A 45,580-nucleotide genomic window follows, 5' to 3' on the forward strand; every position below is an offset into this window, starting at 1 on the left:
CGAAGGAACAAATCCGCTCGACTTGCATGTATTAGGCACGCCGCCAGCGTTCGTCCTGAGCCAGGATCAAACTCTCCATAGTAGCGAACAATTGCTTGTCCGTATATCTGAAAGCTGAAATGCTCAATTGACTTGCTAGCGAGATTTTACAATCTCTTTTTGAACGATTGCTCGTTCGTGCTTACTCACTCGTTGTTCAGTTTTCAAAGATCAATTTCTTTCGTTCACTGCCGTGTTACCGGAGCAGCGAGAAGTAATATACCACAGCTCGTTCATCAATTGCAAGCATTTATTTTTCTCAACAATTTCTGTCGTTATCTGTCGGTGTTTGCTGCTTCAAAAGCAACGAGGACTAATGTACCATGCTCAGCCAGCAATTACAACCCCTTTGGAAATGTTCCACTATTGCCATTGTTTTGAATGTTCTCTCATACTTTTGCAAATAAAAAAGCACCTCTTTACCAGAGTTGTTCGACTCTAATAAAAGGATGCCCCTATTTACCTGAATAGGATAGTAAGGATCATCGCGTCGATTGAAAAAATTCGATGCGCTCTCCATCCAAACCATTAAAGAAAAAGTATCTCGAGCCGTTCGGAAGCGCAGTAATTTCCGTATCCAATTGCTCAACGTTCAATCCTTGTATTCTAGCAAATTCTAAATCAATGTCATCCACAGTAAAAGCTAAATGATGAACTTTGCCTTCTTGCGGCAGGTTTCCGTTATAACCTTCGATCAATTCTACTTCCGTTTCATTCAACTGTTCAAATCCCAGAAATCCAAGTCGAATCACACCATTGGTATGAAGCAGCGTACCTTTGTGTTTAAGCCCGCTGACTTCTTCATAGAAACGAATGGACGCTTCCAAATTTGCAACCATGACGCCGACATGCTCCAATTTCAAAACTGCCAATACGATTACCTCCCACATTCATCTTCTTCTATTGTAATGAAATAAGCGCAGGAGGGCTAGATCTCGAAGTTAAGAAATACAAAGTGTCTCCATCTCGCCGTCTAACGAATAAAGCGTTACTTCTTGACTCGTAATATTGACTAAGCCAAGATCATCAAATATTTTTTTCACCTGAGCATTCGCTAGATGCTTAATTATCGTCTCGGCAACCACATGGATGTAGCCCTGATAATTGGGCTCAAAAAACACAAGAACCTCTTTTCCTTCAACTACTATTTTTGTATGCATCATGCCGGCAACACCCCCAATTCGGATAGTTCAATTGTATATATTGGAAACTAGGAAAGTGTGAAGATCCTATTAGTTATTTGTTAGGTCATGAAATTTCACTTCAGAGTTAGACTCGGTGTATACTGAATATAAAGGATCCGATTGGAGGGTACAGATCATGAGGTTGCTAAAGCTTCTTCAAATTTACGAAGTGGATGGATTTACCCCTAAGCATCGTTCGGAACGATTCGATTTTGATCAGATTCAAGGGCAGACTTTCTGTGAGATGAACCCTACCGAGGTCGGGTCTTCTATGATGTTAACTGCTGTAAACCGCTATATCCCTTTCAGAACAACCAGCGTGCAAGCGATAGATCGAGACGGCATGGATTTCCGAGTGCTGACTCGCAACACGATATATCACTTTGAAGTTCATATGGATCGTAAAGCCAATTAACCTTTGGAAGGTGAACGGCTTTTTTTGTGTATTTTTATAATAATAATTTCTTCACTTCTCAAAAACTAGCAATCTCCTATATACTAATAGACGTATTATTAACCTACGTTCTATTAATTTGAAGGAGGACGATTTCACTTTATGAAAAAAACATTGACCACCCGTCTCACTGCACTTGCTCTTGTAACCGTTCTTACCAGTTCATTCGCCAGCAGTATGGCCTTCGCTGAATCCGCAGCAGCCACTTCCCCAACTACGATTAAATCAGACATGCGCCTTGCCGTTGACAAAGGAGTAGTTGAGGGTTACGGCGATAGTGACTATCGCGGTGCTAATGAAGCAACACGTGCTGAAGTTGTGACCATGATCAATCGTGCTGCTAATTTAACGAAGGCGGATGCCGGCTCTGCGACATTCTCCGACCTTGCTGCTTGGCAGAAACAAGCTGTAGCCAATGCGGTTGCAGCTAAGTTGATCAGCGGTTTCGCTGACGGGACGTTTCACCCGAATGCTTCTGTTACACGCCAAGAGCTGGCTGAGCTGATCGTGAGAGTTGTCACGGGCGGTCAGATGCCGAAGGTGAATGAGAATGTTTTGAACTATTTCAAAGACTCCGCTTCGATCGCCCAAGCGTCTCGCCCTTATGTGGCCTATGCCGTCATTAGCGGGATTTTCGCTCCTTCACTCGACGGCAACTTCAATCCGACCGCCGCTGTCACGCGCGATGAAGTCGCTAAAGCACTGAAGCCTGTGCTATTTAAAGTGGTTGATATTTTATCGACAAATGATATTCATGGTAAAATCGAAGTCGGTTTTGACAAAAAACGCAATCAAGGGCAAGGCGGCATCGAAACGCTCGGTGGGATTGTGAATGATTTCCGTGCTGTTAATCCGAAAGGCACTGTCGTTGTTGACGGCGGAGACGCTTGGCAGGGAACACTGATTTCCAATACGACGAACGGTCAGTCCGTGATGGATACTATGGCTCAGGTCAACTATGATGCTGCCGCAATTGGCAACCACGAATTCGATTTTGGCCGCGACGTTCTCATCAACAACATCAAAAACGCCAAGTTCCCAATTCTGGGAGCGAACATTATTGATGACAAAAGCGGCAAACGTGTCGACTGGACACAACCGTACGTCATTGTTGAAAAAGATGGCCTCAAGATCGGCATTATCGGCTTCGCCACACCGCAAACAAAGACAACGACCAAGTCAACCAATATCGCAGGACTCTCTTTTGTAAATCCAGCTCCGCTAGCCAAGGAATTGTCCGAGGAACTGCGCGCCAAAGGCGTTGACATCATTATGGTCACTTCCCACCTGCCTGGTGAGCAGAACCAAAAATCACAGGAAATCATCAGTGAACTAGCCGATTTGGCCAATGGCACAGGAAACGGAACGCTGGATGCGATCGTTGGCGGACACTCGCACTTGCGTGTATCCGGCATTGTGAACGGAATCCCCGTGGTTGAAGCGCAAAGCTGGCTTTATGCGGTCGGCCATATTCAACTATTCGTTGATAAAACCACTAAAAAAGTCGTATCATCGAATGCTAGTTTGCTAGAAACATATACGAACCTAACCACGGCTGATGCCAAGATTCATCAAACGGTCGAGGATTACAAAGCTAAAATCTCAACGAAATCCAGCGAAGTGGAAGTTGTTGTTGCTGAACCGCTTACCCGGAAATCATTCCGTTATGCAGCGAATGGCAGCGTTGAACGCGATGGCGCTACACAGCTCGGAAACAGCATCACGGATGCGATGCGGGCTACCGAGAAGTCGGACATTGCCTTCACCAACATCGGCGGCGTTCGTGCTGATTTGGATAAAGGCGATCTGACGTATGGTAAAATGTTTGAAGTTTTCCCTTTCGGCAATTACAACGTTACAGGTACCATGACAGCAGCGCAAATCAAGAAGGCTTTGGAAGTAACCGATAAGTACTCCAATCTCCCGGCTATCCAATTCTCTGGCTTAAAAGTCGAGTGGGATAGCACGAAACCGCTTGGCGAGAAATATTCGAAGATCACCCTCGTAGATGGAACTCCCATTTATGTGGATGGCAAGTTCAATACGGATCGAACCTTCAAAGTGACAACCAATGATTTCATGGCAACGGGCAGCGGTGACGGATTTACCGTTTTCGGGGAAGTGAAAGACTGGAAAGACGGAGCCGTTATGCTGGATGCTTGGGTAGATTATGCGAAATCATTGAAGGCTGCAGGCAAGCAACTGTCCGTGCAAGACGATGGACGCGATGTGCGTTTGGATTTGAAAAAATAGTAGCAGCTATCATTTGTACTTAGAGCTTTTGATCTTGTCCGAATGTTGGATGAGGTCAGAGGCTTTTTATCATTTAAATACTTTACTACTTTACCAAGTTAATGTATTATTACAGTAAAGCAATTATGAATAGGAGTGACTCTGTATGAGCAACCGAACTACCGTAAATATTCGTCCTCGCAACGTGTTAAGTGACATGAAACCTTATTCCCCTGGCAAGCCGATTTGGGAGGTCCAACGTGAATTAGGCATCGAAAAGGTGATTAAACTCGCTTCCAATGAGAATCCGCTCGGCCCCTCCCCACTTGCGCTTGCGGCGATTCAAGATTATCTCTCGGATATCCACCGCTACCCTGACGCGGATACCGTTGATCTGCGTGCTGCGATCGCCAAGAAGTATCAGTTCACTTCTGATGAAGTGCTTGTTACGAATGGCGCCGACGAGCTCATAACGCTCATATCGGAAGCCTTCCTGGAACCAGGCGATGAAATCGTTGTTCCTTCTCCAACGTTCAGCGAATATGAATTCGGGGCGAATCTGATGGGAACCCACGTCGTCGAGGTGCCTCTGCGTGAAGATTACAGCTATGATATCCAGGATATCCTTGCCGCTGTAACTGCCAAAACCAAACTGCTTTACATTTGCTCCCCTAACAATCCAACAGGTACATATATGAAGAAACAGGATTTGCACCAGTTGGTAGATCAGCTTCCTGCACACGTTTTGGTGATTTTTGACGGTGCCTACAGTCACTTCGTGACTGCAGACGATTACTGCGATGGCCTAGAGCTTGTCAAAGCGGGCTATCCGATCATTGTGACCCAAACTTTCTCCAAAATATATGGGTTGGCAGGCATCCGGGTTGGTTATGGCATCGCGTCACCGTCTATTCTGCAGCATATTCGTCAGGTCAAAGAGCCTTTTAACGTCAATGCGCTAGCCCAAGTAGGCGCTGTGGCGGCTATCTTGGATGACGAACATGTGCAAGCCACACGCAATTTGAATGCTCTTGAACGCGAAAAACTATACGAAAACTTGCAAGCGTTAGGGATCCATTTTACACGCAGCATGAGTAACTTTGTCTTAATTGATCTTGGACCTGAAGCCAAATCAATCTATGATAAACTGATGTGCAAAGGGATTATCGTTCGTTACGGAGCCGGTTGGAATCTCCCCAATCATGTGCGGATATCCATCGGATCAGCGGAAGAACAAGAAGCATTCCTTATCGCCCTTCGCGAAGTGCTGTAAGAAGCTTGGAGAAATTCCTGTTAGATTTCGTTCCCAATCGAAACAAAATAGAGGCTGCTCTCTAGGTTTATAACCTTTTGAGTTAGCCTCTTTTTGTTACATAGGAGGAAGATTGTGAATTCTAGGGGTTACTGCCGATTTGCGAACGATGAGATCGCCGCGTATCTGGATCGTTTCGGCTGGCGAGTCCCGGTTGGCGATTCGCCAAAACAGCACATCGACCCCTCGCTTGCCAATTGTTTCTTTGGTTACGTTCACTGTCGTAAGCTCTTGAACGCCCGGATAATCAGGCTCATTATTATCGAATCCCGTCACGGATACTTCATCCGGAACGGAAACTCCTAACGAGCGTAAAGCAGCAACCGCTGCAAAAGCGACGCGATCGTTCGCACATACAAGCGCTGAGGGTAGCGTCGTTCGCTCCAAATGAGGCCGCAGCGCCTCGCGAATCTGCTCTTCTTGCATGTGCGCATCGAGGTATTCAAGATGAAGCAGCTTCTGAAAAGGCTCCGGCGAGTAAGCTATGCCTGCCTCCTCAAGCGCTTCTCGGAAACCATGCCAACGTTCACGGAAGCTTTTGGAAAAAGCGGTATTGCCAATGAATTGGACAGAGCGATGTTCAAGTCCCAATAAATATTGCACAATGCGATAGGCGCTGTCACGGTTGTTGGCAAACACTTGGTCCGCAGAGATAAAAGGGTCATCATGGTCTAGCAGAACAAGCGGCAATCCAAGACGCTGAACCTCAAGCAAAAGCGAACGGGAGATTTCACCGACACCGATGACTCCAGCGAGCCCCTGCGGCCGCAAACTGCTATTGAGTCCTTCCGCTGAATTCAGCGTGAGTGTCAGCATATCTGCCCCTCTGTTCTCCAGCTCTTTGGAGATTCCATCGAGAATTTTCCCCCAATACGTCGATTCCTTCGTTTGATGCCGGATGTTAGGCATCAGCACAAGGACTGTACCTATCCCCTCTTCCAACCCTTGGGTTCCCCAACGTTTATCCGAATCTGTCGGTGCAGCGAACGTTTTTTTCTGCGCAAGGTAACCGAGCTGCCCTGCCATTTGCATGACACGCTGCCTGGTCGCTTCACTAACACCTGACTTTCCGGAAAGTGCTTTGGACACGACATATTTGGAGACACTGAGACGATCGGCAATCTCTTGCATCGTTATCTTTTGTGACACTAGGGTTCACCCATTTCATTTAGCAACCAAGGCTAGATTGGTGTATACTATTTGTTAGCATTATATTATCATAACAAACAAAATTAGTGCTACCTATTTTAGACGATTTCAAAAAAGATTGGAGATATGCACAACATGACAACGACAGAAACGGTAAAATCGACTTTAGCGGAGCACATGCACAAGGAACTTCTATCTCTTCTCTCGTTCTGGGCAGATTACACAGTTGATGAACAACATGGCGGTTTCCTCGGCGCTATCGACAGCGATATGACGGTGCAAGCAGAAGCCCCTAAAGGCTTGGTTCTCAACGCGCGCATTTTATGGACGTTTGCCAAAGGTTACCGCATGTTCCAAACAGAGCAATACCTGCACTTGGCGCAGCGTGCCTATGACTATTTGACCACTTACTTCTATGATCCAACTTATGGCGGCTATTACTGGGCGGTTGATTACAAAGGCCAACCTTTAGAGCCAAGAAAGCATATCTACGGGCAGGCCTTTACTCTATACGCGTTATCGGAGTTCTATCTGGCCTCTGGTTCCCCGGAAGTTTTGGAAAAGGCCAAGAAGCTCTATGCCGAGATGGAAGCCTACAGCTATGACCCTGTAAACAAAGGGTATTATGAGGCTTTTGCTCAAGATTGGTCACGGCAAGAAGGTGACGCGCGCTTCAACATCTACGCTCAAAATGATGCGAAATCGATGAACTCCCATCTTCACATTATGGAAGCCTACACGAACTTGCTTCGCGCCTGGGATCTGCCCCATCTGCGCAGCAGGCTGAAGGAACTGATTGAAGTGACACTGGAACATATCGTGGTCGCGTCCAATGAAAGTTTTGCGCTGTATTTCGATGCCCAGTGGCAGGTGACTTCCCATGAGGTATCGCCTGGGCATGATATCGAGGGCAGTTGGCTGTTAGATGAAGCCGCTCATATCCTTGGCGATGAAACTCTGATCGCCAAGGTTAAGAAAGTGGCGCTAGAGATGGCGGAAGCCGTGCTTCAACACGGCTTGGACATAGACGGAGCCGTATGGAACGAAACAGACGGCCACGGCAAGGTCCTTGATGCCGATAAGGATTGGTGGCCGCAGGCCGAGGCTGTCGTCGGCTTCGTCAATGCCTACACTTCCTCCGGCGAGGAGAAGTTCCTCGAAGCTGCGGTGAAGACGTGGGACTTCATCGAGACGACCCTCATTGACCGCGAACATGGCGAGTGGCATGGCCGCGTGTCCCAGGACCGCGTCCCCTATGCCAAGGACCAGAAGGTCAATGCTTGGAAGTGCCCGTATCATAACAGCCGCGCTTGTTTTGAAGTGGTTGAGCGGTTCAAGCGTTAAACACAAAAAACCCGCCCATAACCAGGGCGGGTACAATCCAATCCTTAAACCTGCTGACGATAGAAAGCCTCAATCGTCTTCCCAGCCGGCTTGCCGTACATGCAGTAGTCGTCGTTGCGCGCAGCCTCGGCTTCAGGATACAGCTGCGCAGGCCAATCCCACAGCATGAAACCGTGAAACCATGGCTTGCTGCCGATCTTCGCCAACATGACGCGGTAGTATTCGTCTTGTTCTTCCATGCTGTCCGGCCCCTCAAGGCCCCAGTCATTCGGCAGGAACGAGGAACCTTGCCGGCTTGGGCAGCCTGCTTCCATGAAGAAGAACGGCTTGTCCTGTTTGGCTGCAAAAGCCTCCAGCGTCGCAACACGTTCTTCCCATGCATCAATCGGGTAGTAACCGCTCGATGAGATCACATCAACGGCATCCCACCAAGTTACGTTCGTTTCTTGATATTTGTCACAGTTATACGTAATAACACCCGTATAGACCTCTCGCACTTGGCTGATCAGAGCCCTCCATTCCGCTGCGCGCCGATCGGTTTGCACCATTTCACAGCCGATGCAGAACATTTCACAGCCTGTATCCTGAGCAATTCCGGCATAATGAAGAATGAATGCTGTATAACTTGCGAACCACTCGCTCCATTTGGGCTCACAGGGCACATCCACATCAAAGAAATTAATATGTGCGCGCCATACGCCATTCGCACAGTTCACAACCGGTTTCAAACAGACCTTCAGCCCCAAATCGCGAGCTGTGTCAATCGCCCATATGACCTCGGCATCCGTCACCGTAGGCTCATGTTGATAGTTAATTTGGGTCGCTTGCGGATGATCCTGCAAAGCTGACAAAGCAATCGCCGTCCAATTAACGCCCAGCTTCGTCATTTCTGTCATCGAAAAGTCTGCGGCTTCATTCGCCCATGTCCCGCGAGTACCAACCCAGCCCCATGTCATGCCTTTGATATATTCCACTTTCCACACGTCCTTATCTTTGTCAGTTCGCGCTCTCTAAACCTGCCGCCTATTCTTTCACAGATCCACTTACAATTCCGGAGAAAATGAAACGCTGCAAAATCAAATAAACGATCATCGTCGGCAGCATAACAATCAGAATGGCCGCGCAAATAAGTTCCCAGTGCGCACTATTGGGCCCTGCAAAGCGCATGAGTGACGTTGAAACAACCCCCAGCTTCTGTGAAGGCATATAGAGATACGGGATATACATGTCGTTATAAATATTAATGGTTTTCAAAATAATGGCCGTAGCCGTAGCCGGTCCCAGTAATGGGAAAATAATCGTGCGATAAATCCGGAACAGGGAAGCCCCTTCCATCATGGCACTCTCATCGAGGGAATACGGAATTTTGCTAATAAACTGCAAATACAAGTAAATTTGCACAGCATCCGTGCTTGCATACAGCAGGATCGCTGCCCCCCGCGAGTTGAATAAGTGCAGACCCTGAATAATGCTGAAGGTAGCCACTTGCGTTGTAATTAAGGGGATGAACGTAGCAATAAGATAAGCACCCAGAATCAGGCCTTTCCCTTTGAAAGTAAATCTCCCCAAAGCGTAAGCAACCATCGTGCCCAGCACAATATTGATCAGAAGCGAAGAAACAACGATAATGCCTGTATTTTTAAAAGCTTGACCTAATTTGCCTACTTCCAACACTTTCGCAAAATTCGCAAAGTTAAAGATATTCGTTGGTAAACTGAAGGGACTAGAGGCCGCATATTCCGCTGCACTTTTGAAGGCATTGACGACCACCACATAAGGAGGAATCAACACAGTTAGCACAGCAAGCAGCAGCGACACATATTTAAGCACGCTCAAAACACTCGCAGAGAGTCTGTTTTCCATGATTTAATCCTCCCCGCGCAAAATGAATTTACGTTGAATAGTAATAACAACTGTAACGATGATTAACAGCACGATGGCCATCGCTGAGGCTAAGCCAATGCTATTGAATTTAAAGGCAACATCATTCACCTTGGTTACAAAGGTATCACTGCCTGGCGCAGCCCCGGTTATAATGTACGGAATATCGAACACTTCCAGTGCCCCTGAAACCGTGAGCAGCATGTTCAGCTCAATGATTTTCCGAATATTTGGCAAGGTAATGTATATTAACGTTTTGAAAGCATTCGCTCCATCAATCTTGGCAGCCTCGTATAAATCGCTAGGAATGGATTGCAAGACACCTAAATAAATGACCATGTTAAAGCCCATGAATTTCCACAAGGAAACAGATGCTAATGAAATATTGACCAAGCTCTGATTGCCCAGCCAACTTTGCTTATAAGCACCCAAACCTACTGCATCCAAAAGCGTGTTGAGTGTGCCGTGATCGGTATTGAAAATAAACTGGAACATATACGCCGTTGCGACACTGTTTAGAATATAAGGTAAAAATAAAAAGACCCGAAATAGATTGCGTCCTTTTATTTTGGAATTCAAAATAATCGCGAAATACAGAGCAAGAATGTTCTGAATGATACCGCCGACAAAATAATACAAGTTATGGCTAAAGACGCCAAAAATCTCACTGTTCGAGAAAATCTCTTTGTAGTTCGCAAATCCAATCCATTTGAACGACTTCCCTACACCGTCCCAATCCGTAAAGCTTAGCTGAACCAAACGCAGTGCTGGGTAGAACGTGAAGGTTGCAAGCAAAAGGAGCGGAATGGTCAAAAAGGATAATAAAATAATCACGCGCTGTGTTTTGTAGGTCAGATTTAGCATGACAACCCCTCCTTTTCCCGATAATTTCAAACAAAATTCGAACACAAATGACCTCTATTTGCGGTCGCTCATAGGTGAATGACCGCAACAGAGGTATGGATTATGTGATTATTGACCTACCGCTTTTTTGGCATCTGCCCACTTTTTGTTCAACTCTTCTAATCCCGCTTTAAAATCTTTCGCCAGAACTAATTTTTGAACATACGTTCCACCCATGAAGTCGATTTGCGCTTTATTGGCGATTGCACTGTAAGCATCCGGATCGGGTTTGCCTTGCAATGTGTTAGGCTTCATAGCTAAAAATTCTTTGAGCTGCGGCATCGTGGATTCTTTGGATTTCAAAGGAGGAATCATACCCGCATAGTCCGCATAGTCCGATTCTTCAATCATGAATTTCACAAAAGCTTTGGCTGTGTCGATGTTCTTGCTGTTTTTTGCAACGCCATACATATAGTCAGGGCCCATATTAGCGTTGTATTTACCACTGTTGTCATAAGGCATAGGGAAGAATCCGATATCCTCTGATTTGGCCCCGTTCTCGATAATTTGCGGGATAACCCAGTTTCCTAAGAAGTACATAGCTGTTTTACCGCTTGCTACATCTTTCTTGGAGGATTCCCAATCTGTCGACATCAAATCTTTCTCGGTATATCCTTTTGTAACAAACGTTTTCAGAATGGTCAGCGCTTTATTGTAAGGCGTTCCTTCTGCGAATGGCGCATCTGTTTTCGTCATCGAACCCCGGAATTCTGGATCTCCTGAAATTTCAAAAGCAATGATATCCCACTCGCTCAACGGCCATTTATCTTTGAAGTTCGTTGCCAGTGGCGTGATGCCAGCCGTTTTCAATTTTTCGGCGGCTGCATAAAGTTCATCCAATGTTTTGGGCACGGATGTAATTCCGGCCTTGGCAAATGCTTGTTTATTGTAAGCAACACCATTTGTATTTACACCGCTTGGAAGACCAAGTGTTTTGCCATCAGACGCTTTAATGTCAGGGAAATAAACTTTATCATTCAAGCCAAGGTCATTAAGCGGAGCATAGTACTCAGCCAATTTGTTATTAGGCACACCGTCCGGGATCATATTGACATCGCCCAGCTCGCCTGTTGATAATCTGACTTTCATAGTTGGACCATAGTCTTTGATCGATTCAATCGCTACTTCTGTTACGCCTGGGTATTTTTTCTTGAAAGCGTCCGTCCACCCTTTGAACTTTGTATCCACTAAGTCGGTACGGTGCGTAACGACAGTAATTTTACCTTTGATGTTCGCATTTGCAGTTCCACCTGCATCTGTTGTTGCCGGTGCTTTCGTTCCCGCAGGTGACGTAGTTGCCGAGCCGTTATCTGTTGTTTTACCACATGCCGCTGTTATAGACATAACCAATACTAACGCCATACTGGATGTTAGCCACTTTTTCATATTCAAAAACCCCCTTGAAAGTTTGAAAATCCATTTGTTATCGCTTACATTCCTATTATATGGCGATTCAAAAGGGATTAATAGGCACTTTTTTTGTTTTTATTGTATTATCTTCGCATTATTCTCGAAAATTATGCTAACAAACTAGCTAACAACATCCCTAAATTCCTTTGGCGTGAGACCAACTACCTTTTTGAACTGCTTGTTGAAATAGGCGGGGTCTCGGTAACCAACCAATTCACCAACCTGATAGGTTTTCAACTGCATCTGATTCATCAACAGTTCCTTGGCTTTATTCATACGTACAGATATCATGTACTCGATGATGGTCGTGCCTGTTTCCTGTCTGAAAAGCTTGCTTAAATAACTCGGCGTCAGGAATACCCGTTTGGCCAAGCTATTTAAATCCAAGGAGTCCGCATACTCCAACTCGATAATTTTTTTGATTTGATAAATGGTTCCGGCCCCCTGCACATTTCTCTCATTCAGCAGCAAGCTGAGTCCTTCTACGAGACTAGTCTCAATTAAGGATTTGGCTTCACCAAACGTGAAACATTGCTTGAGCGTATTCCCCCAATCCCATTGGGCGGCGCCCTGATTGGCTGTTTCCTGCCGCTTCCCCGCTTCTTTATGCAAGGCATAGAACAACGTTTCCACAAGCTCAATCAGATGGTTCATCCGAATCTTCACCGCACCGATTTCTCGCAGCATCTCTCTTAAATGCAGTTCCATACCCGCAATATCGAGAATTTCCATACTCTCCAAGACACGCTTGCGATAAGATTCCACACGGTGCAGAGTGCCAAACTGACTTTGAGCGGCCCGTGAAAGCGGACATCGCTCAGTACTGTAAAAGTTGATCTCAATAGCGTCCAGCGACTCGCGATATCCCTCCGCTAGTTCTTCGACATGACTATGTGTGCAGCTGATTCCCACAGAGGCTTGGAACGCATGCTCATTGGCTAGTATGTAATTTATATGATTTTCTAATGCGTGCAGCGCAACTTCCTCTTGCGCAGCAAAAACAGCGATCATGGCGAGAGTTCGTTCATCCATCTCGACCAACTCCAAGGAGGCAATACGATTCGGTTGATTGGGCTGCAGCCAATGTCGAAAAGCCGTCCGCGGCACAACCGTGTCCGTGACAATCACAACGACGCAATACGATGACAGTTCTGTAATCCCTGCTAATTGCTGCGCAGATGCGGTATCTGCTTGGGTAACCGTTTTGCCTAGCAGCCTATTTTTTAGTAGATGATCCTCCTGGACAGGAACCGCAGCATGCTGAGAATTCTGATTTTCCCTCTGCAATTTGGCTAATAATTCATACAGTTCCTGTTTATCGACCGGTTTCAGTAAATAGGCAGAGACGCCTGCTGCAATGGCTGTTCGCGCATACTCAAACTCGCCGAATCCGCTTAAAATCACACATTTGATATGCAGATAGAGTTGATGAATCGTCTTTGCAAGTTCTAATCCTGACATGCCCGGCATTTTGATATCCGTAACGACGACATCCGGTTGATTGTCCCGCAACGCTTCCAGGCATTCAGCACCACTGGCATACACACCGATAATTTCATAATCCGCAGACGCCTTAACGATCAATTTGGATAGACCTAGACGTATCTTTTCCTCATCATCAACGATCATAATTTTCATAAGAAAGTACCCTCCAAGGCTTCACAAATTATAAGGCAGCGTCAAAATGACGACCGTTCCTTCTCCTTCTTGACTTGCAAGCTCCAATCCGTAGGCAGGTCCATAATGAAGCTTGAGCCTCTCATCGACGTTCAGCAAACCAATGCCCGTAGTCGACTCCTCTTTATCAGGCTTTATTCCGCTTAGGAGCCGCTCATGCAGCATGTTCAAGCGTTCCTTGCGAATGCCAACCCCGTTATCCCGGATATGAAAGGTGAGGATATGGCCGCTGATTTCATAGGAGATATGAATATCTATCGTTTCATTGCCAGCTTCCGTTTGCCCGTGAACAACGGTGTTCTCAACAATAGGCTGTAAGATCAGGGGAATGACCGGATAGTGGTGCAGCATTTGCATAGCTTCCAAATGTAAGGTGAATTTGTTGTGGTAGCGGTAATTAACGATTTGGATATACGTTTCCAAATGCTCAAATTCCTGGCCCAGTGTGACCACTCCGTTGGTCGACTTCGTGCTGTGACGGAACAATTTGCCTAGCGCCGCGATCATTTCCGCCGTTTCTTCATCATCATTGATTTCTGCCGTCATCCGAATCGTTTCCAGCGTATTGTACAGAAAATGTGGATTAATCTGATTTTGCAAGGCAGACAGCTCCGCCTCTTTCTTGCGTCCCTCGATGTAATAGACTTGTCCAATCAGTTCTTTCATTCGTTCCAGCATCGAATTGAAATGCATGCCCAACCGCCCCGCTTCATCCCGGGTTTGCACATTAAAACTTACGTCCAGATCACCATTCTCCGCTTTTTTCATTAATCTCATTAATCGCTTCATCGGCTTCGTTAGCGCAAAAGAGAGCAAGATCGAAACAAAGAGCGCAAAACTAACCACTAAACAGGTAACAAGCAGCGTAATATTCTGTGTTTGCATCGCTTCTTTCATCAATTGATCCAAGGGAATCCGAATGATCGTTTTCCAGCCGGTTTTCAAAGACTGCGAGTAAATGCATAAATATTTAATACCGTTAATCTCTTTAATGAAATCACCGGACGTTCCTGCGGCCAGTTTCACAAGCGGATCATCGGAAATTCGTTCCGTCATTCTTTTCTGCTCCGTATCATAAATGACATGAACATTCTGATCGATCATCAGCACCTTGCCATTGCCTGCCGTTTCCAGATCTCGCACTAAATTCTGAATAACGCTGATATTCGCATCCACAGCAATAGTTCCAATCGGTTCTTGCGTGTAGAAATCGCGAATATCCCGAATTACAGTAAACGCAAACTTCCCTGTTTGCCAATTCGCCACTTGCTGTGTGCTCAAGAAAATTGATTTGCCGCCGGCATCCCGGGCCAGACGTTTCCATTGATCCGATCTTTCAGCCAAATCTGTGCGAACCCCGCCAGAAACAATCATGTAATATTTGTTATTATCGTTATCAAAAATATAGATCGAATTGGTGCCTCGTTTGATATTGTTCATGATTCGTATATAGCTTTCCATCTCTACCTGCTTAGCCGTCAGGCTCTGCGACTTATCCTCCAATAGCTGTTGGAGGGGGGTTAAATACAGCGGAATTTGTGAGATCTGTTCCATATCGCCAATGTAATCGTCCAGCCGATTCGTAATATTGTTGGTGAGTTGCGAGGCATATAAACTTGTATTTTTCTTAATTGATTTCGAATAGTTTTGGTAAGAAATATAGCCGGTTAGCATGATGGGCAAAATAATAAGAAAAACAAAGACGATGATCAACTTCTTCTCCATCGACAAGTTCGACATGAGGCTCCCCCTCTAATTAGCTGAAAATAAGCGCTGCTTGATGTTCATTATAGACACATGCCGTCGAAATGAAAATCAAACCGCTTACAGGCTCAAATAAATTGTCGGAAACAGGGCCTAACGATTTGTTTGCGCGTGGCAAAATATGCTACAATGCTAACAATTGCAATTTTTGGAGGTTCACTATGTTAAAGGAATTTAAAGACTTTGCATTCAAAGGAAACATGCTTGATTTGGCAGTCGGGGTCATTATCGGGGGCGCTTTCGGAAAGGTCATTACATCGATTGTAAATGATTTAATTATGCCTTTGGTAGGCCTTCTACTAGGCAAAGTGAAGTTCAATGATCTGTTCATTTCGTTGAATGGCACACACTATGACACTTTGGCTGATGCCGTCAAAGCTAGTGCGCCAACATTTAATTATGGTCAATTCATCTCGACGTTTTTGGACTTTTTAATCGTTGCTTTTGTTATCTTCCTTGTCGTCAAACAGCTCGGCAAATTGCGTAAAAAAGAAGTACATAAAGAAAAGGTCGTTACATCCAAATCGTGTCCGCATTGCTTGTCCGAAATTCCGGCACAGGCTACGCGCTGCAAGTTCTGTACGTCAGAACTATCCTCTGGTCCGAGCGTATCGGGCAGCATTCAATAGGCCAAAAGCCCGAATCGGCGTTTACGATTCGGGCTTTTTGGTGCGCAGATCGGCGATTTCGCCCTGCGCGAAGGCATCGCTGTGCAGCAGATGAAGCAGTTGCTTCGCGGTGTCCTCCGGCGACTGCAGCTCGCCGCTGTCATGCAGCCCTATGAAGCGCTGCACCTGCGGAAAGTCGTCTTCTGAAGCAGCGCGAATTTCCCGCTGCATATCGGTGTCCACCACCCCCGGCGCAATGGCGTATGCCTCCACCGGGTAGGGCTGGCTCAACTGCTCGACGCCGATGCACCGCGTCAGCATGTCGAGCCCGGCTTTGGCGGTGCAATACGCCCCCCAGCCGGGATAGGGCTTCTTCCCCGCGCCCGAAGAGATGTGGACGACCCGCTTCTTCATCGGCAGCGCCTGCGTCAGCCGGATGAAGCTGTTCGTCAAGATCGCGGGCGCGATCAGATTGACCTGCAAGCTGCGCTGCAGGTCGTGCGGGTCAGCCCGGCCGATCGATGTCATCGGCTCGAGCTGGCCCGCGTTGTTGATGAGCGTGATGGACTCCACGCCATCGAGATTGTGCAGGATGCGCGCCAGCAGCGAATCCAGGCTTGCGGTCTGCGCCAAATCGCAAGCGTGAAAGGTGAGTTCACCTTGCGCGCGCAGCGCCTCTTGGCGCAGGGTCTCGTTCTCGCTGCGGGAGATGCAGTGAACCGCTGCGCCGTCTTGCACGAGCTGCCGCGTCAGCGCAGCTCCGAGGCCTTTGGAGCCTCCTGTGATGAGATACATATGCATAAGTAGTGACCTCATTTCGTAAGTATGGCTGCGAACATTTTACCATAACTACAAGGACGAGTCTCTTCTCACTCTTCTCACGCTTCTCCTACAGGACTGTCATTTTCTTCTTCGCCGGCGTACGGGATTTTGATTTTGGAATGTGATCGAAATATCCCATATACAACATCCCTACAACGCATTCCTCGGAACCAACCCCAATGTCCTTGCATAAGGTTGGATTGCCGCATACCGTATCTTCCATCGACCAAATCATGCCGATTCCCCGCTCCCATGCGCATAGCTGTAAATTCTGGATCAAGGCGCAACTAGCAGCGAAGTCTTCCTCACGTTTCAAACGATTTTTGTCTTGTTTGACGACAACAAATAAAATGGCCGGAATTTGCTGCATTTTCTGCTTGTACATCTCTTTCAGTTTCCCCGGCAACCACTTGTACCGTTTGAGTTCCGAGATTGCCCTAACAACACCTTCCGCCAACTGCTCCTTTGCCGGATCGCTCGCCGCACAGATAAATCGCCACGGCTCCCGCATCCCATGATTCGGCGCCCAGACAGCAATATCCAAAAGCTCGTTAATCAGTTCTACAGAAACGGATTTTTCGTTGAAACGTCTAATCGTTCTGCGAGCTTGAATCACATCCGCTATGCTCAACCAGTCACGCTCCTCTCTAACCGAACATTTTCATAAATGATAGCCGCCCCAACAGCCCGGCATGAGCAATCCCCATAATAACAGCTAACGAGATGAGCCAATATGCAGCCAAGAAAAACCAATCGCGCGCGCGAAAGGAAAACTGCCGATAATAGGTGCGCACGCGACGCGAGCCGATTCCTCTGGCATCCATCGCATAGGATGTGCGTTCCGCTCGCCGGATTGCCGCTGCCAGCAGCGGCACCATATACCTGCGCAGTCGTTCTACAAGACTTCCTTTCCGCTTAGTGCCTCCCATCCCTCTTACAAAATGCGCTGCACGCACAGCCTCCAACTCACGTCGCAGGTCCGGAATAAACCGGAAAACGGCTAATGTGGCATAGCCGAATCGATCCTGCAGCTTCCATTGCTGAATCATCGCCCGAATGAAGTCCGCTGGGTCTGTCGTCATCACGAACATCAGCGTAACACTGTAAATTGCATACAACCTTAGCGCTGTTGCTGCCCCATAAATAACACCAGCCCTATACACTTCGATTGGGCCCAAATCAAGCCAGATCGGCGAGCCAGCCGTTATGCGGGAACTCGTTAGAAATGGGTAAGCTACCGCGATTCCACAGGCCATCACAAGCATCGGCATGCTGCTTCGCGCGAATTACAGCGGGGAAATGCGACCGCCCAGGATCACAAGTGCATTGTTGATCAGAATGAAGACCAGCGGTGTCCATGCATCCGTCACCAGGGTTAAAAACAAGATGACGGGCACAGCCGAACTTAACTTAATTAAGGGATTGAGCCCATGAATGGGTGAATTTCCCGAGATGTACAGACCTGTCATTGCACACCTTCCCCTTCCTTACAGGAAGCCAGCGCCTCCATGCACCGCTGGGCCCAATCCTCGGTTGTAAATGGCCGTACGCCTTCTTTGTTCCTGCGCGGCAGCAGGTCTGAGAGCAGGTGAATTAATTCCGCAGCAGGGGGACGTCTTAACCCAGCTCGGGCCAATAGCTTATCATCAGTAAATAGAGCGTCCACCGTTCCAGACAGGAGCAATTCCCCTTCAGACAAGACAGCCACATGATCGGCATACTCAGCAACAAGCGTCATATCATGCGTAATCATCAGAATTGTCTTGCCTTCTCTCTGCAAGGCTGTCAGCATGTTCATCAACTGCGCTGTATGCTGCTGATCCTGACCGAAGGTTGGCTCATCGAGGATAAGCAAATCCTGACCGACCGCCAACATAACAGCTACACTCAACCTTCTTTTCTGTCCATGGCTCAGGCCAAAAGGATGTGAGTTCGCATATTCAGTTAAACCAAATCGCGCAAGATGGCGCTCCACACTAGCTGCAATATCTTCCGCTTGCCAGCCTAAATTTTTCAACCCGAAGGCTATCTCATCCTTCACCCGTTCCGTGACGAACTGATGCTCCGGATTCTGAAAGACATAACCAATTTTGCGAGCAAGTTCGCTCGCAGGCAGCGTTGTCGCATCGGAACCATCGATATAAATCGTACCTGGCCGCGTCGGAATCAGACCCATGATATGGCGAGCTAGCGTAGTTTTGCCAGCTCCGTTCTCTCCGACAATCGCCCAGAATTGTCCTTGATGCACTTGCAGCGAGAGCGGCTTTAACCATCCGTTTTTTCGGGACAAACAGGCCGTTGGACGTATGTCCAGCAACGGCCTGCCTGCTCTAACCTTTGATGGCGCGGATTGTGTTTCTCTTGCTTCCATGTCCCCCCTGGCAAGCAGTGTATGCCGCACCATTTCAGCCAGTTCATTCAAATAGAGCGGTCTACCTGCGATGGGGAAGCCAGCATTTCGCAGAGCAGATGTCAACTCTATGGCTTGCGGAAACCAGACCCCAAGACGATGCAGCTCCGCAGCCTTGTCATTAAATAGGGTTCTCGGCGACCCGCTGCATACCAACGCCCCCGTATGATCCAGCACAACAACACGGTCAACCAGATCCATCAGGCCATCCAGCTTATGTTCGATAAGCACAATCGTTGGCCTGACGGACCTTTTCAATTTGCGCAGCGTGCTGAATACTTGAGACGTTCCTACCGGATCCAGATTAGCTGTCGGCTCATCGAGCAGGAGTATTGCCGGCTTCATCGCCAGCACGGAAGCAAGGGCAAGCCGCTGCTTCTGCCCCCCTGAGAGCTGATCAATCGGCGTCCCTCTGGGTAACGATAAGCCTACCATGTGGAGGGCTTCAGCAATGCGCGCGCTCATTTCACCAGCGGGCACGCCCATATTTTCCAAGCCAAACGCCACTTCATCTTCCATTGTCATCATGATAATCTGGGCATCCGGATCTTGAAAAACGGTGCCAATCACCTCGGCCAATTCAGCGGGCTCTGTCTCTCGGGTATCGATACCCGCAAGTCGGATCCGTCCTTTCATATCCCCTACAACGGCATGTGGGATGAGGCCGCACATGCATAGTGCCAGCGTGCTTTTGCCGGATCCGGATGGGCCCAGCAGCAAGACCGTTTCCCCCTCTGCAATCTGCATAGATAGACCGCTTCTAGTCGTCCTGCTGTTTCCTGCATAAGTAAAGATGACATCTTCAACTTCGATACTCATTGTCCGCACGCTCCCCTGGTTCTAGGAGTGCGCATCAGCATAGCCTGAGAGCAGCCCGGTCTTCAGCAGCGAATCCGTCAGCCGTTTGCACAACCATCCGCAAAGCCCGCCACTGATTACGCTGGATGCCATTAGTCCGATTTGAATTGGCGTTGAAAGCCCCCCATAACCAGAAGATCCATACTCTGCCAACGTGTATATCAGACTTAACACACTCATTCCAATCACCATGACCGCCGTGTTGTACCGTTTGTACCGCGTCACCAGGAAAACCAGCTCCGTGAGCAATCCATTCACGAAGGTTCCGAATAGCATCATAATCCCGAACGGGGTGAGCGGACTCATCACAAGACCTGCAATGATCTGGGAAGTAAAGCCAATACCTGGCTTGCGAATAATTGCCAAGGCCATGAAGCCTGACATGAACCACAGCCCGTTGAGCAGTCGGGCATACACAGGGCCAACGGCTGAAGTCATAGCCATGAATGCGTACGTTGCGCCAATTTGTATAAATGCGAAAACAACCGCAATCATCCCTGCTACAAGGATGTCCTTCGTTTTCCATGCTCTTTTTTTGCGCGTTGAACTTGGCAACGGAATGTTTGCAGCGAGTGTTTTGGTTTTCATCGAAGTTCCTCCATTCAGAATATCATCTTTCTTATGAGAAAGATTATCATTTCCACAAGAGAATGTCCGCCACTGTACGGTTAAAATCAGCCAATTGCGGTTAAACACAAGAAAGAGGCTGACTCATTAGGTTCATTACCTAGCGAGCAGCCTCTATTATGATCTAACGAAGTGCTGTTCTCCTCTCGAACGAAGGCATGTAGGAAAACTCCCCCTCATATATTCTAAAAACGAGCAACGGAGTGATCAACTATGAGTAAAAAGCCAATTCCTCAGAAACCTAATATTCTTGTCATACTCGTCGATGAAGAACGCTATCCGCCTCCTTATGAAAGCCATGACACCCACGTATGGCGCAAAAACAACTTTGCTGCACACGAGCGTTTAAGATCCAAGGGTCTTGAATTTCATCGTCACTACATCGGCAGCGCTGCTTGCTGTCCCAGCCGAGCCACCCTATTTACGGGGCAATATCCGTCCCTGCATGGTGTCAGCCAGACGAATGGCATTGCCAAAGATGCCTTCGACTCGGATATGTTTTGGCTAAACCAAAACACCGTGCCCACGATGGGCGATTATTTTCAGGAAGCAGGCTATCGTACCTTCTATAAAGGTAAATGGCATATTTCGCATGCGGACATCGTCACGCCAGGCACGCACCAAAGCTTAACGAGTTATAACCCTGCAAACGGCGTCCCTGATGTGAGGAAATCCGACTTATATATGCAGGCTAATCCCCTTGGCAATTACGGATTTGCGGATTGGGTCGGACCTGAGCCACACGGGAAAAACCCTAGAAATTCCGCTTCTTCCGCTTCCAGCGGTGTAAGCGGCCGGGACGTCGTCTATGCAGAAGAAGTGGTTGAACTCATCGAGTCGCTTGATCATAGGAAACAGACCCAAGGGGATGAACAGCCTTGGTTGATCGTTTCATCCTTTTTGAACCCTCATGATATTGTGTTATACGGCGCTTTGACAGCCCACAATCCATTGTTCAATTTCGCCGTAGAACCTATGCCGCAAGTGAGTCCCCCTCCTACCCAGTCTGAGGATCTGAGTACCAAACCGCGCTGCCAAGCCAGCTATCGAGATACCTACCCGCGAGCGCTCCAGCCCATTTGGAATCAACCTCACTATCGTCAGTTATACTACCAACTGCAAAAAAATGCCGATGAGCAAGCGAACAAGGTGCTGGACAGCCTGATGAATTCTTCCTTTTATGAGCAAACGATTGTCATCTTCACCTCGGATCATGGCGATTTGCTTGGTTCTCATGGGGATCTGCATCAAAAATGGTATTGCGCTTACGAAGAGATGCTGCATGTGCCGCTTATCATTCATAATCCCCACTTGTTCACACAACATGAAAACATCGATAAACTGACAAGCCATGTTGATCTGCTGCCGACACTGTTGGGACTCGCTCATGCCGATGCGGGAGAGATCCAAAATCGCTTGAAACAGCGGTTCAGTGAAGTCCGTCCTTTAATCGGACGGGATCTTTCTGCCTCTATTCTGGGCTTCCCTGAAGAGATTGATCCTATGGATGAGCCGATCTACTTTATGACGGATGACGATGTGACCCGTGGCCAACATCAGGTTAATCCTTTAGGAGTTCCTTATCCGTCTGTTATCCAGCCGAATCACATCGAAACTATTCTTGTCTATCTAACTAGACATCAGAATAAAGCGTTGTGGAAATACACGCGTTATTTTGACAACCCTCAATTCTGGAGCCAACCGGGGAAGCGTGATGTGACACTTGAAACGGTGAAAGGAACAGACTCGACTCACTGCAGCATGACAGTGAAAACCGAGCCTGTTCCCGAGGAATATGAGCTTTACAATGTAACGAACGATCCGCTTGAAGTGAGAAACCTGGCCTATCCAGCTTTCGCAACGGAAGAATCGCGTTCCATTCAAACGTACATGGCAATGCTTCTGAACGAACAGCGGGAACGCAAGCGTTTGGTGCCTACTGGAGGCTAATTAACAATCACATAGTCAAGATTGACACTTCCGCTGTCACCTGAATCAAATTGATAAGCGATCGTGTTGGTGCCGGCATTAAGCAGCAATACTTCCATCTTATTGCCCCATGTCTCCCAATTGCCTATATTCGGAAGACTGGTCTGTTTTATTTTAACTCCATTCACATAAATACTAAGCGTCCTTGCCGTTGGGTTGCTATTGGCAAATCGCAAGGTAACCTCATGATAGCCGGATAAATTCGCATTGACAGTGAACGTGGTTCCCGCTCCTGCGGCACCGTAGCCCGCAACAAACCCACTTCCGGAATATCCGGTATGATTGCTCTTCACAGCAGCTCCTCCGGAAAGAACAGCATTTTCTGCCTCATATTTCGTATTCGTTCCCGGTTGTACCGTTGGCCCTGTCTGCAAAGCCGTACTTACGACATTCGTTGTTGTATCGGTTGTACGGAAGTAGTAGGAATGCGTTCCCGCCGGCAGCTTGGTAGTGAACGTATAGGTCTTGCCATCCGTATAAGTTGTATCGTTTACGTCTAACTCCTGCATATCTTTAATTACACCATCGATAATAAGCTGCATCCGGAATGGCTTCTGATTCTCTGCATCGGTATAAGTAGCTTGATAGGTAAACCAGGTGGCCTCATCGCCTGCCGCTGCATTCAAGCCAGCTCCGGTAATCGTAGGCGCTGTGCCGCTGACTTGATTGGAGGCATAGATTTCATCGATCAGCAATTCGCCGTAAACGCCGGTTGTCTGCTTGAGGAACAGCTCCAGATGAACCGCTTTTTTATCTAATTTCGTATTTTGATCCAAATCATAAGTGATCGTTGTCCAGGTGTTCGGAACGGTTATCCAACCAGGACTGAGACCGGTTATATTGACTTGACTGTTCGGATAACCAGGATTTTTCATCACGAAGTTGATATATTTATAGCCAGATAAGTCCACTGTATCTTTCCACGGTTCAAATTTCGCCTGTGATGTGGATGAGGCTGGCGTATGTGCAAATCGACCAACCGTTCGTCCATCCACTAAGTCTTGTTTGTAGGTGGCTGTGCCTCCATTCTGATTGTACCAGTTAGCCCACCCCTGTTTGGATTTCCCCCAGGTTCCCATGTCGCCAAAGTCGTCATACAGGAGCGGATGCGCAGGATCCGGCAATGGAGCGGCAACGGTGAAATGAGCAGCGCTGTAAGTGAAGTTTCCGAGCGCATCGGTGCCTCTTACATAAATTCGCTTATTGGTATAGGGGGCATCGCCACCTGCGTGATAAATATCCGAATAAATCCCATTCGTGACGGTCATAGGTGCATAGACACTGCCAGCTACATTGGATTCCACCGCGCTCAAGGCCGCAGATGGCTGGGCAAAAATAGTCACATCCCCCGTCACGAAATCTCCGGTTTGCGGGGAAGTAATCGGCAGCTTGATCGGCTCTGTCCCCCCAATTGAAGCTCCGTGCGTATCCGAAAGGGCCATAATCGAATAAAATAGTCCGGCTACAATGCTAATACTGAATTCATTATATCGCCATTGGCTCATATCGTCTGCGTATAGACCTCTGTCCATATACCACGGGCTTACACTTGCTGGATCCTTCGTATCCTTCATGTTAGGCCCGGATGCCATCGCTCCCGGGATCACGACCCCTTTATTATTCAGATCGTAGGAATCCTCATCCAGATGCGTATGCAAGAAGTCCACGTAATCTGTACCTATGCCCGAAACCCAGCTCATGTTCCACGGATTATTGCCGAATATCCAATACAGTCCCTTCAAAGCAGCGCGCATGACGGTCGGATCTGGGAAAAGCTCATTGTACCTGATCGCATCGCCAATATAAGATGCCAACGGTTCATTGACGCCGAAATTGCTAAATTCGTTCAGTACCCCATAGGGTGTATCGTCCATCGAAGATACGAAATATTCCATTTGTTTCTTAAGCAGACTCTGGATTTGTACCTGTGTTGCCGCATCGGCAACTGGATAAAACTCCGCCAATGTCATCGGCCGCAAATCCCAATAGTTTGTCGATTTGATATCTTTCTCGGTGAGCGGTGCAATTCGCGATTGCGCGCTATTTTTGTAGGCAGCATCATTCGTCAGCAGGTATAGTTCTACTTCCGCCCATAGCAAGGTATTCGGAATACCGCCAATCGTTTCATAAGATCCCTGTGATCCATACTGATTCGCTACGGTATAGTTATAGAAAGTAACGGCAGCATTGGCGCATGCCGTGGCAAATGACTGCATTTCCGCTATTTTGGCTGCAGCAATTTTACCGCCTGCCAAAGCTAGGTTGATGGCGCGCGCCGTTGCTGCCAGAGAGCCGGCTGCTTTCCCAGAACCCCCTACCTGGACAATGGGTACAAAATAGGGATCATCTTGCGTACCGACGATATTATCCGTCACTTTCTCAGGATGCACAAATCCTGCCGTATGTTTGATACTATACATAGCTCCGCCGAATTGATTAGCAAATTTGATTAAATTTTCGCTGCCATATTTGGCCTCGTCAATCAAATCAGGAATGCCATTGGCATCATTATCATAGTTAACCAAGGCCGAATTCGCATGTCTGGCATAGGACAACGCGATTTCGCCTTGTACCCATTGGTTTCCGCCGTACTTGCCATAGTCGCCAGCATCAAACCAGCCTCCTGACAGGTCATAACGGACACCTGTATTATAATTGTAGGCATCATCCAGGAATGAATCCGGGTGAAATATCTTCGTGGATGGCGCTATATCACTGTAGCCGGCCGGATAAGCTTTGGTTGTATCGTTCGTGCGCTGCAGCCTGTAGAAGGCCGTCATTTCATCCTTATAAGAGTTCCACATGTTTGCCTGAATGGGAAAGACGTAAGAAGAAACGCCATTCGTTCTGATCGTGAAATTCGTCCCCGTCTGAGCCACCGATGAAAAATCAATGGCATATACCCGTTTCCCCCACGTCTTCCCCTCATCCTTCATGATCCCGGAAGCAACTACGTTGGCACCGTTCAAGACCTGATAGGTGGTATCACTCAAGGAATCCGTAGCAGTAACCGTGGCATACTTGTAATCCCCTGAGCTGTATCCCCCTTGAGAAACATTGATACTGTCGATCAAGCTCCCGACATAGAGCGTCGCACGCACCCGATCAACAGAGATGCGGGTTCCTGTCGAGCTCGCTTGCTTTTGTCCGGTGACCCTAACTTTTACGGTATGAATCCCTTTAGACAGCTGTGGACTCGTGTACAGCAGTACATTCTCCTGTCTGGTGGAAGCATACGTGTCAACATTCAGCTCCGTTCCCCCGTCCATAGAGATCGCCGCAATGCCGCCAGCAGGGTCCTTTGCACCATAAACGTTCACCAAGGTTCCGATAAAAGGAAACGAGGCCGTATCGTTCGCATTTGAGGAATAATGGTTATCCAACTGGTAGCTTCCCGCCGGAGCAGTATCGTATATCCAGCCGCTTCCTGCATATTGAAACTGATTGTAAACGGTTCCAACAACACTGTCATTAACATCGACGGTTTGAGCTACACTGCCGACTGCTATACTTTGACTTGTCGTTGCAACCGGATCTGATGTACCTTCACCTGTGCGGAAATAATACGTATGATTGCCGGCTGCCAGTTTCGTCGAGAATGAATAGGCTTTACCATCTGTATAGGTGAAATCCCCTCGATCTACTTCGTCCATCTCATAGGTCTTATCATCTATAACGACTTGCATCGCTAACGGCTTCTCGTTATCCACATCGGTATAAGTTGCCTTGAAGGTAAACCGTGTGTTCTCGTCTCCAGAGCTTGCGTTCAGACTGGTCCCCGTAATCGTTGGTGCTGTGCCGCTTTGAACGGAAGTAGCTCTGATATTGTCGACTAACATTTCTCCATACTGTCCACCCGTTTGGCTCAGCCATATCGCGATATGAACACTTTTCTTGTTAAGCTTCGGAAATTGATTCATGTCAAAATTGAAGGTGGTCCAATCCGTTGGAACCGTTATGAATCCACTGGATAGATCGTAGGTTTTTCCTGTATCATCGGAAATTTCGAATCGTATTCGGCTGTTGGCATATCCGGAATTTTTCATTTCCAGCGTTACATAGCGATAGCCGACAAAATTACCATTGTCATGCTGAGGTTCAAACTTGGCCCATGACGAGCTCGAAGCTGGCGTCTGCGTGAATTTCCCGACAGTCCGACTGTCAATCGTCGTCTTCGCAAAGGTGCCCGTACCTCCACTCTGGTTATACCAATTGGCCCAAACCGACTTGAAGGTACCGCCTCCTGCAAAATCATCATAGTTCAATGGATTCGACGGTCCGGGAAGTGATGGTACAGCAGCAAAGGCCGACATCGGCGACATGCAAACGAGCAAAAGAACTACATACAAACTAAGAATACGTTTATGTAAGTTTACTAATTTAATCATTTTTAACATTATTAATCCCTCCTTATTTGTTTCACCTCTACATCAACTTTCATTTCCGTTCGTATGGGACGTATCCCTCATTTTTTGTCTATACTCGTTTGGCGTAATCCCTTGTATTTTTTTGAACACTCTGCCAAAATAGCTCATACTGGCAAAGCCCGTATCCTTGGATATTTCCGTAATCGTCTTATTCGTAGAGGCTAGCATTTCCGTTGATTTCTCGATTCTGACTTCAATAATGTAGTCGTTAATGGTCTTGGATGTATATTTCTTGATCAACCTGCCCAAATAAACGGAAGACATATTCAAAATATCGGCGATACTATCAATGCTTAAATCATCTTTCATATACTGCAATTCAATGATACCGCGTATTCTCCGCATCAATTCATCATATCTGGTGTTTTTTCGCTCGCCCAGCTTCTCCTCAATACGTTGGAACAACTCTAGAAATTGGTTCTGAATATCCGAGAGCCGCTCTAATTCAGATAACTCTGCAAACACTTCACCAAAATTGATAGAGAATCCATATCCAGACGCCTTTTCGAGCGTATCTACGACCATATTAATGGCAAAAAATAAGCGGAATACGGTCAGTTGAAGATCTTTGTACGCATACCCTTCCGTCGACTCCAGAATCAAAGAGCAAAGATTCTTCACATCTTCCATCCGACCTGACATTAAAGCATCCGTCAACTGTTCCTCCTGTTGGATCGGGTAGCGGAACGTTCGACAGTTTCTTTCAGCCGTGAGCTCCGCGTGAATGAGCGAGCCCCACCCGTAAAAGACCCGGAACTGAGAGGCATCAAGAGCATCCGTATAACATTGACGGCAATCCCAAATGTCTAAACCGAGTCGACTGACAGCGGCCGTAACCGACATTTTCAGATGCTTATTGATCGCCTGTTGAATGTCCGGAATCAGTTTGTCGAGATCTACACCTCTACTTTCATTCATCATGAAGACCACGTGATCATCTCCGAGATCTACCGCTTCGCAAGACATATAACCGGATAGAATCTCCGAAGCAATATTCATAACTCCAAATCGGAACAAGCCTCTGTCCTTGAAGCTATACTGCATAGAAAATTCTTTGAAGTGATCGATCTTCAAAAGGAGGATCACAATGGGACGATGGGTATCCAAACTAATCTCGAAATGTTCCAATTGCTTTATCAGAATAGGCTTAGAAACTTGACCATCCGATAACATCCATTGTCTTAAGAAATCCTGCTTCAATTTGTAGGAATTTTCTCTTAAGGCTTGATCTTGTATCCCTACCCTCTTCAGCATAGCGGTCATTGGGCGGTTCAATCTCTTGGAAGATAAATAAGATAACGCAAAGCCTACAACGATCAGCAACAGGCAAATTCCCAGCGTTCTCGTTCTCATCGTATTGACATCCTTAACAACAACCTCATAAGGCGTATACCGGACGAATTTCCAATCAAGGGAATCCGATGAGGCGAACGTGATTAAAGACTTGACGCCATCCACTTTCCCGATGAAATGTCCCGACTTTTCTTTGGAATGCAAAATATCCTGTACGAATTCTTGATCCGATAAGGCACTTAGCATACTGTCCTTATAGATGCTGCTAAACATAACTCCTTGCGAATCCATCATGATGATGCTTCCATTGCGGTTCTTATCCATGCCTTCAATGACCTTCTTCATCCAGGAATCAGAGACATTCAAGACGATAGCGCTTCCTTCTTCCGAGCCCGTTGCTTCATAATAAATAAAGGTATACACATTGTATTCGATTCCGACGAAGTTGGATTGCCTTTTGATGGTACGTGTAATCGGTTTCAAATTCATAGCTGGTTTAAAATCCTTGATAATATCCACAATTTCCTGATCATCGACATTGGACTTTTTTTGCAAGCCGTAATTGCTGATATAATAAACATCCAGCTTGCCATTGTACAGATAGACAGAGTGGAGGAACGGCATTGAGGCAATCAGATTGAGCCTATCCGTGATGTTTTTCATATCGACGGGATCGGTCGCTGCTGGATAAAAAATTTTGGACATATCCTTATCGAGCAGAATTTGGGCTATGGCCATTTTGGCATTCTCCAGCACAGAATCCGCCGCCGAACTGATCTGCGACAACGATTCCTCGGAAAACGTATAGATTTTTCTCTGTTCGATCTTCACAAACTGGAGATACAAAATAAAAGATACAGCGAGCACAACGACCGCCATTAAAGTCGATAAATAAACGAACAGGCTGGAGAAGTAACGACTTTCCAGCATGCGAGACCGAACTTTCATTACTTCTCCCCCTGTCAACAACCCTATTTATTTTTTACTTGAAGCTTTCCAGCTCTCATATTGCTTATTCATTTCCTGAAGCACTTTATCAATGCCTGCCGCTTTCAGCTTTTCCTTGAATTTAGGCACGTAAGCTTCCGGATCGACCGAACCGGTTTCCAAGATAGGCCTAAACTCGCTTTCCACGTTTTTGATGGCTGCGACCTCTGACGTTAAAGTCGAACTGTCAAAGTTAAAGCCCAAATCCGGAACAATTTCTGATTCGTCATTGAATTTCTTGAATTGCGCCCAGATATCGTCCGGTTCGCCAGGCATCAAATAGGTCTGGAATTGGTTACCATACGCCCAAGTCGTATTGGGCTTGTATCCTGACTTTTTCCCATTATCCGTATCTGGTGCATAGTCGATCCGCTTATCGCCTTTTTTGACATAATGCTTGTTTTCGATTCCCCGCCCTACCAAATTGATCAGCTTCTCATTGGCATACATCATATTATAAAACATCAATACGCGGTCTGGATTTTTGGAATTCGTAGGAATTGCCATCATAGAGCCGACCAAATCGTTGGTTGTTGTAATTGGTTTACCGAAGTTCTGGTACACCATCGGTATTCCGATGGCATTCCCCACTTGAACATCAACATACGGCTTCAATTGAGAAAGCATAAAGGCCGACTTGGCTTTATCATCATTCGTAATCTTCTTAACAGGCGCGTCTGCCGGAATGTATCCCGCTTTGTAATATTTATTCATCGTTTTCAACGTATTCATGTATCCCGGCTCATCCACTTCCAGTGTATAGCCGCTTCCGTCCTTTTTCAACATAAGCGATTGAATCGGCGATACATTCCAGAAATCCCGATTATTAAAATTAGGAGCTCGGGTTGTCATGGTAGCTAGAAATGGCGTAATTCCTGGTTCATTCTCTTTGATGATTTTCAGAGCTGGTTCCATATCTTCTATGCTTTTCATCTGAGAAATATTGATTTTATACTTTTCCATCAAATTTTTACTAGCTATGAGGCCAAGCCAGGAGCCTTTCTCCTTATACGCAGCCAATGTGTAATTTCGTCCCTTAATCGAGCTGGCCTGCAAGAAACCTTCCGACAACAGCTTTTTCGCATCAGGCGCTAATTTATCGAGCTTATCCGTCAGATCGACGAATGCCCCTTTCCCTACCATCGTATTGTAGTTCATATTCCCATTGGAGGTAAACATGAGATCTACTTTCTCTCCTGTTGCCAGCGACGCTGTCATCTTGTTGTCATAATCCCCGAAAGGAATAACATGCATCTTGACAGTAGCATTGATTGCTGGTTGCGTAATCTTATTAATTTCGGCTTCTACCAGTTCATTATCCGGTTGAGGTGCTGTGCCAATGATATACCAGTCGATTTGATACGGCGCTAACTCCGCTTGAGCACCTTTGGCACTCGGACTTGGCGTATTGGTAACACTTGCCTGATTGCTGTTGCTGTTGCTGCTGCAGCCTGCTAATACGATAGACAGTGACAACATCCCCACTGTCAACGCTTGCACCTGCTTTTTCCCCTTTGCCATCTTGATAACCTCCCAATTTGTGAGTATCTATGCTAACCAATATGATTGGATTTAGCCTTTAATTGCGCCTACTGTCAAGCCCTGGACAAAATACTTTTGGAAAAACGGATAAGCGAGCACAATCGGGCCTATTCCGACCACGGCAAGAGCCATGCGAACCGTAAGCGAAGGTGGCGAAATCTGCATAACGGTTCCATAATTCTGTCCACTCACAGAGGATAGGAAGTCCGCTGTACTCTGCGCTTTATATAACAAATATTGAATATTCAATATCTTGTCATCTTGAACTAACATAAGGGGCAGCCACCAATCGTTCCAATATACAATGGAACTGAACAGACCGATCGTCGCTAAGCCTGGCAAGGACAGCCGTAACACAATCGAAAAGAAGATTCGATATTCACCGGCTCCATCGATTTTCGCTGATTCAACAATCCCGTCAGGAATCGATGTCATGAAATAGGTCCTCATGATCATTACATACCATCCATTAAATAGATACGGAACGATCAATGCCCACACATTATTCTTGAGTTGAAAGAGTTGCGTCGTCACCATATACCAGGAGACCATGCCACCTGAGAATAACAGAGTAAATACCACCAGAAAGGTAAATAGCTTGCGATAAGCAAAATCCTTTCTAGACAATGGATACGCAAACGATGAGATAACGAGCAGGCTCAATATCGTTCCTACTACGGTTACGAAGATTGTTACGCTATAAGCTTGAATAATGGTTTTACCTTCCTGCAAAAGGTACTTGTAAGCCTCCAATGAAAATTGCTGAGGCCAGAACCTGTATCCGTCAATAACAACGGATTGTTCGTCGGTTATGGAAACCACTACCACCAGGAGCAGCGGAACTAAGCAAGTCAAAGCCATTAGGATAAACAACGCGTGAATAATCAAGTTGGCCGTAGTCGATATGGAATTGATTTTTATGGCAGATTTCATCTATCTCCCCCCTTAGAAAATGGCTTTATCTTTATCTATTTTTCGAACCACGTAGTTCGATAAAAGAACGAATATAAATCCTACGAACGCTTGGAACGTGCTTGCGGCTGAAGACATTCCGATATCCCCACTATTCATCAATGCCCGGAAAACGTAAGTGTCGATTACATTGGTGACGTCAAACAGGGCACCGGAATTCATGGGAACCTGATAGAATAAACCAAAATCTGCAAAGAACATTCGTCCGATTCCTAACAGCACGAGTAACGTTATGACTGTGGAGATGGATGGAATCGTAATATGGCGAATTTGTTGCCATTTGGACGCGCCATCAAGTGCAGCAGCTTCGTAATATTCATGAGCTATCCCCGTAATCGACGCCAAATAGACGATACAATTATAACCGGCATATTTCCATATATTCGTGAAGACAAGGATATAAGGCCAATACTTGGTGTCGCTGTACCACTGCACGGCATCTATGCCAAGCGGCTGCAAAATCAATTGGTTGATGATCCCTTTATCGACGCTAAGAAATCCGTAGAACAGGTAGCTGACCGCAATCCATGATAGAAAATAGGGCAGCAAGATCGTCGTCTGATACACTTTGGCTAGCCGTCTATTTCTGATCTCATTTAAAGCGATTGCAAGAAATAGGGCAATTAGAGAACCCAATGCAATAAATATCAAATTGTAGACGACGGTATTGCGTGTTATAAGGAATGCATCCGGCGCTTTCAAAAAAAACTCGAAGTTTTTGAAGCCGACCCACGGGCTATTTTGGAAGTTCGTGAAGAAGCTTCCCCCCGAATAACGGAAATTTTTGAACGCGATCAGTATGCCGCCAATGGGCAAGTAATGGAACGCAATCAATAGAAGCAAACCAGGTAATGTCATAAGCAGTAAAGCGCTATTTTTTGTGAAAGTTCTCATTCTAAATCCTCCCTCGCTCTCTCCAACCTAGATTATCACCTGCTTTCAAGGACCGTAAATCGCAAATCGCGTAACATTTCCGCATTTTAGCGAACAAATGTCATTAAATCCGAATATGTTCCTTCTAGATAAATGCTGAAATACGAGAAAACAGCTTCGCCGCCCTGAGAGATGGCCTCTTAGTAGCGACAAAACCTGTTAAGGGAACTAGAGGACGCTATATAGGCAAATAGCAGGGATGCTATGGTATTAGCGGAACTACAGGGTCTTATTTCCACGAAAAACGCTGAATTTGCCTTGAAACAACAAAATAGCGGACTGGAGTTCCCTCACCCCCGCGATATGGTTACTTTTGGCTAGAATAGCGGACTGTAGTTCCCTCAACTTCGCAATAATGACACTTTTTACTGGAATCGCGTACTGTAGTTCCCTCCGCGCGAGGCAGTAAGGTAACTCCTACTGGATCACTCCCATACTTTCTTCACCCTCCCCCCTAACCCAAAAACATATTATTGTGGTAACAAAAGAGGCCCCGCAAAATGCAGGGCCCCTTCATTGTATTGCTTAACAGTCCATCTCCTGAAAAGCCTTTACTGGCGCAGTTATCCTTTTCCTCAGAACAAAAAAGCTGGAGATGCCAATCAAGAGCACACAAAAGGAGTAAGGAAATGCCGAATTAGCCGTATATAAAGCCGTGCCTGCGATAGGTCCTAAGCATGATCCTCCACCCTGCAAAGCGGCAATGAAAGCAGCAACGCTTCTTTGTTCATGATTTTGAACGGCTGCAGAGGCTCCGGCACTATATCCAAGCAAAGTAAATCCGATTCCAATTCCGAGCACAGCAAAATCCAAGTAAGCGAAACGGATAACCGTTAAAAGCCCCACCAATCCTAAAGCGACAAAAGTGAGTCCAATGATGATAATCCTCTTGTATGGCCATTTGAGATATTTACTTATGACAATTTGCGAAAGTACGACCACAACACCGGAAATAGCAAGCCCAAGCCCAATTAACTGAGTAGCTTGCTTGGCACTGTATCCCAATCTATCTTGCACATAGAATCCAATCGTTACCTGAACGATATTTAAGGCAAACGATAGCACCAGTCCGATCCACAAATAGAGGCGAATCCGTCCATCATTAGGTGACAGTGCATTGGCCTGACGCTCTATGGCCTTTTCCTGTTCTTTTGGAATCGCAACTAGAAAAAGGATCGCAAGCAGAAAAAGCAGGAGAGCAGCCGCGTACATCGGAGCTGTAAGACCGAGTGCCACCATGCCGCCGCTCATCGCAGGTCCTAACACGAAACCTAATCCATTGGCAGCACCGAACAGGGCCATGCCTCGGGTCCGCGTTTCCTCTGTTGTCCAGCCCATGATGTAGGCTTGGGCTAGCGCAGGAATGCCGCCAAAGAAAAAACCAGCGATCGCCCGCAGCAAGAAGAAACTCCAAAACAAGCTGGTTGAGCTGCTAGCCTGTGTTGAGTAGTCAGCTAACCGCGCAAAAATAATCAGCGTCGCCACATAGATAATTATAATGGAAGCTAACCGCGTTTTGCGGCTCATGAACGTTTGCTTTTCCCAGAAGTATCCGCCAAGGAGCCAGCATAAGCCTGCAATCGATACTAAGCTTCCGGATTGAACATCACTCAGTCCCAGATTACGTGAAAGTGGACCAATGATAGGATTGAAAGCAGCTATGGATATCATCCCGCCCAAGACAATTAGAAACATAATAACAAGTCTATATTTCAAGTCATACCCTCTCCTTTCCTATCCATGGTACTACGCATCCAAGATGAGCTTCTACCAGCAGCCGGACTATTGGACTGGTTATAAGGATATCCGAGACAAAAAAACTGCTCTCAAGGAGAGCAGTCTACAGGAATTCAATATGATTGTTTGAATCGCGCCTAGCGGCAGAATGACGAATAAATTCTCCCGGGTTCACGCCATATTTGTCACGGAACACCTCAGAGAAATAGCTGCAATTGGAGTAACCTACTTCGCAGGAAGTTTCCGTCACATTCAACATTCCCTGCTGCAGCAACTGGTAAGCCTTCTCTAGCCGCTTATCCCGCAAGTACCCGAACACCGTAGTCCCATACAACTCTTTAAATCCTTTTTTCAGCTTGCAATCGTTCAAACCAATCATCCTGGACAATTCAATCAGCGTGGGGGGATCTGTCATTCGTTCCAATATGATGTCTCTTGCTTCCCGAATTTTGTGCCAATCACGTTTAGGCAGTTTAGTATGAGATGGCTCTCCATCAATCAGGAAGGACTGAAAAGTGCTGGAAATGAGCTCCAGTATTCGGCATTCCATTTCGATATTCTTGGTGCCACTAGATTGGGTGCTTTGCAAAACTCGCTGAAGGATAACAGAGACTGCTGGATCAATCGCCTCCTGAAACATTTGGAATGAGCGTTGACCCATAATTTGAAAAAAGTCGAAGGATCTCGTGCCCCCAACCTCCTCCATATAATGATGAAACGTTGAGACAGGAATACCTATACCCAGCATCAGATAAGGATGATTCCCGGTAAATTGAAATTCAACATCCACTTCATTCATAAACTGGAGCGAGCAGCTTCCCGGAACATATTCGTAGTGGGCTCCATCGACATGAATCTCTCGCTTCCCTTGCAAGCAATAATTAAGCTCAACCATCGCTGTTTGTGTGCCAAAGAGAAGCTTCCGATTGCGATGGAAGGTAAAGTCCGAAATCACAACCTCAATATCCGGCCTGGGTACAAAGCGGCGAATTCCCCCCTCGCCCATATGGGAATGAAGCTTCAGCTGTTCGGAACGATTCTGATGTTGTCGAGACATCTCAAGCCCATCGAAAAAAAGATTAAAGTTTTGATGAAAATCTGTCATCTTGATTCCGCACCTCCCTCATGTAACGGGAGTTTGAGCGAGTTTCCCGGAAATCCAGCCTTCTTGGGCCATTGTCCCGGATTAATCCCATATGTCTCGCGAAATAAGGCGGCAAAATGTCCAGGATTGGAATAACCGACCGCTATAGCTGCTTCATAGACGTTGGTCCGCTCCGTTTCTAGCAGAAACACGGCCCGTTCCATTCTTTTGTTGCGCAAATAACCAAATACTGTCGTACCGAACAACTCCTTGAATCCCGCTTTCAGCTTAAAATCACTGATCCCGGTCAGACGGGATAATTCCAGAAGCGAGGGCGGCTGTTCCATCCGGCATGCCAGTATATTCGCCGCCTCGCGTATCTTATCCAGATCGGTTCTTCGCAACCCCCTGCCTCTGCCCGGAGTCGAACTGTCGACGTCAAACAGTAACCGCTGCATATAAATGGCTAGCAGTTCCAGCGCTTTCCCTTCCAGGTACATTTTACGCAAAGGCGGCGCCACGGGGCATGTCAACATCTGACGCACAAGCTGCTCCTCGGCTGGCGGAATCGCCTGCTGGAAGATCCGAACAGCTTGAGAACCGAGCAGCTTGTTCATATCCAAATTCACGTCGCCGCCAAACGCATCTACCAACTCTCGGAAGACAGACTCTGCTATTCTAATCTCACAGGCTAACATAGGTTCCTTGGCGTCATAACACATCTCCGCCTCCAAATTCCGTATGAAAGCAAGCTGACACTGGTTGTTCTGTATATGCAAATGGTGTCCTGACAGATTGATTTCACTTGCTCCGTTTAACCAGAAGCTGAGTTCAATCATCGGAACATCGGATTGGAAACGGAGCGTCTGCGACTGGTAAAAACGGCAGTCTGCAACAATCAGCTCGATACCTGGCCGCAGCTTCGTTCGAATAACGGTACCTGCGCCGTAGTCATCTAACATATCGATCCTGTCCATGGAGGAATCGCTGACGTTCAATACATCTACCATTCCCAAATATTGATAATAGAAATCACGAAAATCGTCATGCTCCAAATTTGCTCCCTGTTCGATACACGACCACCCCATCTCTTCCCTGATAGGATCATCTTACGTCAATTGAGAATGATTTTCAATAAGAAAAGAGATTATAGTTTCACTCTTTGCAGTCGCAACGCATTCAACACAACGGATACCGAACTAAGTGCCATAGCCGCCCCTGCTACCCAAGGCGCCAACAGGCCTAGAGCTGCAATTGGGATTCCAAGCGCATTGTACCCGAGCGCCCAGAATAAGTTTTGTTTAATATTGGTCATCGTTTTACGGCTCATGACAATCGCGTCCGCGATACTTGTCAGTTCCCCGCGCATGAGTGTCACATCTGCCGCTTCCATTGCAATATCCGTTCCCGTGCCTATCGCCAAGCCCACGTCAGCCGTCGCTAAAGCCGGGGCATCATTGATGCCGTCGCCAACCATAGCCACGGTTACGCCTTGGATTTGAAGCTTTCTCACTTCTTCCGCCTTACCTTCGGGAAGAACTTCTGCGAGCACATGATCAATGCCGACTTGTTGAGCTATCGCTTGTGCCGTGCGCTCATTATCGCCAGTCATCATGATGACCTTGATCCCCATATGCTTCAACTGAGAGATGGCCTCTTTGGATGAGTCCTTGATCGTATCCGCTACGGCAACCAAACCGGCATAGCGTTGATCGACCGCGACAAGCATCGCTGTTTTGCCGTCGGACTCCAGTCTTTCCATCACGGCTGACGCTTTGCCATAATCAATGGCTTCACGCTGCAACAGCTTGCGAGTTCCTATCAGAACCTCGCGGCCTGCGACAACCGCTCGAATCCCGTAACCAGGAATTGCCTCGAACTGCTCGGCAGCGGTCAGCTCGATCCCTTTGGCAATGATCCCCGCAACAATCGCTTCAGCTAGCGGATGCTCTGATTGTTTTTCCGCTGAGCCGATTAGACGAAGAACGCCCGCCTCATCCATGGCCGCCTCCATACGAACATCGGTCAGTTCCGGTTTGCCCTTGGTCACTGTGCCTGTTTTATCCAGCACGATCGTTTGCACTTTCTGCATAGCTTCCAAATGCTCGCCACCCTTGAACAGGATACCAAGCTCCGCCGCGCGGCCCGATCCCGCCATAATAGAAGTCGGGGTTGCCAGTCCCAGCGCACACGGACAAGCAATCACTAGAACAGCAATGGCCTTCTCTAAGGCTGTTGCAAATTCACCAGGAGCCGCCCAAATAAACCAAATCATAAAAGTCACAACAGCCAGCCCCACAACAATAGGGACAAAAATACCCGATATCACATCAGCGATCCGCTGAATCGGCGCTTTGGAACCTTGCGCTTCTTCGACAACTCGAATGATGTGAGCGAGCGCTGTGTCTTTGCCGACACGTGTCGCTTTCATCTTCAAGCTGCCGTTTTTGTTCACGGTCGAACCGATCAACGCATCACCCGCTTTTTTCTCAACCGGTAGGCTTTCTCCTGTGAGCATCGACTCATCCACCGCCGAAAATCCCTCTGCGACTTCACCGTCAACAGGAATTTTCTCACCAGGTTTCACAAGCACAAGGTCGCCAATCAGCACCTCTTCCACCGGTATCGATATTTCCTCGCCATCACGGATAACCAAAGCTGTTTTGGCTTGAAGCCCCATCAATTTCTGGATGGCTTCCGACGTACGGCCTTTGGCCAAAATTTCAAATAATTTCCCTAAAATAATCAAAGTAATCAAGATCGCGCTAGTTTCGTAGTACATATCTGGCGCATGGCGATGAACATCCGTTGAACCTGCCCATTGCAGTGTCAACACCAAGCTATAAAAGTAAGCCGCTGACGTCCCGAGAGAGACAAGCACATCCATATTCGCGCTTTTGTTGCGAAGTGCTTTGTAAGCTGATACGTAAAATTGTCGGCCTATGATGAACTGAACTGGCGTAGCTAGCACTAGCTGCACCCAAGGATTCATCAGAAACTCAGGCAGATAAATCCATGATGTAAATGAAAAGTGGCTGACCATTGCCCATAACAGCGGAAACGAGAGCACCGCAGACACAGCAAGCTGCATTTTCTTATGGCGAATCTCCTGCTGCTTGTGATCGCCGGCAGCTTCCTCCTTGGGGATGGCTTTGTAGCCCAATTGCGCTACTTTATTAACCATCTCACGGGTTGAAACCTCGGCGGCGCTATACTCAACATGCGCTGTTTCTAGCGCAAGATTAACCACAGCTTTGCTAATGCCTGGCAGCTTGTTCAACCCTTTTTCAATCCGCGTAGCGCAAGCTGCGCAAGTCATGCCGACGATCGTGAAATCCGCAGTGTCCTTAACCGTGTCATACCCCAAAGCTTGAATCTTGCCTTCGAGATCAGCCACATTTACTTGAGATGGATCAAAGGTGACAGAAGCCTTCTCCAGCGCAAAGTTAACATTAGCTTCTGCAACGCCATCCATTTTCTTTAATCCTTTTTCGATTCTATTCGCACACGCCGCGCAGGTCATCCCTGTGATTTGCAGACTCGTTTGTTGCTGTTCACCTTGTTTGTCCATGTCCACCCTCCAGCCCGAATACCCCCATGGGGTATATTTCTTTCAAAAAAAATAGGTATTGCATAGAAAAAGCCGCAAGGAAGCGGCTCAACCTCTTATTTCGCGACGTCATAGCCTTGCTCTTCAATCGCTTCCTTAATCGTGTCCACAGAAACTTTCGATTCATCGAATTCTACAGTTACAGAGCCAGCGCTCAAATCCACTTTACCCGCAGCACCTAGTTTCTTGACCGCGCCTTCGACGGAATTCACACAATGACCACAGGACATACCTTCTACTTTCAATGTAACGCTTTGCATATTGGATCTCTCCCTTATTATTTCATTAATTTATTCACGGTAATCATGAGTTCCTTAATAACCTCATTATCACCTTCTTGAATCCGTTCGATCACGCAACTGTTAAGATGATGTTCAAGAAGCAGCTTGCCAACGCCGTTCAATGCTGATTGAATCGCAGCGATCTGATTCAACACATCGTCGCAATACGTATCCTTCTCAATCAAACCTTTCACACCGCGGATTTGCCCTTCGATGCGATTAAGTCGTGTAACCAAATTGCTTTTGGTCTTATCGGAATGATGACTTTTGCGGTCACTGCCGGAGTGGCAGCTCGCCTCATGGCCTTCCGCCTTATCCTGATGTTCCATATCCATAACCTCCTCACAACTCCAATATAGCATACCCCCCTACCCTATATCAAGCCCTTAATTTAAAAAAAGCTGTCTCCGAGTAGTATGTACCCAGAAATCAGCTCTACACTTCATCATTCATCACATGCTTACACCCAAACATCTAATCTCGTCTTCCATCTCACGCCGCAGCGATAATTTATCGTCCGCATCCAGAAAAGCCGCGTCAACGCCATTCATAATGAGCTTCACAAGCTCCGGTGTCGTAAAGCCAAACCGGTCCGCTAACACGCGGTATTCGTTCGTAATATCTGTTCCCGAAACGCTCGGATTATCCGTATTAATCGTGACGAGCAGTCCTTCGTCCAAATATTCACGAATCGGATAAGCCTCCCAACCAGGAACGGCTTTCGTTTGGATGTTGCTGATCGGGCACATTTCCAAGGGGATGCGTCGTTCTTTGACCATGTCCAGAATCGTCCTGTTCTCCTTCAATCTCACACCATGCCCGATGCGGGTTGCCCCCAGATTCGTGACTGCTTCATACACATTGACCGCTCCAGCAGCTTCTCCTGCATGAATCGTGACAGGGATGCCCAGCCTTGTGGATTCTGCAAACACTTCCCGGAAAAACTCTGGTGGATACGTTGCCTCATCTCCAGCCAAATCGACGGCAACCACGCCTTTCCCGACAAATTGAGCTGCCCCCTCGATGACTTCTAGATTGCTTTTACTGGAATGATTCCTCATGCAAATAACAATGACGCCGCCCTTCACGCCATAATCCCGCTGCCCTCGCTTCATCCCCTCCACAACATGATGTATCGTTTCCTCCACCGTCAAACCGTTATTCCGATGCAGTTGCGGGGCAAAACGAACCTCTACATACTTGCAATTATGTGCCGCCGATTGCTGGGCGACCTCATAGGCAATCCGCTCCAGCGCTTCGCCAGATTGCATGAATTTCGTCGTGAAATGGAATTTGCTCAAATATTCAATGAGACTGCCGCATTCATTACCTACACGCATATGGGGAATTAAGCCTTCTTTATGGTAAACGGGAAGATCGATGCCTTGTTGCAGAGCGAGCTCCAAGATCGTTTCCGGCTTCACACTCCCATCCAAGTGCAAGTGAAGATCAACTTTGGGCAGTCGCGATAACAGTTCAAGCGTCCGATTGTGTGCCATCTTCTATCATTCCCTTCTTTTTAGATTGGATAAAATCGAGGCCAACTGTGGCAACTCATTTCAAAGAATTTCACTAACTTTAAACCAATGTCACTTATATGTCAATATATATGTCATATATTCTATTTTATTATTATATGTGTTAGATTATGTAACGTTTCGGGCGAAATAAAAAAACCTTAGCCTGGGGCTGCGGCTAGGTACTTTTAAATTCTACGCTCGCTCAGGTGCTAACTACATCTCCTGCGCTTCTTTCCGCTGCATAACTTTCAAAGCTTCCTTCACACTTAATGGTGAAAGCTCGTTCTCCGCAACGAATGAACGGACAGCCGCCCGTATAAGGTGATGCCATCGTATGTAAGCCTCCTTAAGCCTAATTCTGGCTACGCTTTATGCTAGCAATTCCGTCATGATTCGGGTATGCTTATAGCAGAATTTTTCACATAGACTACTTACCCGGATCGGAGAGAAACAGATGACTTACAAGTTAGTTGCTGCTGATTTAGATGATACTTTGCTTCGCGATGATTTGACCATTGCCCAAGAAACGATCGATGCCATGCATCAAGCGGTTGCCAAGGGTGTCATGGTGACCATTGCTACGGGAAGAAGCTTCCCGTCTGCGGCCCGAATTGCCAACCAAATCGGCCTCAACGTCCCGATCATTACGTACCAAGGCGCCTTAATCAAAAATCTATTAGATGAAGAAGTGCTCTACGAGCGCACAGTTCCCGTGGAAAGCGCCCGCTTCTTGCTCGACTTTTGCGAAAAGAGAAACCTTCATCTCCAGCTTTACCATGGCGACCAGCTTTATGCAGGTGAAGATAATGATAAAATCAAAAACTATGTTCGTCTTTCCAAAACGCCGTACATTATCGGGGATCTCCGCCAATGGATCGATATTCCGCAGCCAAAACTGCTGATCGTGGATACGCCTGAGGTTTGCGATCAAATTCGCGAAGAGCTGCTTCCTCTGCTCGGGGACCAGATGCATATCACGAAATCCAAGCCGCACTATTTGGAATTCATGCACAAAGAAGGGACCAAAGGGCATGCGATTACCTTCCTCGCCGCGCATATCGGCTGCTCCTTAGAAGAAGTCATCGCTCTCGGAGATGCCTGGAATGATCGTGAAATGCTTGAAGTCGCTGGGCTTGGCGTAGCGATGGATAATGCTTTGCCAGAGCTTAAGGCACTCGCGAATTACGTCACCAAAAGCAATAATGATAACGGTGTGGGCCATGTCATCGAGAAATTTATTTTGAACGCTTAATTCGAATTTCAACCGATTCCAGCTGCATGATTGACTTGTGCCAGCCAGAGTCGGTTTTTTCTTGGTATTTGCTCGTTAAATGGACATATCCTGTCTCTGCCGTTGATATATTACAGTAGACTCAGACTATTTCCGGAGGTGTTTCCACATGGAAAATTATCCGTTAACACTGCGCGCACTCTTCGACCGTTCCCAATCACTGTTTGGCAAAAAAGAGGTCGTTTCCCGCACTAACTCCGGCATCTCTCGCTATACATACGCTGATTTCGGCAGACGTACACGGCAGCTATCCAGTGCTTTGCAAGGACTTGGCGTTAAGCCCGGTGATCGAATAGCCACGTTCGCTTGGAATCATCATTGGCACTTAGAGGCCTATTTTGCAATCCCTTGCATGGGCGCTGTGCTGCATACCGTCAATATTCGTCTCCCCCTCGAGCATATTGTGTACATTTTGAACCATGCCCAAGACCGCTTTCTTTTCGTTGATGAGACCCTGCTCCCGGTTATCGAGAAGATTCAAGATCAACTTACAACCATCGAAGGCTATATCATTATGACTGATCGTCAGGAATTGCCGCCTACTTCTTTACAGCCCGTCTATGGATATGAGAACATATTAAATGATGGAGATCCGCAATACATGTTTAGCGACGACATACATGAAAGCGCTCCCGCTGGTTTGTGTTATACCTCGGCTACGACAGGCAAACCTAAGGGTGTGGTGTACTCGCATCGCGGCATCTACCTGCATTCTTTGTCCATCGGCCTTGCCGATACACTCGGTTTATCCGAACGGGATACGGTCATGCCCATTGTGCCGATGTTTCATGTGAATGCGTGGGGACTCCCCTTCGCATCTGTCTGGTTCGGCAGCAAGCAGGTGCTGCCGGGACCAGCGCCCACACCGGGTATTCTGCTTGGCCTGATGGCCGATGAACAGGTTACGATTGCAGCCGGAGTACCCACCGTGTGGACGGCGGCGCTGAAAGCGCAAGAAGCCAAACAAGCGGATCTCTCCACCCTGCGAGCCGTCGTTTGCGGAGGGTCTGCCGCCCCGAGAAGTCTGATAGAAAGCTACGAACAGCGGCTCGGGATACCTTTCTATCATGCCTATGGCATGACGGAAACGTGTCCGCTGGTCACCGTCGCCAGACTCAAAAGCTATCAAGATGCTGCCTCTTACGATGAACAGTACACTACCAGAGCCACACAAGGCTTGCTAGTGCCTGGCCTGGAAATGAAAATCGTCGGCCCTCGCGGCGAAGTCGCCTGGGATGGACATGAAATGGGTGAAATTCTGCTGCGAGGCCCTTGGGTCGCTACTGCTTATTACCAAGATGAGCGCACACAAGAATCGTTCCATGACGGCTGGTTTCATAGCGGAGATATCGCGGTCATTGACCAGGAAGGCTTTGTCAAACTGGTTGACAGAGCTAAGGATCTAGTGAAGAGCGGCGGTGAATGGATCTCCTCCCTTGACTTGGAAAACACTTTGATGGCCCATCCGAATGTATTCGAGGCCTGCGTGATTGGCGTCCCCCATCCCAAATGGGGTGAGCGTCCACTTGCCTTCGTCGTCCTGAAAGACTTCGCATTGCAAGCGGGCGACAAAGCCGATTTACTGCATTTTTTGACGCCCAAATTCGCCAAATGGTGGATTCCTGACGACGTTATTTTCCTTCAGGAAATCCCGCGATCCTCCGTCGGCAAATTTATGAAACGCGAGCTGCGTGAGCAGTATCAAACTTATTTTACAGGAGACTAGAATCGTTATGACCAATCCTGAATTAGCAGGCTTTCGCTTTTATTCACCGACGAAGGTTCGGTTTTGCGAGACCGATGCGAATGGACATTTGAGTCATGTTTCATCCGTTATTTATATGGAGCAAGCGCGTTGTGAGTATATGAATGGGTTAGGTTTATTTTTTGCCGATACAGCCGGTGAGGCGGTTGATAAAACCTTCTTTCTCGTCAGTCAGTCCGTCGAGTATAAGTCGCAAGCGCATTTCAACGATACCCTGGATATCTATATGAAGGTACACCGACTCGGGAGATCATCGATTGAGACTCACTATGCGATTGTCCAAAGAGATACCCAACAGGTCGTGAGCTTCGCCACGAGTACAGGTGTGTACATCGATGCCCATACTCAAAAAAGCACCCCGCTGCCGCTAGATTTAGCGAGCCGAATTGAACTGTTCGAAGCAGCGTTCGAACCAAATAACCGATGAAGGGCGTGCGTTCTTGATGTTCGACGAGAGCTTACTGAAGGATAAGGTCATTCTCATTACGGGCGGAGGCACCGGACTTGGCCGGGCGATGGGAGAGAAATTCCTGACGCTTGGCGCCAAATTGGCGATTACGAGCCGTCGTGAAGAGGTTCTGGTCAAAGCGGCCGCTGAAATGGGGCATGACGGCAAGGAAGTTTTCTACCATAGCTGCGATGTGCGCGATGCGCAGCAGGTGGCCGACATGGTAGCCGCGGTAGAAGATCACTATGGCCGCATTGATGTACTGATCAATAACGCGGCCGGCAATTTCGCCAGCCCGACGGAGAATCTGTCTCCGCGGGCAGTTGATGCGGTGCTGAATATCGTCCTCCACGGCACGTTCTATACAACCCTGGAAGTGGGCAAAAGATGGATCGAGCAAGGGCGCGGCGGTACGATGCTGAACATCGTCACCTCTTACGCCTCGACTGGCTCGGGTTTCGTCGTCCCGTCGGCTGCGGCCAAAGCCGGCGTGCTGGCCCTGACGCGCTCGTTGGCGGTCGAGTGGGCGCGGTACGGCATTCGCCAGGTGGCCATCGCGCCAGGGCTCTTCCCGACCGACGGCGCGTGGAGCCGATTGGCTCCGACACCCGAGCTGTCGGAGAAGCTTCTGAACCGCGTGCCGCTGGGCCGGGTCGGCGAGAAAGATGAGCTCGCGAACCTCGCGGCTTATCTAATTTCGGACTTCGCCGCCTATATTAACGGCGAAGTGATCACGATCGACGGCGGCGAATGGCTGCAAGGCGCCGGGCAGTTCAACGACCTGCTCGAGGTCACCGACGAGCAGTGGGTTACCCTTGCGGAGATGACACGCAAGGGTAAATCGTGAGCAGCGTGTCCGCGCTGCTCACGATTTAAGTCCGCGTGATCCCTTCATTTACTCCATGATCCTCTCATTTCCTCCAATCACCTTGCTGTAAGAGTGAAAAACAGCGTTACGGCGGCACTTTCAGCAGGATGCCACTTCTTAGTGCTGTTTTTCAGCCTTAAGTCCGCATGATCCTCTCAT

Annotated in this window: 38 protein-coding genes and 1 rRNA gene; 10 read left to right on the forward strand and 29 right to left on the reverse strand. The window is 47.4% G+C overall.

All coding sequences use genetic code 11. The features are described 5' to 3' along the window. From IEY34_RS30710 to IEY34_RS30720, 3 genes are all read right to left on the reverse strand, one after another. Nucleotides 1–82: ribosomal RNA gene (locus IEY34_RS30710) — 16S ribosomal RNA — on the reverse strand; the annotation flags it as partial. 439 nt (nt 83–521) lie between these two features. After that, nucleotides 522–911: a VOC family protein gene (locus tag IEY34_RS30715; protein ID WP_308423071.1), complete on the reverse strand. Its 390-nt coding sequence runs from the start codon at nt 909–911 to the stop codon at nt 522–524. Between the two features lie 69 nt (nt 912–980). Continuing rightward, on the reverse strand, nt 981–1,202 hold the full coding sequence (locus IEY34_RS30720; protein WP_189019245.1) for a hypothetical protein: 222 nt from the start codon (nt 1,200–1,202) through the stop codon (nt 981–983). A 157-nt stretch (nt 1,203–1,359) separates the two neighbouring features. Between IEY34_RS30720 and IEY34_RS30725 the strand changes: the two genes are divergently transcribed. The 3 genes from IEY34_RS30725 to hisC all read left to right on the forward strand — a co-directional run bounded on the left by IEY34_RS30725 (nt 1,360) and on the right by hisC (nt 5,182). Then, nucleotides 1,360–1,638 carry a hypothetical protein gene (locus IEY34_RS30725; protein WP_189019247.1) on the forward strand — a complete coding sequence of 93 codons (279 nt, stop codon included), beginning with the start codon at nt 1,360–1,362 and terminating at the stop codon, nt 1,636–1,638. A 141-nt stretch (nt 1,639–1,779) separates the two neighbouring features. Further along, the gene (locus tag IEY34_RS30730) at nt 1,780–3,930 is read left to right on the forward strand and encodes a 5'-nucleotidase C-terminal domain-containing protein (protein ID WP_189019249.1); all 2,151 of its coding nucleotides are present in this window, start codon (nt 1,780–1,782) and stop codon (nt 3,928–3,930) included. Between the two features lie 145 nt (nt 3,931–4,075). Beyond that, on the forward strand, nt 4,076–5,182 hold the full coding sequence (hisC, locus tag IEY34_RS30735) for a histidinol-phosphate transaminase (protein WP_189019251.1): 1,107 nt from the start codon (nt 4,076–4,078) through the stop codon (nt 5,180–5,182). Nucleotides 5,183–5,278: 96 nt separating this feature from the next. Here the strand turns inward: hisC and IEY34_RS30740 are convergent, their stop codons facing one another. Further along, complete coding sequence (locus tag IEY34_RS30740) at nt 5,279–6,370, reverse strand: LacI family DNA-binding transcriptional regulator (protein ID WP_229757916.1); 1,092 nt, start codon at nt 6,368–6,370, stop codon at nt 5,279–5,281. Between the two features lie 126 nt (nt 6,371–6,496). Between IEY34_RS30740 and IEY34_RS30745 the strand changes: the two genes are divergently transcribed. Beyond that, entirely contained in the window at nt 6,497–7,714 is a 1,218-nt protein-coding gene (locus IEY34_RS30745; RefSeq protein ID WP_308423072.1) for an AGE family epimerase/isomerase, read from the forward strand. A 44-nt stretch (nt 7,715–7,758) separates the two neighbouring features. On the opposite strand, the gene IEY34_RS30750 is transcribed toward IEY34_RS30745, so the two are convergent. The 6 genes from IEY34_RS30750 to IEY34_RS30775 form a co-directional block, all read right to left on the reverse strand. After that, nucleotides 7,759–8,670 carry a glycoside hydrolase family 113 gene (locus IEY34_RS30750; RefSeq protein WP_189019309.1) on the reverse strand — a complete coding sequence of 304 codons (912 nt, stop codon included), beginning with the start codon at nt 8,668–8,670 and terminating at the stop codon, nt 7,759–7,761. Nucleotides 8,671–8,737: 67 nt separating this feature from the next. Then, nucleotides 8,738–9,577 (reverse strand): carbohydrate ABC transporter permease, encoded by an 840-nt coding sequence (locus tag IEY34_RS30755; protein WP_189019255.1) that lies wholly within the window; start codon nt 9,575–9,577, stop codon nt 8,738–8,740. A gap of 3 nt (nt 9,578–9,580) precedes the next feature. Continuing rightward, the gene (locus tag IEY34_RS30760) at nt 9,581–10,459 is read right to left on the reverse strand and encodes a carbohydrate ABC transporter permease (protein ID WP_189019257.1); all 879 of its coding nucleotides are present in this window, start codon (nt 10,457–10,459) and stop codon (nt 9,581–9,583) included. Between the two features lie 108 nt (nt 10,460–10,567). Beyond that, nucleotides 10,568–11,884 carry an ABC transporter substrate-binding protein gene (locus IEY34_RS30765; RefSeq protein ID WP_189019259.1) on the reverse strand — a complete coding sequence of 439 codons (1,317 nt, stop codon included), beginning with the start codon at nt 11,882–11,884 and terminating at the stop codon, nt 10,568–10,570. Nucleotides 11,885–12,028: 144 nt separating this feature from the next. Further along, nucleotides 12,029–13,546 carry a response regulator gene (locus IEY34_RS30770; RefSeq protein WP_189019261.1) on the reverse strand — a complete coding sequence of 506 codons (1,518 nt, stop codon included), beginning with the start codon at nt 13,544–13,546 and terminating at the stop codon, nt 12,029–12,031. A gap of 21 nt (nt 13,547–13,567) precedes the next feature. Next, entirely contained in the window at nt 13,568–15,325 is a 1,758-nt protein-coding gene (locus IEY34_RS30775; RefSeq protein ID WP_189019263.1) for a sensor histidine kinase, read from the reverse strand. A gap of 185 nt (nt 15,326–15,510) precedes the next feature. Here IEY34_RS30775 and mscL point away from each other — a divergent pair, with 185 nt between their 5' ends. Beyond that, nucleotides 15,511–15,978 carry a large conductance mechanosensitive channel protein MscL gene (gene mscL, locus IEY34_RS30780; RefSeq protein ID WP_189019265.1) on the forward strand — a complete coding sequence of 156 codons (468 nt, stop codon included), beginning with the start codon at nt 15,511–15,513 and terminating at the stop codon, nt 15,976–15,978. 21 nt (nt 15,979–15,999) lie between these two features. On the opposite strand, the gene IEY34_RS30785 is transcribed toward mscL, so the two are convergent. The 6 genes from IEY34_RS30785 to IEY34_RS30810 all read right to left on the reverse strand — a co-directional run bounded on the left by IEY34_RS30785 (nt 16,000) and on the right by IEY34_RS30810 (nt 20,635). Continuing rightward, a complete protein-coding gene (locus tag IEY34_RS30785) occupies nt 16,000–16,758 on the reverse strand; it encodes a (S)-benzoin forming benzil reductase (RefSeq protein WP_189019267.1) in 759 nt (252 codons plus the stop codon). 88 nt (nt 16,759–16,846) lie between these two features. Further along, on the reverse strand, nt 16,847–17,410 hold the full coding sequence (locus tag IEY34_RS30790) for a nitroreductase family protein (RefSeq protein ID WP_189019269.1): 564 nt from the start codon (nt 17,408–17,410) through the stop codon (nt 16,847–16,849). 16 nt (nt 17,411–17,426) lie between these two features. Next, nucleotides 17,427–18,044, reverse strand: coding sequence for an energy-coupling factor transporter transmembrane component T family protein (locus tag IEY34_RS30795; protein WP_189019271.1), 618 nt, complete (start codon nt 18,042–18,044; stop codon nt 17,427–17,429). 21 nt (nt 18,045–18,065) lie between these two features. After that, nucleotides 18,066–18,248, reverse strand: a complete 183-nt coding sequence (locus tag IEY34_RS30800) for an energy-coupling factor transporter transmembrane component T family protein (protein ID WP_189019273.1) — start codon at nt 18,246–18,248, stop codon at nt 18,066–18,068. Further along, nucleotides 18,245–20,008, reverse strand: a complete 1,764-nt coding sequence (locus tag IEY34_RS30805; RefSeq protein WP_189019275.1) for an ABC transporter ATP-binding protein — start codon at nt 20,006–20,008, stop codon at nt 18,245–18,247. Before IEY34_RS30805 ends, IEY34_RS30800 begins: the two co-directional genes overlap by 4 nt. Before the next feature lie 21 nt (nt 20,009–20,029). Next, the gene (locus IEY34_RS30810) at nt 20,030–20,635 is read right to left on the reverse strand and encodes an ECF transporter S component (RefSeq protein WP_189019277.1); all 606 of its coding nucleotides are present in this window, start codon (nt 20,633–20,635) and stop codon (nt 20,030–20,032) included. 252 nt (nt 20,636–20,887) lie between these two features. Here IEY34_RS30810 and IEY34_RS30815 point away from each other — a divergent pair, with 252 nt between their 5' ends. Beyond that, nucleotides 20,888–22,624: a sulfatase family protein gene (locus IEY34_RS30815; RefSeq protein ID WP_189019279.1), complete on the forward strand. Its 1,737-nt coding sequence runs from the start codon at nt 20,888–20,890 to the stop codon at nt 22,622–22,624. Here the strand turns inward: IEY34_RS30815 and IEY34_RS30820 are convergent. The 13 genes from IEY34_RS30820 to IEY34_RS37420 all read right to left on the reverse strand — a co-directional run bounded on the left by IEY34_RS30820 (nt 22,621) and on the right by IEY34_RS37420 (nt 41,380). Beyond that, entirely contained in the window at nt 22,621–27,060 is a 4,440-nt protein-coding gene (locus tag IEY34_RS30820) for a glycoside hydrolase family 9 protein (RefSeq protein WP_189019281.1), read from the reverse strand. The genes IEY34_RS30815 and IEY34_RS30820 overlap by 4 nt on opposite strands. 33 nt (nt 27,061–27,093) lie before the next feature. Next, a complete protein-coding gene (locus IEY34_RS30825; protein WP_189019283.1) occupies nt 27,094–29,331 on the reverse strand; it encodes an AraC family transcriptional regulator in 2,238 nt (745 codons plus the stop codon). 27 nt (nt 29,332–29,358) lie between these two features. Then, on the reverse strand, nt 29,359–30,891 hold the full coding sequence (locus IEY34_RS30830; protein ID WP_189019285.1) for an ABC transporter substrate-binding protein: 1,533 nt from the start codon (nt 30,889–30,891) through the stop codon (nt 29,359–29,361). Between the two features lie 51 nt (nt 30,892–30,942). Continuing rightward, on the reverse strand, nt 30,943–31,845 hold the full coding sequence (locus IEY34_RS30835; protein ID WP_189019287.1) for a carbohydrate ABC transporter permease: 903 nt from the start codon (nt 31,843–31,845) through the stop codon (nt 30,943–30,945). A 12-nt stretch (nt 31,846–31,857) separates the two neighbouring features. Then, nucleotides 31,858–32,778: an ABC transporter permease gene (locus IEY34_RS30840; protein WP_189019289.1), complete on the reverse strand. Its 921-nt coding sequence runs from the start codon at nt 32,776–32,778 to the stop codon at nt 31,858–31,860. A gap of 564 nt (nt 32,779–33,342) precedes the next feature. Further along, nucleotides 33,343–34,533 carry an MFS transporter gene (locus tag IEY34_RS30845; RefSeq protein ID WP_229757917.1) on the reverse strand — a complete coding sequence of 397 codons (1,191 nt, stop codon included), beginning with the start codon at nt 34,531–34,533 and terminating at the stop codon, nt 33,343–33,345. A 124-nt stretch (nt 34,534–34,657) separates the two neighbouring features. Next, nucleotides 34,658–35,659 (reverse strand): AraC family transcriptional regulator, encoded by a 1,002-nt coding sequence (locus tag IEY34_RS30850; RefSeq protein ID WP_189019290.1) that lies wholly within the window; start codon nt 35,657–35,659, stop codon nt 34,658–34,660. Next, entirely contained in the window at nt 35,656–36,693 is a 1,038-nt protein-coding gene (locus IEY34_RS30855; RefSeq protein ID WP_189019292.1) for a helix-turn-helix transcriptional regulator, read from the reverse strand. Before IEY34_RS30855 ends, IEY34_RS30850 begins: the two co-directional genes overlap by 4 nt. A 92-nt stretch (nt 36,694–36,785) precedes the next feature. Then, entirely contained in the window at nt 36,786–39,209 is a 2,424-nt protein-coding gene (locus IEY34_RS30860) for a heavy metal translocating P-type ATPase (protein WP_189019294.1), read from the reverse strand. 95 nt (nt 39,210–39,304) lie between these two features. Beyond that, nucleotides 39,305–39,508 carry a copper chaperone CopZ gene (gene copZ / locus IEY34_RS30865; RefSeq protein WP_189019296.1) on the reverse strand — a complete coding sequence of 68 codons (204 nt, stop codon included), beginning with the start codon at nt 39,506–39,508 and terminating at the stop codon, nt 39,305–39,307. Nucleotides 39,509–39,525: 17 nt separating this feature from the next. Then, the gene (locus tag IEY34_RS30870) at nt 39,526–39,858 is read right to left on the reverse strand and encodes a metal-sensitive transcriptional regulator (RefSeq protein WP_189019298.1); all 333 of its coding nucleotides are present in this window, start codon (nt 39,856–39,858) and stop codon (nt 39,526–39,528) included. A 123-nt stretch (nt 39,859–39,981) separates the two neighbouring features. After that, nucleotides 39,982–41,028, reverse strand: coding sequence for an adenosine deaminase (gene add, locus IEY34_RS30875; protein ID WP_189019300.1), 1,047 nt, complete (start codon nt 41,026–41,028; stop codon nt 39,982–39,984). Between the two features lie 223 nt (nt 41,029–41,251). Beyond that, nucleotides 41,252–41,380, reverse strand: coding sequence for a hypothetical protein (locus tag IEY34_RS37420; protein WP_268240203.1), 129 nt, complete (start codon nt 41,378–41,380; stop codon nt 41,252–41,254). Between the two features lie 123 nt (nt 41,381–41,503). Here IEY34_RS37420 and IEY34_RS30880 point away from each other — a divergent pair, with 123 nt between their 5' ends. From IEY34_RS30880 to IEY34_RS30895, 4 genes are all read left to right on the forward strand, one after another. Beyond that, entirely contained in the window at nt 41,504–42,301 is a 798-nt protein-coding gene (locus IEY34_RS30880; RefSeq protein WP_189019302.1) for an HAD family hydrolase, read from the forward strand. 148 nt (nt 42,302–42,449) lie between these two features. Beyond that, nucleotides 42,450–44,066, forward strand: coding sequence for a long-chain fatty acid--CoA ligase (locus IEY34_RS30885; RefSeq protein ID WP_189019304.1), 1,617 nt, complete (start codon nt 42,450–42,452; stop codon nt 44,064–44,066). A gap of 7 nt (nt 44,067–44,073) precedes the next feature. Next, complete coding sequence (locus IEY34_RS30890; protein ID WP_189019306.1) at nt 44,074–44,532, forward strand: acyl-CoA thioesterase; 459 nt, start codon at nt 44,074–44,076, stop codon at nt 44,530–44,532. Nucleotides 44,533–44,548: 16 nt separating this feature from the next. Beyond that, on the forward strand, nt 44,549–45,400 hold the full coding sequence (locus IEY34_RS30895; RefSeq protein ID WP_189019313.1) for an SDR family oxidoreductase: 852 nt from the start codon (nt 44,549–44,551) through the stop codon (nt 45,398–45,400). Nucleotides 45,401–45,580: the final 180 nt, after the last annotated feature.

Origin of the sequence: Paenibacillus marchantiophytorum, assembly GCF_014640555.1 — a bacterium.
GTDB lineage: Bacteria > Bacillota > Bacilli > Paenibacillales > NBRC-103111 > Paenibacillus_E > Paenibacillus_E marchantiophytorum.

Excerpts from the sequence above, each read along its gene's own strand:
- IEY34_RS30720 (WP_189019245.1), bottom strand. The coding sequence starts at position 1,202 with ATGATGCATACAAAAATAGTAGTTGAAGGAAAAGAGGTTCTTGTGTTT.
- IEY34_RS30725 (WP_189019247.1), top strand. The coding sequence starts at position 1,360 with ATGAGGTTGCTAAAGCTTCTTCAAATTTACGAAGTGGATGGATTTACC.
- IEY34_RS30730 (WP_189019249.1), top strand. The coding sequence starts at position 1,780 with ATGAAAAAAACATTGACCACCCGTCTCACTGCACTTGCTCTTGTAACC.
- hisC (WP_189019251.1), top strand. The coding sequence starts at position 4,076 with ATGAGCAACCGAACTACCGTAAATATTCGTCCTCGCAACGTGTTAAGT.
- IEY34_RS30745 (WP_308423072.1), top strand. The coding sequence starts at position 6,497 with ATGCACAACATGACAACGACAGAAACGGTAAAATCGACTTTAGCGGAG.
- IEY34_RS30750 (WP_189019309.1), bottom strand. The coding sequence starts at position 8,670 with ATGACATGGGGCTGGGTTGGTACTCGCGGGACATGGGCGAATGAAGCC.
- IEY34_RS30755 (WP_189019255.1), bottom strand. The coding sequence starts at position 9,577 with ATGGAAAACAGACTCTCTGCGAGTGTTTTGAGCGTGCTTAAATATGTG.
- IEY34_RS30760 (WP_189019257.1), bottom strand. The coding sequence starts at position 10,459 with ATGCTAAATCTGACCTACAAAACACAGCGCGTGATTATTTTATTATCC.
- IEY34_RS30765 (WP_189019259.1), bottom strand. The coding sequence starts at position 11,884 with ATGAAAAAGTGGCTAACATCCAGTATGGCGTTAGTATTGGTTATGTCT.
- IEY34_RS30770 (WP_189019261.1), bottom strand. The coding sequence starts at position 13,546 with ATGAAAATTATGATCGTTGATGATGAGGAAAAGATACGTCTAGGTCTA.
- IEY34_RS30775 (WP_189019263.1), bottom strand. The coding sequence starts at position 15,325 with ATGTCGAACTTGTCGATGGAGAAGAAGTTGATCATCGTCTTTGTTTTT.
- mscL (WP_189019265.1), top strand. The coding sequence starts at position 15,511 with ATGTTAAAGGAATTTAAAGACTTTGCATTCAAAGGAAACATGCTTGAT.
- IEY34_RS30785 (WP_189019267.1), bottom strand. The coding sequence starts at position 16,758 with ATGCATATGTATCTCATCACAGGAGGCTCCAAAGGCCTCGGAGCTGCG.
- IEY34_RS30795 (WP_189019271.1), bottom strand. The coding sequence starts at position 18,044 with ATGCTTGTGATGGCCTGTGGAATCGCGGTAGCTTACCCATTTCTAACG.
- IEY34_RS30800 (WP_189019273.1), bottom strand. The coding sequence starts at position 18,248 with ATGACAGGTCTGTACATCTCGGGAAATTCACCCATTCATGGGCTCAAT.
- IEY34_RS30805 (WP_189019275.1), bottom strand. The coding sequence starts at position 20,008 with ATGAGTATCGAAGTTGAAGATGTCATCTTTACTTATGCAGGAAACAGC.
- IEY34_RS30810 (WP_189019277.1), bottom strand. The coding sequence starts at position 20,635 with ATGAAAACCAAAACACTCGCTGCAAACATTCCGTTGCCAAGTTCAACG.
- IEY34_RS30815 (WP_189019279.1), top strand. The coding sequence starts at position 20,888 with ATGAGTAAAAAGCCAATTCCTCAGAAACCTAATATTCTTGTCATACTC.
- IEY34_RS30820 (WP_189019281.1), bottom strand. The coding sequence starts at position 27,060 with ATGTTAAAAATGATTAAATTAGTAAACTTACATAAACGTATTCTTAGT.
- IEY34_RS30825 (WP_189019283.1), bottom strand. The coding sequence starts at position 29,331 with ATGAAAGTTCGGTCTCGCATGCTGGAAAGTCGTTACTTCTCCAGCCTG.
- IEY34_RS30830 (WP_189019285.1), bottom strand. The coding sequence starts at position 30,891 with ATGGCAAAGGGGAAAAAGCAGGTGCAAGCGTTGACAGTGGGGATGTTG.
- IEY34_RS30835 (WP_189019287.1), bottom strand. The coding sequence starts at position 31,845 with ATGAAATCTGCCATAAAAATCAATTCCATATCGACTACGGCCAACTTG.
- IEY34_RS30840 (WP_189019289.1), bottom strand. The coding sequence starts at position 32,778 with ATGAGAACTTTCACAAAAAATAGCGCTTTACTGCTTATGACATTACCT.
- IEY34_RS30850 (WP_189019290.1), bottom strand. The coding sequence starts at position 35,659 with ATGACAGATTTTCATCAAAACTTTAATCTTTTTTTCGATGGGCTTGAG.
- IEY34_RS30860 (WP_189019294.1), bottom strand. The coding sequence starts at position 39,209 with ATGGACAAACAAGGTGAACAGCAACAAACGAGTCTGCAAATCACAGGG.
- copZ (WP_189019296.1), bottom strand. The coding sequence starts at position 39,508 with ATGCAAAGCGTTACATTGAAAGTAGAAGGTATGTCCTGTGGTCATTGT.
- IEY34_RS30870 (WP_189019298.1), bottom strand. The coding sequence starts at position 39,858 with ATGGAACATCAGGATAAGGCGGAAGGCCATGAGGCGAGCTGCCACTCC.
- add (WP_189019300.1), bottom strand. The coding sequence starts at position 41,028 with ATGGCACACAATCGGACGCTTGAACTGTTATCGCGACTGCCCAAAGTT.
- IEY34_RS37420 (WP_268240203.1), bottom strand. The coding sequence starts at position 41,380 with ATGGCATCACCTTATACGGGCGGCTGTCCGTTCATTCGTTGCGGAGAA.
- IEY34_RS30880 (WP_189019302.1), top strand. The coding sequence starts at position 41,504 with ATGACTTACAAGTTAGTTGCTGCTGATTTAGATGATACTTTGCTTCGC.
- IEY34_RS30885 (WP_189019304.1), top strand. The coding sequence starts at position 42,450 with ATGGAAAATTATCCGTTAACACTGCGCGCACTCTTCGACCGTTCCCAA.
- IEY34_RS30890 (WP_189019306.1), top strand. The coding sequence starts at position 44,074 with ATGACCAATCCTGAATTAGCAGGCTTTCGCTTTTATTCACCGACGAAG.
- IEY34_RS30895 (WP_189019313.1), top strand. The coding sequence starts at position 44,549 with ATGTTCGACGAGAGCTTACTGAAGGATAAGGTCATTCTCATTACGGGC.